Raw genomic sequence first — 56,813 nt, 5'->3', positions numbered from 1 at the left:
GGTTTTTTTCTGCCTGTTTTCACCGATAATACGTTTTTACACTGCAGACACAGCCATGCCCATACGCCTGATCGTCGGCCTCGGCAACCCGGGACCCGAATACGAACAAACCCGCCACAATGCCGGCTTCTGGCTGGTGGACAACCTCGCCAACAGCTTGCCCGGCACGCGCTTGCAGCGCGATTCGCGCTATAACGCCATGCTGGCCAAGACTTCCATCGGCGGCAATGAAGTCTGGCTGCTCGAACCGCTGACCTTCATGAACCGCTCGGGCCAGTCCGTGGGCGCGCTGGCGCGCTTCTTCAAGATTGCCGCCGACGAAGTGCTCGTCGTGCACGACGAACTCGATCTGATGCCTGGCATCGCGCGCCTGAAGAAGGGCGGCTCGGCCGGCGGCCATAATGGCTTGAAGGACATCACGGCCGCGCTGGGTACGCAGGATTACTGGCGCTTGCGCCTGGGCATCGGCCATCCGCGCACCCTGAGCCTGCAGCAGCAGGTGGCCGATTTCGTGCTGCACCGCCCGCGCCGCGAAGACCAGGAGCTGATCGAGCAGGCGATCGACAAATCCTTGCAGGTGTTGCCGCTGATCGTCGAGGGCAAGTTCGAGGCCGCCACGATGAAGTTGCACACGGCATAGTCATTTCCCCGCCTTGCCGAAGCCGGCCATGATGGTTTTCGCCATCTGCTGCTGGCTGGCCTGGGCGCTGCTGCCTTCGCCCGCGTTGGCGGCGATCAACAAGCCGTCGCCGCTGCCGGGCGCCAGCGCGATCAGCGCGTGCCAGTAGCCGTTCGAGCCCAGGTGCGTGAGCACGCGCTGCGGGGCCTGGGGCGGAAAGTGCATCACGCCCCAGCCCAATGCGGCATTCGTGTCGCCCTGCTCCGTGTGCAGCAACACATACGTTTCCTGTTTCAGCAGTTTCCCCTTGCCTTGCTCGCCATGCAGTTGATCGAGCGCAAACTTGGCCCAGTCTTGCATGCTCAGGTGAATTTCCCCATCGGGCGCCATCATCAGCGGATTGCTGGCCATCAAGCCGGCAATCGGCTTGTTTTCCTTGTGGCCCAGGTTTTGTCCCCGCACGGTGGGGCCGAAGGCGGCCTGCATGCCCAGCGGGCCGAACACCTCCGCCTGCATCAGTTCCTCATATGTCTTGCCCGTGACCCGCTCGGCGATGGCGGCGGCGATCATGGCGCCGCTGTTCGAGTAGTGCGATTCGCCGCGCGGCGCGGCCACCGGCGCGTCGGCCAGCGCCCGCCGCGCGTATTCCAGGCGCAGCAGGGGCAATGGTCGCGTATCCGCGTAAGTGGAATTGATCCATGCTTCGTCGGGATTCGCTGGCAGGCCGGCGCGGTGCGACAGCAGATCCATCAGGTTGACATCGCGGTACTCGGCGCGCATGCCGCCGGCCAGTGCGGGCAGCATGCTGGACAGCGGCGCATCCCACGACAGCACGCCCCGTTCCACCAGCCGCGCGATCAGGGTCGCCGTCATGGCCTTGCCGTCGGAGCCGATATTCCACACGTCATCGGCGCGCACGCTATCGTGCCCGTCGTTGGCCCGCACGCCCGCTTGCGTTTGCGCCTCGATCTTGCCGTCGCGGATGACGAGAATGGCCATGGCCGGCACGCTCTTGTCGGCCAGCGCCTGCTGCAGCATGGCATGCAAGTCATGGGCGCGGGCGGCGCCGCTGAGCAAAAAGGCGGTGCTGCAAACGAGTGAGGCAAGCAGGGTTTTCATGGTGTCTCCAGTCGATAGGGGTGAGCGAACATGTTAAAATGGTCGCAAAACATGATTTAATTATTGTTTTACGATAATTTATTCTAACGAGACTTGACGCTTTCGTATACTTTTAAATATGAAAAAAAATCCAGAGGGACCGGCGGCGCTGAGCCGGCGCGTGCGCTACGGCGTCTCCGCGTTCTTTGTGCTGTACCTGCTGCTGACGGTGCTGGGCTGGCTGGCGCCCGCGCCGGCCGCGCACGGCAGCCTGGGCGATGCGGGTATGTATGAATCGTTGCTGCAATTGCAGAGCCAGCCATTCGAGCGCCTGGCGGCCATGCCCTTGTGGCAGCGGGGTCTGGGCCTGGCGCTGGCCTTGCCAGCCTTGCTGGTGCTGGGCGACGCCGTACGCCAGCTGGTCGTGGTCTTGCGCCAGTTCGAGCAGGGGGTGTTTTTTACGCCGCAGGTGGCGCAGCGCTTTCGCCGTTTTGCCGGCGGCTTGCTGCTGGGAACGGTGTTGACGTTGCTGGAGCCGACCGTGCGCGGCATGCTGTTTGGCTTGCTGGACAAGGGGACGAGCCAGTTGCGCCTGGTCATCGACATCACGGGCGGCGACTTGTGGACCTTGCTGCTGTGCACGGTTTTTCTTGCGCTGGCGCAAATCCTGCATGAAGGCCAGCGCCTGGCCGATGAAAACAGCGGGTTTATCTGATGGGCATCGTCGTGCGCCTCGACCTGGTACTGGCCAGGAAAAAAGTGAAATCGAAGGAACTGGCGGCCTTCATCGGCATCACGGAACAGAATTTGTCCCTCTTAAAGTCGGGCAAGGTGCGCGGCGTGCGTTTCGATACCCTGTCGAAAATCTGCGAGATGCTCGAATGCCAGCCCGGCGACATCCTGGAATTCGATGCGTCGCAGCCGGACGACGGGGATGGCGACAGTTAGCGGCACAGAGGGCGGTTTTTTTGAAGAGTAGGGTGCATAGAGGTACAATTGACCCTTACAAGCATTAATACAGCAAGATTATCCAGAAAACGCCCGCAACGGCCGTTTTGCACCAGCCGCTTGCCGGCAATATTGATTATTTAAAGGTTTTCCATGAGTCTCCAATGCGGTATCGTCGGCTTGCCGAACGTCGGCAAGTCCACCCTGTTCAATGCACTGACGAAAGCCGGCATCCCGGCTGAAAACTATCCGTTCTGCACCATCGAGCCGAACGTCGGCGTCGTCGAAGTGCCGGACCCGCGCATGGATGCGCTGGCCGCCATCGTCAAGCCGGAACGCATGGTCAACGCCATCGTGGAATTCGTCGACATCGCCGGCCTGGTGGCCGGTGCATCGAAGGGCGAGGGCCTGGGCAACCAGTTCCTGTCGCACATCCGCGAAACGGACGCCATCGTCAACGTCGTGCGCTGTTTTGAAGATGACAACGTCATCCACGTGGCCGGCAAGATCAATCCGCTCGACGATATCGAAGTCATCCAGACTGAACTGGCGCTGGCCGACATGGGCACCGTGGAAAAAGCCATTCACCGCGAAAACAAGAAAGCCCGTTCGGGCGACAAGGACGCGGCCAAGCTGCTGGCCATCATGGAACGCATGATGCCTTACCTGAACGATGCCAAGCCCGTGCGCGCCATGGGCCTGGACGCCGACGAAATGGAACTGATCAAGCCGCTGTGCCTGATCACGGCCAAGCCGGCCATGTTCGTGGCCAACGTGTCCGACACGGGCTTCACGAATAACCCGTTGCTGGACCAGCTGACGGCCTACGCGCAATCGCAAAATGCGCCCATCGTCGCCATCTGCGCCGCGCTGGAAGCGGAAATCGCCGACCTGGACGATGCCGACAAGGGCGCTTTCCTGGCCGACATGGGCATGGAAGAGCCAGGCCTGGACCGTCTGATCCGCGGCGCGTACAAGCTGCTGGGCCTGCAAACCTACTTCACGGCTGGCGTGAAGGAAGTGCGCGCCTGGACCATCCATGTGGGCGACACGGCACCGCAAGCGGCCGGCGTGATCCACACCGACTTCGAACGCGGCTTCATCCGCGCGCAAACCATCGCCTATGACGACTTCATCGCCTACAAGGGCGAAGCGGGCGCCAAGGAAGCGGGCAAGATGCGCGCCGAAGGCAAGGAATACGTCGTCAAGGATGGCGACGTGCTGAACTTCCTGTTCAACGTCTAAGGACAGATGCTTGCTGGCGAGCGCCAGCAACATACTGCATTCGTCCATTGCGAAATGCCGCTCAATGTATTTGGGCGGCATTTTTTTGTCTGTGATGTGAAAGGCTTGCCATGCAGTCAGAGAAACACCCGCTCGTTTCCATTGTCATGGCCACGTATAACCGGAGCAATATCCTCGGGTATGCGATTCAATCGGCACTCGCCAGCACCGTGCAGGATTGGGAACTGATTATCGTCGGCGATTGCTGCACCGACGACACTGCCGAGGTGGTCGCCGCGTTCGGCGACGCGCGCATCCGCTTTGTGAACCTGGACACCAATTACGGCGAGCAGACGGGACCCAACAATCTCGGTGTCAGCCTGGCGCACGGCACCTATCTGGCATTCCTGAACCACGATGACCTGTGGTTGCCCGATCATTTGCAAAGCAGTATCGATGTCCTCGAGCGCGCCGGCGCTGACCTGGTCTTTGGCCAGGGACTGGTAGTCTTGCCGGAGGGATATCACATGGTGGGGGCGGTGGCGGACGGCATGCAACCGTACCGTCCGTGGATGGACGTACCGGCCACTCTGTGGGTCATGCGGCGTGAGCTGGCCCTGCAGATCGGGCCATGGCAGCCGTCATGGGAAGTGCGCTGCTGGCCGTCGCAGGCGTGGTTGCACCGCGTGTACCGCGCGGGTCGGCCGATGCTGGCCCATCCCCGCATTGGCGCCATACTGATCCAGTCTGGCAGCCGCAGCAATTCCTACCTGGACCGGCAACACGCCGAGCATGCGTTCTGGTGGGAGCAGATGCAAGATCCGTTGAATATTCTGCAGGCTGTCACCACGCTGTACGGCAAGGTGGGCCATGAGCGTCGCATTGCACCGCTTCAATGTGCGGTCACTGCCATGAAAGCGTTGTCGCGGCGAATGTTATATAGCGTTGGCATGTGGCCGCCACAACCCAGTTATTGGCTTAAATATTGGCGTAAAGGAACGTTTATACGCGAATTGCGCCGCCGCCGGGGATTGAAGGACCTGCCGCGGCGATAGATAATACGGTTGCAATACATAAGAGCATTTTTATAAAATTTCTGGGGGTATTCTGGTGGCTGAGAAAGATAACTGGTTGTTGGCTGGCGCGAAGCAGGATGGCGAAAGCATCACCAAGGAATGGAAGCCGACGACGCCTTCCTTGATCGATGGCGTGATTTTTCAGGAAATCAAGCCTGTCTTGACGGCGTACGGTAGCCTGACTGAAATTTTCCGTACGGACTGGGTGCCCGATGCGGCGCAGATAGGCCAGATATTCGCCTCGACCCTGGAGCCGGGCGGGCTGAGTGCCTGGCATGCGCATGCCATCACGACGGACCGCCTGTTCGTGGCGGCGGGCCAGATGCGCGTGGTGCTGTACGACGCGCGCACGGATTCGCCCACCTTTGGCATGCTCAACGAATTCAAGCTGGGCACCAAGCGTCCCGGCCTGCTTGTCGTGCCGCCGCGTGTCTGGCATGGCGTGCAGAATTACTGCAGCACGCCAGCCATCCTCGTCAATGCGGTGGACCATGCGTATCGCTATGATGCGCCGGACCACTGGCGCGTGCCGGCCGATTCGGACACGGTGCCGTATCGTTTCTCCAACGACAGGCATGGCTGAAATGCCCTGCCCGGCTGAATGATGCGCCTGACCCGTCTCGCGGGTTTTTCAGCCGGCCCCATCTTGTCGCTGCTGTGCAGCCTTGCCACCGTGCCTGCCGTGGCCTGGCTGTTTCCGCCTGCCGACATCGGCAAGCTGGATTTCTTCATGACCGCGTGCACGGTGGCCGGTTTGCTGCTGTCGCTGGGGCTGGATAAGGCCTTTCTGCATGAATACCATTACAGCACCGTGCGTAGCGGCTTGCTGAAGGCGTGCCTGTTGCCGGCCGTGCTGCTGGCTCCCGTGGCGCTGGCCGTGATACTGCTGTTTGCCGCGCCGGTATCGCAACTGTTATTTGACGTTGCGCAACCCGCCCTGGCCATCCTGTTCGCTGCAGGCATGCTGAGCGCCCTGGCCAATCGCCTGATCGCGCAACTTTTTCGCATGCAGGAGCGCGCCTGGATATTCAGCCTGTCGCAGGTGCTGCCAAAAATGACGCTGCTGCTGCTGCTGCCTGTCCTGTGGTGGGATCCGCAGCGCAATTTCGTGCACTTGGCAACCCTGGTCGTGGCCGCCACCTGGCTGGTCACGCTATGGCTGCTGTGGCATGCGCGCGTATCGCTGGCGCAAGCCTGGGCTGCCGCCATGGACCGCGTGCTGCTGCGGCGTTTGCTTTCCGAGGCGGGGCCCCTGCTGGTGAGCGGCATTTTCTACCTGGCCATGCTGTCGGCCGGCATGGGCTTGCTGCGTTTCTTTGCCGGCTTTGATGAACTCGGTATTTATGCGCTGGCCATGCGCGTGGCCGCCGGCGCCTGGCTGGTGCAGTCGGTTTTTACGATTGTCTGGGTGCCGCAAGTGCACAAATGGGCCGCCGCCGGTGGCGACCTGTCGAATATTGCCGCCATTTGCCGCCATGCGCAGGCCATCGTGGTCGTGGGCTTTTGCCTGGCGGGCGCCCTGGCCTGGCTGATCGGATGGATATTGCCTCCCAATTATCATGGCGTCGCCTACCTGGCAGTGGCCACCGTGGGCCAGCCGCTGCTGTACGCCCTGGCGGAAGTGACCGGTGTCGGCATCAGCCTGGCCCGCCGTCCTTCCTTGTCCATCGCCGCTTTCGCGGCAGGCTTGCTGAGCACCTTGCTGGCGGGCACCGTGCTGGTGCCGCGCTGTGGCGCCACGGGCGCCGCCGTGGCGCAGCTGCTGGGTTTCCTCGTGTATTTTGTCGTCAAGACGGAACTGGGCATGCGCGTCTGGCGTCCGCTGCCGCGCCGTTCGCTGTATCTGAACGCCATCGTGCTGTCGCTGCTGGCGATGGGACATGCACTTTTTGCCCAGCGCCTGGGGCTGCTTGCTCCGCTGGCGTGGGGCGTGCTGCTGGCGGCCGCACTGCACGTCTACCGGCCTTCGCTATGGGCCGCCTTCAGGCTGCTCAAGCCGGCCAGGCAGCAGGGCTGACAGCGTTTGCTGCCCGCCGCCGTGTTGCGCTTTCCTTGTTATTCCGCGTACAATGAGAATAATTCTCATTTATAATCCGATGCGCCTGTTCTTGCCGGCCGTTGGCGACAGGAAGGGTATCGTGAGCACCGCCGAGTTAGCGCTTCAGCAGCAAGTCAGTAGTCTTTACACCGACCACCACCACTGGCTGCGTGGCTTGCTGCGCCGTAAACTCGGCAATACCTTCGATGCGGCCGACCTGGCGCACGATGTGTACCTGCACCTGATGAAGACGGGCAGGGTGCCGCCGGCCGGGGAGTCGCGCCGTCACCTGACGCAGATCGCCAACGGCATGGTCATCGACCTGTACCGCCGCCGCCAGATCGAAACGGCTTACCTGGAAGTGCTGGCCCTGGTGCCCGAAGCGCTGGCGCCGTCCGAGGAAGAGCGCGCCCTGGTGATCGAGGCACTGACGGAAATCGATGCCGTGCTGCACCGGCTGCCCGCCAAGGCGCGCAAGGCATTGCTGCTGTGCAAACTCGATGGCCTGAGCTACCGCGACATCGCCGCCGAACTGGACGTCTCGGTGTCCTCCGTCGAAAAATACATCGCCGCCGGCTTGCTGGCCTGCTACCAGGCCATGCATGCGCCGGACGCCTGAGCCATGGAGGTGGTGATTGCACCGGCCATCGTGCAGCAGGCAGCCCAGTGGATGGCGCGCCTGTGGTCCGATGACGCCAGCGAGGAAGACCGGGCTGCCTGTGCCCGCTGGCGTGCCGCGCATCCGCACCACGACCTCGCCTGGCAGCGTTTGCAAGCGTTCGAAGGCAAGCTGCACAGCGTGCCGCGCGATGCGGCCCGGCACGCGCTGCGCGAACCGGCGCCGGCCGCCTACCTGAACCGCCGCCGTGCCCTGAAGCTGCTGGCCGTGCTGTTGCCCGTGGGTGGCATGGCGTACTTGCTGCGCGGCACGGATGCCTGGCAAGTGGCCACGGCCAGCCACGGCACCGGCACAGGCGAGATCCGCGAGATTACCCTGCCTGACGGCACGCGCGTGATGCTCGCTTCCGCTTCGGCCATCGACGTGCGCTTCGACGCCAGCGAGCGCTTGCTGATCCTGCGCAGCGGCGAAATCCTCGTCACGACGGCGCACGATCCCGATCCGGCGCAGCGGCCTTTCCGCGTGCAGGGACGCCATGGCACGGTGCGGGCGCTGGGCACGCGTTTTACATTGCGGCAAGACGAACACACGTCGCGCGTGGCCGTCTTCGAGGGCGCCATCGAAATACGCCTCGCGCATGCGCCTGGCCAGGCCGTACGTATCGACACGGGTTACAGCGCCATCTTCTCGGCCGATATCGTGCAGTCTGGCGCACCCGCGTCCGCCAGCGCCATGGCCTGGAGCAAGGGCGTGCTGGTGGCCGACAACATGCGCCTGGACGAGCTGCTTGCGGAACTGGCCCGCTATCGCCCCGGCCTGCTGCGCTGCGACCCTGCCGTGGCCAGCTTGAGCGTCAATGGCGTATTTTCCCTGCGCGACACGGACCGCGCGCTGCACAACCTGGCGCTGGCCTTGCCCGTGCAAATCGTTGCGCGCACGCGCTACTGGGTGACGGTGCAAGCCATACCCTAAGCCTCTGCCTGACAATTTCGCGGGCCCGATTGAGGGTTTCGCATTCTCGTTCGGGATATAGGGTGAGAGCCACCCTTAATCATTGACCTTATGCACGTTTTCCCCCGCCTTTCCCATGAGTAGCCCAAGCCGCCAGGCCGGCCCGATCAGCCGGATACTCCAGCCCATCCGCGGACGCCTGATCGTCGCCGCCGTGCTGGCCGGCGCTGGTTCCATGCTCACCCTGGTACCGCTGGCAGGCATCGCGCAGATCGCGCACATCGCCCTGAACCCCGCGCTGGCGCGGGGCGATGTATGGCAGATCATCATCGCCAGCGTCGCTTGCCTGTTTGCCGGCATGGCCCTGACCTCGCTGGGCGAGCTGGCCGCGCACCTGGCCGACAACCGCCTCACCCATCAACTGCGCCTGCAAGCCATGCAGCGCCTGGGGCAAGTGCCGCTGGGCTGGTTCACCAGCCGCGCTTCGGGCGAGGTCAAGCAGGCGATGCAGGACGATATCAATACCCTGCACAGCCTCACGGCGCACTTCTACACGACGACGGGACGCGCCGTGGGCGCCATCGCCATCTCCATTATTTACCTGTTCGCCATGGACTGGCGTCTGGCCCTCATTGCCATCCTGCCATTTCCCGGCTTCTTCCTGTTCTTTGGCCGTGCCATGAAAGCCAGTGGCGGCAACATGGAACAATTCGTCGCTGGCATGGGGCGCATCAACAATGCCGTGGTGGAGTTCGTCAACGGCATTCCCGTGGTCAAGGCCTTTGGCGCCACGGGACGCGTGCATGGCAGCTACCGTGGCGCCGTCGATGCGTTTGCCGCGGCGTTCGCCGCGTTTACGCGTCCGCTGGTCGGCTCGATGGCGAATGCCAATGCCCTGATCGCGCCCGTCGCCGTGCTGGGCGTGGTGGTGCTTGCCGGCACGGCCTTCGTGGCCTTGGAGGCGATGGCGCCCGTGGATATCCTGCCGTTCGCCCTGGTGGCGCCCGGCATTTCCGCGCCCATGCTATTGCTGCATTACCTGACGCATGACCTCAACAATGCCACGGGTGCCGCCCAGCGCGTGCAAGCCTTGCTCGACACGCCCGTACTGGCGCAGCCGGCACCGGATGAGCAGCAGTTGCCTGACGGCACGGAGATTCGCCTGGAAGGCGTCGCTTATGCCTACGATGGGCACAACAAGGTGCTGTCGGATATCACGCTCACTTTGCGTCCTGGCACGGTGACGGCCATCGTCGGCGCCTCCGGTTCCGGCAAGTCGACCCTGGCACGGTTGCTGCTGCGCTTTTTCGATCCCGCTGAAGGACGCATCACCCTCGGTGGCGTCGACCTGCGGCACATCGCCACGCCAGAGCTGTACCGGCGCATCGGTTTCGTGCTGCAGGAAGTGCGGCTGATCCACGCCAGCGTGCGCGAGAACATCGGGCTGGGCCGGCCGTCGGCCAGCTTGCAGGAAATTGAAGCGGCGGCGCGCCTGGCGAACATCCACGAGCGCCTCCTGGCCTTGCCACGCGGCTACGATTCCGTCATCGGCGAGGATGCGCAACTGTCCGGCGGCGAGTTGCAACGCGTGAGCATCGCGCGCGCCGTGCTGCTCGACCCGCCCGTGCTGGTGCTCGACGAGGCGACGGCCGCGGCCGATGCGGAAAACGAAGTGGCGATCCAGGACGCGCTGTCGCGCTTTGCCCAAGGCCGCACCTTGCTGGTGATCGCGCACCGGCTCGACACGGTCATGCATGCCGACAATATCGTCGTTGTCGAGAACGGTGTCATCGTCGAGCAGGGCAACCATGCCAGCTTGCTTGCCCACCAGGGCCGCTATGCGCAACTGTGGGCGCTGGGCGGCTATCAAGACACCTCGAAAGAAACGCTGCTCCCATGCTGAAAACATTTATTCAATTGCTGGGCGACGATGCGCCCGTGTTCCGCCGCTACTGTGCCATGGCGCTTGCGTACGGCGTGCTCAGCGGGCTGACGATCACGGCGCTGGTGCTGGCCCTGGGCCGCTTGCTGGCCGGCGATACGGGCGGCGCGGCCCTGTGGCTAATCGTGCTGCTGGCCGGGCTGGTCGCTTGCTGGGCCTGGCGGCGCCAGGTGGAAAAAGCGGGCGTGCGCGTGGGCGTGACGGTCTTGCAAGGGGCGCGCCAGCGCCTGGGCGACCACGTGGCGCGCCTGCCCGTCGGCTGGTTTACGCCGGAGAATACAGCGAAGCTGGGCCACGTCATCACGCAAGGCATGATGAATGTGGCCCAGCTGCCCGCCCACGTGCTCACGCCTGTCATCTGCGGCGCCGTCACGCCCGTGGTGATGCTTGCCGCGCTGTTTGCGCTGCACTGGCAACTGGGTGTCATCGCGTTGCTGGCGCTGCCCTTGCTGGCGGGCGCCTTGCGGCTCACGGCATACCTGGGCCAGCGCGCCGACGATGCCTACCACCATCATTTTGCCCAGACCAGCCAGCGCCTGGTGGAGTTTGCGCAAGCGCAATCGGTGTTGCGCGCCTTCCATGGTAACGGCGGTGGTGCGGCTGACGGCGGCACGCGTTTCCTGCAGCAAGCCATCGACGCGCAGCGCCACGCGGGCACGCGGCTCATTTACCTGTCGGCGCTGTCGTCCGTGCTTAACGCCTGGACCGTGCAAGCCATCTTCGCCGCCTTGCTGGCCGCCGCCGCGCTGTGGCTTAACAGCCTGGCGGGCGGTGCTGCCGGCGCGGCAGACGCCATCGCCGTCATCGTGGCATTGCTGCTGGTGGTGCGCTTTGTCGACCCGCTGCAGGAAGTGGCCAGCTATGGCGAAGTGCTGCGCGGCGCGCGCGGTCCGCTGGACGCTGCGCGCGATATTTTCGCCGTGCAGCCCTTGCCGGAAGCACACAAGCCGCAAGCGCCGCGCGATGATTCCGTTGAGTTGCGCGGCGTGGCTTTCCGCTATGCACAGGACCAGCCAGATGTATTGACGGACATCAACCTGCACATCGCGCCGGGCAGCATGACGGCGCTGATCGGCGCCTCCGGCTCCGGCAAGACGACCCTGGTACGCCTGATCGCGCGCTTCTTTGACGTCAGTGCCGGCACGGTGCTGGTGGGCGGCGTCGATGTGCGCGACATATCCAGCGAGCAATTGGCCGGCCAGATCAGCCAGATCTTCCAGGACAGTTATCTGTTCCAGGGCAGCATCGGCGACAACATCCGCATCGGCAAGCCGGATGCCACCGATGCCGAGGTGCTGGAAGCGGCGCGGCAGGCGGGTGTGACCGAAATCATCGCCCGCTTGCCGCAGGGGCTCGCTACCCTGGTGGGCGAGGGCGGCGCGCGCCTGTCCGGCGGCGAACGCCAGCGTATCGCGATTGCGCGCGCGCTGGTCAAGGATGCGCCGATTCTGCTGGTCGACGAGGCGACAGCCGCGCTCGACGCGGAAAACCAGGCCGCCATCGCCGAAGCGCTGGCGCGGCTGCGCGGCCGGCGCACGGTGATCGTCATCGCGCACCAGCTGTCGACGGTGGCCATGGCCGACCAGATCGTCGTGCTGGACGGTGGCACGATTTGCGAGCATGGCACGCCAAGCGCCTTGCGCGCGCAGGACGGTCTGTATGCGCATTTCCTGGCGCAGCGCCAGGCGGCCAAGGGCTGGCGCATCGCCTCCGCCGCGCCGCAGCAATGAACGGGATGACGATTTGACACGCGCGAGTCTGCTGTGCCTATTCTTCCTCCTGTGCTGCGCGTCCTTGCTGGTCGGTGCACGGCAGATCGAGTGGGCGCAGCTGTTGTCCTCGTCCGACGCGCTGTCCGCCGATGCGTGGCTGACCCTGACGGCCAGCCGCCTGCCACGCCTGGCCGCGCTGGTGCTGACGGGTGTGGGCCTGGCTGTCTGCGGCGTCATCCTGCAGCACATCGTGCGCAACAAATTCGTCGAACCGGCCACCTCGGGCGGCCTCGACGCGGCCAAGCTGGGCATCCTCGTGGCGCTGACCGTGGCGCCCGCGGCGGGCACGGCCGGCAAGATGGCGTTTGCGCTGGCCTTCTGTTTTGCCGCCAGCCTGATTTATGTGGCGCTGATCCGCCGCATCCGCTTCAAGAACACGATACTCGTCCCCGTGATCGGCCTCGTGTATGGCGGCGTGCTCAGCGCCTTGGCCGAATTCTATGCCTACCGCCACAACATCCTGCAAAGCATGCAGGGCTGGCTGCTCGGCGATTTTTCCCGCATCGTGCAGGGCAACTATGAAATCATTTATCTGATCCTGCCCATCGTTGCCCTCACGTATGTGTACGCGCAGCGTTTTACCGTGCTGGGCATGGGCGAGGGCATGGCCACCAGCCTGGGCTTGAACTATGCGGGCACGGTGGCGCTGGGCTTGATACTGGTGGCCGTCACGGTGGCGGCCACGGTGATCACGGTGGGGGCGATCCCGTTTGTCGGGCTGGCCATTCCCAACCTGGTGGCCTTGCGTTACGGCGACAACCTGGCGCGCACCCTGCCCATCGTGGCGCTGGGCGGCGCGGCGCTGCTGCTGGCCTGCGACATCGCCGGGCGCCTGCTGATCTATCCATTCGAAGTGCCGATCGGCCTGACGGCGGGCGGCGTGGGTGGGGTGCTGTTCCTCGTGCTGATCATCCGGGGGCGGCGATGAGGGACGTATTGACGCAACGGATGCTGTGGCTGGCCGTGTTTGCATTGGGGCTGGCTTTCCTCTTCATCGGCGCAAATCTGGATTTCGATTACATCATCCCGAAGCGACTATCGCGCCTGGCCGCCATCGTCATCGGCGGCGTTTGCGTGGCCGTGTCGTCGATCGTGTTCCAGACCATCGCCGGCAACCGCATCCTGACGCCGGCCGTCATGGGCTATGAAGCCGTGTACCTGCTGTTGCAATCGCTGCTGATCCTCGCGATGGGCATGCACAGCGTGGTGCTGCTGGGGCAGAACGGCAACTTCGTGCTGTCCATCGCGCTGATGCTGGCGTATTCCTGGGCCATCCACTATTGGTTGTTTCGTGATGGCAAGAACAACGTGTATTTTCTGTTGCTGCTGGGATTCGTGCTGACGATGGTGATCGGCACATTTACCCAGTTCATCCAGCTGCGCATCAGTCCCGGTGAATTTTCTATTTTGCAAGGTTTCAGCCAGGCATCGTTCAACAAGGCGCAGCCCGCACAATTGCTGTACTCGGCCTTGCTGGTGGGCGCTGCCTGCGTGGCCGTGGTGAAAGCCCTGCCGGCGCTCGACGTGCTGGCGCTGGGGCGCGAGCAGGCCATCTCGCTCGGTATCGATTACCGGCGCATGGTGCAGTTGCAACTGGCGCTGATCGCCGTGCTGGTGGCCGTGTCGACAAGCTTGCTGGGGCCCACGGCCTTCATGGGCATCTTTGTAGCGAACACGACTTATGCCTTGGCCCGCACGGCACGCCACAGGGTCACCTTGCCCTTGGGCTGCGCCATCGCCATCGCCATCTTCCTGGCCGCCCAGCTGCTGGTCGAGCACGTTTTCAACTACCGGACCACGGTTGGCATCCTCGTCAACCTGGTGTGCGGCGCGTATTTCCTCGCGCTCATGGTCCGAACCCGGGGCACCGCATGATCCACGTCAACCATATCGAAAAAAGCTACGGCGCCAGGCGCGTGCTGGACAACGTCAGCGCGCAGTTTCCCAAGGGTAAAGTGACGTCCTTGATCGGCCCGAACGGCGCCGGCAAGACGACCTTGCTGATGCTCATCGCGCGCCTGCAGGAAGCGAATGGCGGCGAGATTACGATAGACGGGCGCAGCATCGCGCACATCAAGATCCAGGACTATGCGCGACTGGTGGCCACCCTGCGCCAGTCGCCCGATTTTCATCTGCGCCTGACGGTGGAAGAACTGGTCGCCTTCGGCCGTTTTCCTTACAGCCGAGGTAGCTTGACGCCGCAAGACCGGCAAGCCATCGATGACGCCATCGCCTTCTTGTCGCTGGAAAACTTGCGCGCCGCCTACGTCGATGAGCTGAGCGGCGGCCAGCGGCAGATGGCTTTCCTGGCCATGACGATTGCCCAGCAGACGGACATTTTGCTGCTTGACGAGCCGCTCAACAACCTCGACATGAAGCACGCCGTGCAGATCATGCGCGCGCTGCGGCGCCTGTGCGACGAGCAGGGCCGCACCGTGATTCTGGTGATCCACGACATCAATTTCGCCGCCAATTATTCCGACCACATCGTCGCCATGCAGGGCGGCGCCGTGCGCTTTTCCGGCCCCGCCCACGAGGTCGTGACGGAACAGCGCTTGCGGGCGCTGTACGACATCGATTTTCACATCGTGCGCAACGAGCGCGGCTGCGTCTGCAATTACTTTACCCCCACAGGAGCTTGAGATGATCTGGAACAAATCCCGCTGCGCGCTGGCCGTGCTGCTCGCCGCCATGGCCGCCCTGCAAGGCTGCCGCGACAAGGCGGCCACGGCGCCGCCAGCGCCGGCCGCTTCCGCGTCAGAGCAGGCATTTACCCCCATCACCATCGTGCACAAGCTGGGCACGACGGTGGTCACACATCGTCCGCAGAGGGTGGCCGTGCTCGACATGAACGAAGTTGATTTTCTCGACCAGCTGGGCGTGCCCGTGGCCGGCATGGTGAAGGATTACGTGCCGCATTTCCTCACCCGCTACAAGGATGACCAGGCCATCCGCGACCTGGGCGCCATCGTGCAGCCCAATCTCGAGCACATCCACGCGCTCCAGCCCGATCTGATACTGATGACGTCGATCCAGGCCAACCACTACAAGGAACTGAGCCAGACCGCGCCCACCTTGCATTTCGACGTGGATTACCAGAACAGCGAGAGCAAGCACATCGACGTGGTCAAGCAACACTTGCTGACCCTGGGGAGCATCTTCGGCAAGGAAGATATCGCCAGCCGGAAAGCGCAGGAGCTGGACGCCAAGGTGGCGGACGCGCGCAAGGTGATTCAGGACCGTCCCGAAAAAGCGCTCATCGTGCTGCACAACAATGGCGCCTTCAGCGCGTTCGGCGTGCAGTCGCGCTACGGTTTTGTCTTCGATGCGCTGGGCGTGAAACCTGCCAGCACAGCCGTCGAGGCGGGCTTGCATGGCCAGCCGATTTCCAGCGAATTCATCCAGCAAGCCAATCCCGACATCATCTATGTGGTGGACCGCACGGCCGTGATGGAACACCGTCCCGTCATGACGGCCGAGCAGATGGCCAATCCACTGCTGCGCCAGACCAATGCCTGGAAGAATGGCCGCGTGGTCTTTGTCGATGCCGACGCCTGGTACATCACGGCGGCGAGCGTGACGTCGCTGAAGCGGGTGATCGACGATGTGCTGAAGGGCTATCAATAGTCGATAATTTTCGTAATGATTCGTATTTGCATTGAGGGTTTTGCCTTTTCGTTCGGGAGATAGGGTGAGAGCAAGCAATCATCCCATCTGAAAGGATTTACTGTATGACCCAACGCATGGCAACGCGCCACCTTCCCGCCTTGAACCTGAGCCGCATCGCCACCGCCCTGCAACTGGCGCTTATCACGGGCTTGACCGCAGGGGTGTTGGGCGTGGCGGCCCCGTCAGCCTACGCGCAAGCGGGGGCGGGCCAGGCCCGGCAAGCGTTCAGCGTGCCGGCCGGTACACTGGGCCTGGCCCTCAATACCTTTGCCGCCGAGGCGGGCGTTGAATTGACGGTCGAGGCTAGCCTGCTGCAAGGCAAGAGCAGCACCGGCCTGTCCGGCAGCTACAGCGTGCCTGAAGGCTTTTACGAGTTGCTGCGCGGCCACGGCTTGCAAGCCGTGCGCGAGGGTAATGGCAGCTACACGGTGCGCCGCGAAGCGGCGCATAGCGCCGCCGCCGAGGCTGCCGCCACCATGCCGGCCGTGACGGTATGGGGCAAGGGCAATGCGGTGACGGATGCCTACGCAGGCGGCCAAGTGGCGTCCGGCGGCCGCGTGGGATTCCTGGGAGACAAGGACTTCATGGAAACCCCGTTCAACACCATCAGCTATACGGATAAATTCATCGAAGACCGGCAGGCGCGCGACATCACCGATGTGATTTCCGCCACCGACCCTACCGTCTTCAGCAGCGGCATGACGGGCATCATCGGCGAGAATTATTCGATACGGGGCTTCAGCTCGAATATCGGCGACGTCGCGTTTGGCGGCCTGTACGGCATCTCGCCCTACTACCGCACGTCGCCTGAAATGTTCGAGCGCATCGAGGTGCTGAAGGGACCGTCAGCCTTGCTTAATGGCATGCCGCCGGGCGGCTCGGTGGGCGGCAGCATCAACCTCGTGCCCAAGCGCGCGGGCGATGCGCCGCTGGCGCGGGTGACGGCGTCGTATATGTCGGACGCGCAATGGGGCGGCCATGTGGACCTGGGCCAGCGGTTCGGCGAGCATCAACAGTTCGGCATCAGAGTCAACGGCGTCTACCGCGATGGCGACGGCGCCATCGACCATCAGAAAAAGAAGACCGAGCTCGTCTCCGTGGGCCTGGACTGGCGTGGCAACGGTGCGCGCCTGTCCGCCGACCTGTATCACAGCGAGGACCGCGCCGATGGCTTGAACCGGGGCGTCAATCTGGCCGCCGGCTTGCCCGTGCCGCGTCCGCCGAAAGCGGAAACCTTATTAAATCCCAGCTGGGCGTTCTACGATACCAGGGACAAGGGCGCCATGCTGCGCGGCGAGCTGGACTTGAATGCGCAAGTGATGGCGTATGCCGCCGTGGGCGCCAGCCGGGCCGACTACCAGTCGACGGGAGCGTACCTGATCCAGGTGTTCAACACGGCTGGCGACTACCGCACCAATCTTGCCGACCTGGGTTTCGACGTGGAAAAGCAATCGGCGGAAGCGGGCTTGCGGGGCAAGTTGCGCACGGGCGATATCGGCCATCAATGGGCCGTTAACGCCACTTATTATCACCATACGGACAAGCAGTACGGCCGCAGGAATACCCTGGCGAAAGACTGGATCACGAATATCTACAACCCCGTCTGGGGTCCGGCGACGCGCTTCGAGGCGCCGCAAATTTCCAAGGCAGAACTGCGCCTGGCCAGTGTCGGCCTGGTCGATACGCTTTCTTTTGCGCAAGACACCGTGCAGCTGACGGTGGGCTTGCGCCGCCAGGAAGTGCTCAGCGATAACTTCAACATCAAGACGGGCGCGCGCACCTCGCGCTATGACGAAGGCGCCACCACGCCGGCCGTCGCCCTGCTGGTCAAGGCCAGCAAGACGATTTCCCTGTACGGCAACTACATCGAAGGCTTGAGCCAGGGTGCCACGGCGCCGTTGACGGCGGCCAACTCGGGCGAGGTCTTTGCGCCGTACAAGTCGAAGCAGGCGGAGCTTGGCCTCAAGGTCGACCTGGGCGAGTTCGCGCATACGGTCAGCGTGTATGAAATCAAGCGGCCCAGCAGCTATGTCGACCCGGTCAGCAATATCTTTTCCTTTGGCGGCGAACAACGCAACCGCGGCATCGACTGGGGCTTCTTCGGTTCGCCCTTGCGCGACGTGCGCCTGATGGGCGGCGTGGCGTATGTCGATCCCGTCTTGAGCAAGACGGTGGGCGGCGCCAACCAGGGCAAACAGGCCACGGGCGTGCCCAAGCTGCAAGCCAAGCTCGGTGTCGAATGGGATACGCCCGCCATCCCCGGCGTGACCCTGACGGCAAATGCGACGGCGGCATCGAAGCAGTACATCAATGCCGACAATTCGATGTCCGTGCCGGGCCGTACCGTGTTTGACGTGGGTGCCCGCTATGCGACGCAGGCGGCTGGCCGGCCCCTGACCGTGCGCGCCAGCGTGACGAACGTCGGCAACAGGGCGTACTGGGCGCTGCCGCAATGGACCAGCCTGGGCCTGGGCGCGCCGCGCACCGTCATGCTGTCTGCCACGACGGAGTTTTAAGCCTATTCGTCCGGGCCCCGTGCCAGGCTGCTTGAACGTTGCCACGTCCACATCAGGCCGATGCCGGCCGAGGTGCCGCTGTTCTGGCGCAACAGGGGGCTGGCGCGGTTGGCGGCGCCTGTGTAAGTGTCGTAGCGTACAAAGGCAAAGGCGCGCCAGTCCTGGTGCAGCCGGTACGAACCACCGAGGCCCAGGCGCGTGAGCATCAGCCCGCCTTTTGCCGCATACGCCGGGCGCTGAGCGGTGGCAAACGCGGGGCTGACGCCATACAAGTAATCGTTGATGGAGGCATTGCCCAGCACGGCGCCCAGGCTGGCATCGACATGCCATGCCTGCTGATCGCCTTGCAGCGCGTACACGAGGCGCGGTTCGAACGTGGCGCCCTGGCGGCGCAGGCCGCCGCGCGCTTCGATGACGGCGCGCAAGGGCAGTTCCAGGCCCAGACGGCTGTGTTGCGTCGGCTCGGCCAGCTTGATTTTCAGGCGCGGGCCAAATTCCACCAGGGTGCCCAGGTCCGGCATGCCGCGCCGGGCCGGCACGTCGCTGGATCTGGCCGGCAGCGACAGGGCAAAACCGATATCGAAATCGAGGCGCTCTGTATTGAGCAGGCGCGCGCCCACGCCGGAACGGTCGGCGCGCAGCACTTTCCCGCGATAAATCAGATAGGGCAGGGCCAGCGTGCGCGTCGAGCGCTCGCTGGCGCCCGGATAGGCGGGCGTGACGGCCGTGCCGCCGAAGACGCCCGCTTCCCATAAGGGTAATGCCGGCTCTGCGGCGCATGCGGGCGCCATTGCTGCCAGGAGCAGGGGTGTTGTCAGCAGCGTACGGGCGATGCTCATCGACGGGCTCCCATGCAGCGTGACTAGGGTGGTGTGCTGCAAGGCTTGCCCACCGGCAGCGATTCCCGGTCGGCAAAGGCACCCAGCGCCGACGCTTGAGGCCCGCCCAGCTCATTGCGCACGGCCAAGGCTTCCGTCGCCTTGCCTTGGCGTTCATACTGGTCGATCAGCGCCTTGTAGCTGAGGGCGCTCGATTGTTTGCTGCGTTTCGCCAGCGCGATGGCCTGGCGGAAATGAAATTCGGCCGCATCGTAGCGGCAGGCCCCGCTGGCGGCGCGTCCCGCCTGGTGGTGCAGCCGCGCCTGCCAAGCGGGATCGCCATGGCCCAGTTCGACATTGTCGACGGCCGCCTCATAGCTGCGCATGGCCTGCGCCCAGTCGCCCTGGCTGGCCGCCTCGCGTCCGAACTGCTCCTGCTGCGCCGCCATGCGCAGTTCCACCTGCGTGGCGCAGGCTGCCAGCGTCATCAAGACCAGCGCCAGGACGAGGCAAGAGCGGAAGGGGAGCAGTGTGGACATGGCGCCACTGTAGCGCAAACAAGGGCGCGCACGTTTGTGCGATACGCATGAATTCGGGATTTGCCCCGGCATGGATGGCATATAATTTGCACACGACTTTGTTATTTTTGACAGTACACTTCACGGGAGCACCATGTTTTCACGCAAATTCCATTCTTGTGCACAGCTGATGCTGGCTACTTTGCTGATGGGCTTTATCGCCGCCTCCCCGGCGCGCGCGCAGCAGGCGGCCGTCAAATTGCCGAACGTGGTGATCCTGGCCACGGGCGGCACCATCGCCGGCAGCGGCGCCGACAGCACCACCACCGTTGGCTACACCTCGGCCACCGTGGGCGTCGAGCGCCTGATCGCGGCCGTGCCGGAATTGAAGAAAGTGGCGAATGTGAAAGGCGAGCAAGTGTTCCAGATCGCCAGCGAAAGCATGGGCAACAGCCACTGGCTGACCCTGGCCAAGCGCATCAACGTGCTGCTGGCCTCGAACGATGTCGATGGCGTGGTCGTCACGCACGGCACGGACACGATCGAGGAAACGGCGTACTTCCTGAACCTGACCGTGAAAAGCCACAAACCGGTGGTGGTCGTGGGCGCCATGCGTCCGTCGACGGCCATCTCGGCTGACGGCCCCATCAATCTGTACAACGCCGTGATGCTGGCGGGCAGCAAGGAAGCCGTGGGCAAGGGCGTCTTGGTGGCCTTGAACGACCAGATCAACGCCGCGCGCGAAGTGACCAAAACCAACACCTCGACCACCGACACCTTCAAGTCGCCGGAACTGGGCATGCTGGGCTACATCCAGGGCAGCAAGGCCTTCTTTTACCGCCAGTCGACCCGCAAGCACACCTTGGAATCGGAATTTGACATCAGCAAGCTCGATGCTCTGCCGCAAGTGGATATCGTCTACGGCTACGCGAACATGAACCGTGTCGGCATCGATGCCTTCATTGCTGCTGGCGCCAAGGGCATCATCCACGCGGGCGTGGGCGATGGCAGCGTGGCCGCGCAAATGAAGCCGGCCCTGGTGGAAGCGCGCCAGAAGGGCGTGCTGATCGTGCGTTCGAGCCGCGTCGGCCAGGGCATCGTGGCGCGCAATGGCGAAGCCAACGACGATGAACTCGACAGTGTCGTATCCGACACCCTGAACCCGCAAAAAGCCCGTATCCTGCTGATGCTGGCCCTGACCAAAACGAATAGCACGCAAGAAATTCAGCGTATCTTCTATACCTATTGATCGCGGTCATGCCGGCCCAGCCACTGCGGCTGGGCCTGGTAGATTTACGCTTGCCCGCTTTGCTGCCATACTTCGCTTCTGAATAATTTCCTGGCAGAAGCAGCAATACTGTTCCTTCTCCCCTGTCCATGGCTATCCTGTCCGACATCATCCTGTATCCGATCAAATCGTGCGCCGGCATCCATTTGCGCGAGGCCGTCCTGACGCGTTCCGGGCTGATGAGCGAGCACGTGTTCGACCGCGAATGGATGGTGGTGGATGCGCAAGGCCGCTTCCTGACCCAGCGCGAATATCCGCGCATGGCGCTGATCGTGCCATCCATCAAGGCCACGACCCTGGAATTGCGCGCGCCGGGCATGCTGCGCCTGGAAATCGAGCTGGGCTTGCCGCACCCGCAACTGGCACCGATGCTGGACGTGCAAGTGTGGGACGATACCGTGCGCGCCTACGATTGCGACGACGTCACGGCCACGTGGTTTTCCAAGGCCATCGGCGTGCCGTGCCGCCTGGCGCGCTTTCACCCGGACGTGGTGCGCGCCACCAGCACCAAATGGACGGATGGCGTGGCTGCCTCGACCATGTTTGCCGATGGCTATCCCGTGCTGATCGCCGGTGCTGCCTCGCTAGCCGATGTCAATGACAAGCTGCGCGCCGCCGGCCGTGAAGCGCTGCCGATGAACCGTTTCCGTCCCAACCTCGTCATTGGCGACATCGGCGCCTTCGAGGAAGACTACGCGGACTTCCTGCAATTCGGCGCGACCACCTTGAAACCCGTCAAGCCGTGTTCGCGCTGCCCGATCCCGTCGGTGGACCAGGCCACGGGCGTGCCCGGCCCGGACCCGCTCGACGTCATGCATGGCTATCGCGCCAAACCCGAGCTCGACGGCGCCATCTGCTTCGGCATGAACGCCATCGTCACCGAAGGCGGCGATGAGCGTATCGTGGTGGGGCAGGACATCGGTTTCGAACTGGCATTTTAAGCATGGCGCCCGCACACAAGGGTTTAAGGTTTCTATGAATCAAGCAATACCGCCGGACCCGCGCATTGCCAGCCTCGAAGCCGAAAACCAGGCTTTGCGCGCGCGCATGGCTTTCCTGCTGGAACAGGTCGAGCGCAACCACGACATCATGTGCCGGCACCAGGCGTTCGACCTGGAAATCGTCAGCGCGTCCACCTTTCCCGAATTGATCGGCACCATCTTCCGCACTTTGCCCGTGATTTCCGACCTCGACGGCGTCACCCTCAGCCTGCTCGACGAGGATGACGATATCGTGCTGGTGATGGAAAAGCTGGGCGTCGATTTCAGCGCCTTCCCGCAGTTGTTGTTTGTGCATGCCGTGGCGGAGCTGGGTTTTGCTCCGCCGGCGTCCGTGGCCGAGGGGGAGGCGGCCTTGCCGCCGTTGCCGTTGCTGGGTGCCTTCGACGCGGCCGTGCATGGCCCGCGTTTTCCGCAAATCGACGCTCTGCGCAGCGTGGCGCTGGTACCCTTGCTGCGCAACAAGCGCCTGATTGGCAGCCTGAACCTGGCCAGCAGCGACGTGACGCGCTTTACGCCCGCGCTGGGCACGGATTTCATCAAGCACATGGCGTCCATCATCGCCATATGCCTGGAAAACGTGATCAGTAATGAAATGCTCAAATACATCGGCTTGACCGATTCCTTGACGGGCGTCTACAACCGGCGCTATATCGACCGCCGGCTGCTGGAAGAAATCGCCCGTGCGCGGCGCCAGAATTATTGCATCTCATGCATGTATATCGACATCGACCATTTCAAATTGGTCAATGACACGCATGGCCACCAGGGCGGCGATGAAGTGCTGCGCGAGGTGGCCACGCGCATCCGCACGGAATTGCGCCGCTCCGATGCGCTGGGCCGTTTCGGCGGCGAGGAATTCGTCGTCCTGCTGATCGACGCCGACTTCGATAGCGCGACCTTTGTTGCCGAACGCATTCGCGCCAGCATCGCCGGCACCATGTTTGACTTGCCGGGCAGCGCGCAAGCGTGGGTCAGCGTGTCGATCGGCGTGGCCAGCCTGGAAGCGGACGCGGCGCTACTCCCCATCGAAACGGTGGCGCAGCAGCTGGTGGCGCACGCCGACCAGGCCCTGTACCAGGCCAAGGCCGATGGCCGCAACAAGGTCGTCAGCTGGCAGGCGCAGCCCGGTTAATTATTTCAACAGCAAGGTTTCGGCTTTGGCCACGGCGTCGGCCGTGCCGCGCAGCACCACCACGTCGCCGCTGGCCAGCTGCGTCTCGGGGGTGACATCAAGGCGGCCCCGGCCGCGGCGGATGGCGGTCACAAACGCGCCGCAGCCGGCCACGTCGATCGTGCTCAAGGGCAGTCCCACGCAGTGCGCGCCCTCGTTGACGGTGACCGTATGCAGGCGTTCCAGCTCGGCATCGTCGCCCGCGTCGCTGGAACCGTGGAAATAGCCGCGCAAGGACGCATAGCGTTCTTCGCGCGCCGCCTGCACCCGGTGCACCACGCGGCGCAGGGGCACGCCCATCATGATCAAGGCGTGCGAAGCGAGCATCAGGCTGCCTTCCATCAATTCCGGCACCACTTCGGCCGCGCCCGCCTTCTTCAGCTGGTCGAGGTCGGTATCGTCGTGGCTGCGCACGATGACGGGTAGGGTTGGCGCCATTTCGTTGAGCAAATGCAATAACTTCAGTGCCGAAGGCGTATTCGCATACGTGATCACCACGGCGCTGGCCCGGTAGATGCCGGCCGCCACCAGGCTTTCGCGCCGGCCTGCGTCGCCATACGAGACGTGGGCACCGGCCAGCTGCGCTTCCTGCACCCGTTCCGGGTCCAGGTCCAGCGCGTGGTATTCGATCTTTTCTTCCGCCAGCAGGGTGGCCAGGCTTTGTCCGCTGCGCCCGAAGCCGGCGATCAGCACGTGTTTCTGCGACGCCATGGTGCGCGTGGCGATCTTGGTCAGCGCCAACGATTGCATCATCCAGTCGTTGGCCGCCAGTTTCATGACGATGGCGTCGGACTTGGCGATGAGGAAGGGCGCCACCAGCATCGACAGCACCATCGACGCCAGCACCACCTGCACGACGAACGGGTCCATCAGCTTGATGCCGCCAGCCAGGTTCAGCAGCACGAAGCCGAACTCGCCGGCCTGCGCCAGTCCCAGCCCCGTGCGCAGGGCCACGCCGTTGCTGGAGCCGAACAGCCGGGCCAGGCCCGCGATCAGGGCGAATTTCAGCAGCACGGGGCCGCACAGCAGCAGCAAGACGAGCCACCAGTTCTCAAACACCACACGGATATTGAGCAGCATGCCGACGGTGATGAAGAACAGGCCCAGCAGCACGTCGCGGAAGGGCTTGATATCCTCTTCCACCTGATGCTTGAATTCCGTCTCGGAAATGAGCATGCCAGCAACAAACGCTCCCAGGGCCAGCGACAGTCCTGCCCGTTCCGTGATCCAGGCCGCGCCCAGGGTAATCAGGAGCAGGTTGAGCATGAACAACTCTTGCGAGCGGCGTTTGGCGACGATGGTCAGCCAGCCGCGCACCAGCTTCTGGCCGATGAAAAGCAGCAAGATCAGCACCACCAGGGCCTTGCCGCCGGCCCAGGCCAGGGTTTCGGCCAGGTTGTCCGAATCGCGCGTGAGGGCGGGAATGAGGATCAGCAGGGGCACGACGGCCAGGTCCTGGAACAGCAAAATACCGATGATCTTGCGGCCGTGTTCGCTTTCGAGTTCCAGCCGTTCCGTGAGCATTTTCGAGACGATGGCCGTCGACGACATGGCCAGCGCGCCGCCCAGGGCGAAGGCGGCTTGCCAGCTCAGGTGGATGTAGGCGGACAGGTAATGTCCGACGAACCAGCCGAAGAAGACGGTGGCGATGATGGTGGTGACCACCTGCGCCATGCCAAGGCCGAAGACGATGCGCCGCATGGCGAGGAACTTGGGCAGGGAAAACTCGAGCCCGATGGAAAACATCAGGAAGACGACGCCGAATTCGGCCAGAGTGTGGCTGGCCTCGTTTTCCGCCGCCAGGCCCAGCGCGTGGGGGCCGATGACGATGCCGACGGCCAGGTAGCCCAGCATGGGCGGCAAATGCAACATTCTGAAAGCGACCACGCCCAGCACGGCGCTGCCGAGTAACATCAGGGTCAGTTCAAGCGAGGAAAACATGGGTTGCCCGGTGCGGTCAATGGAAATCGTTGTTTGTTGTGACTGGCAAGTTTTTTGCTTTCCTAATTCGTTTATACTTTGGGCATGAGTGTAACCCATGAAAAAACAATGCTGAAAGCTTTTGATCGAATTGACATGCAAGCGACGACCGAGCGCGCCGTCGCGCTGGCCCGCACCACCTTGCAGATCGAGTCCGACGCCATCGTTGCGCTGCACGCGCGCCTGGCCACGGACGACAGCGTGGGCCGCGCCGTGGCGATGTTGTTGCAATGCAAAGGAAGAGTCGTCGTCTCCGGCATTGGCAAATCCGGCCATATCGCGCGCAAGATTGCCGCCACCCTCGCTTCCACCGGCACGCCGGCCCTGTTCGTGCATCCGGCCGAAGCGGCCCATGGCGACCTGGGCATGGTCACTTCGGAAGATGCTTTTATTGCCATATCGTACTCCGGCGAATCGTCGGAACTGATGGCCATCATGCCCGTCGTCAAGCGCATGGGTGGCGTGCTGATTTCCATGACGGGCAAGCCGAATTCGAGTCTGGCGCAATTGGCCGACGTGCACCTGGATATTTCTGTTGAGAAAGAAGCCTGTCCGCTGAACCTGGCGCCGACGGCCAGCACCACCGTCACTCTGGCCCTGGGCGACGCGCTGGCCGTGGCCTTGCTCGACTTGCGCGGCTTCAAGGAAGAAGATTTCGCCCGCTCGCACCCGGGCGGCGCCCTGGGCCGTCGCCTGCTCACGCACGTGCATGATGTCATGCGCAGCGGCGAACGCGTGCCGAAAGTACCCGTGCAGGCTTCCTTGCTGCAGGCGCTGGAAGAAATGACGAAAAAAGGCATGGGCATGACGGCCGTCGTCGACGCGGACAACCGTCCCGTGGGCGTGTTTACGGATGGCGACTTGCGCCGCATGTTCGAGCGCGTGCAGGATTTCACGCAAGTGGCGATCCGCGACGTCATGCATGCGCAGCCGCGCAGCATCGCGCCCGAACGCCTGGCCGTGGACGCCGTGGCCGTGATGGAGCAGTTCCGCATCAACCAGATGCTGGTCGTCGATGCCGACGGCAAACTGGTGGGCGCGCTGCATATCCATGATCTGACGCAAGCGAAGGTGATCTGATGGATAGCGTGGCGGACAACCTGGCCCGCGCGGCCAAGGTCAAACTGATGATCTTTGACGTCGATGGCGTGCTCACCGACGGCAGCCTGCATTTCGGCCCGGACGGCGAGATGATGAAAACGTTTAATGTGTATGATGGCCTGGGCATCAAGCTGCTGCAGGAATCGGGCGTGCAGACGGCCATCATCAGCGCGCGCCGCTCGCCCATCACGGCGCGCCGCGCGCAAGACCTGGGCATTACCCACGTGCACCAGGGCGGCCACGACAAGCTGACGCCGTTTCGCGAACTGCTGGCGCTGACGGGCTTGACGGAAGAGCAATGCGGCTATATCGGCGACGACGTCATCGATGCGCCCATCCTGAAACGCGTCGGCTTTGCCGTCAGCGTGCCGGGCGGACGCCCGGAAGTGCAGGGCCTGGCCCACCATGTGACGCAGGCCGGCGGCGGCCGCGGCGCGGTGCGCGAGATCTGCGAATTCCTGCTGCGTGCCCAGGACAATTATGCGCGCGTCATGGCGCCGTTCCTGGAGTGAGGCGCGCCGCCTCGCCAGTGACATTTGAAAGAGTGAAGCCCTATGCGTAAGCCAGGAGGCGCCCATCGCTGGCGCATGATCTTTACCGTGCTGGGCGCGGTTGTTGTCGCGCTGGGCAGCTTTTGGCTGCTCGAGGTGATGAACAAGAATAGCCAGGACATCACGGCCAGCAAGCATCTGGATGAGCCCGACTATTTCATTACCAATTTCAGCCTGGTGCGCATGGACTTGACGGGAAAACCCAGCTATATCGTGTCGGGCACCAAGCTCACGCATTATCCGCTGGACGATTCGTCCGATATCGACCGGCCCTTCGTGCGCAAGCTCACGCCAGGCATGCCACCGATGAACATGAATGCGGAACTGGCGCATATCGATCAGGACAATACCCGGCTGCAACTGCACCGCAATGTCGTGATCGACCGCGTGGCCAGTCCGAAGGCGCAGAACCTGACAGTCAAGACGGAAGCGCTGACGGTGTTCCCGGATGAGGAAAGAATGGAAACGGACGTGCCTGTCGATATCCTGACGGGCACCTCGCGCCTCAATGGCATCGGCATGAAAGCCAATAACGCCACCGGCGTGGTGGAAGTGCAGAATGCGCTGCGCATGGTCCTCCCGCCGAAACCGCGCCCGGCCGCGGCGGCAAAATGACAGAATGAAACAAGGAAACCATACTATGAAGAACATCTTGCTGTTGACCGTATTTTCCCTGGCCATCATGGGCGTGGCGCATGCCGAGAAGGCCGATTCCGAGAAGGAAGCCGTCATCACGGCACGCAGTGGCCACGTCGATGACATCAAGCAGGTGCGCACCCTGACGGGCGACGTCGTGCTGGTCAAGGGGACCCTGACCATGAAGGCGGGTCGCGCCGTGATCACGGAAGATCCGCAAGGCTACCAGTTTATTACCTTCTGGGCCGATCCCGGCAAGCTTGCCACCTTCCGCCAGAAGCGCGATGGCGCGGGCGACCTGTGGGTGGAAGGCGAAGCGGAGCGCGTGGAATACGATAACAAGACGGAAGTGGTGAAACTGTTTTCCAGGGCCAAGCTGACGCGCCTGGAAGGCACGAAAGTGACCGACGTGGCCAATGGCGCCTTCATCTCGTATGACAGCCGCAAGGAAGTGTTTGCGATGGAAAATTCCAACAGCGGCACCAGCACCCCGGATGGCGGCAGCGTGCGCATGGTGATCCAGCCGAAAACCAAGGCACCGGCGGCGGAGAAAGCGCCGGCCACGCCCGCGCCAGGAAAGAAATAATGGACAATACTCGTTGCGGCAGCACCCTGATCGTTCGCGGGCTGCAAAAAACCTATGGCAAGCGGCAAGTCGTGCATGATGTCTCGCTGCAAGTCGAATGCGGCGAAGTGGTGGGTTTGCTGGGCCCGAACGGCGCCGGCAAGACCACCTCGTTCTACATGATCGTCGGCCTGGTGCCGTCCGATGGCGGCAGCATCGATATCAGCGGCGTGGACATCTCCAGCCTGCCGATCCACCGCCGCGCGCAGATGGGCCTGTCCTACCTGCCGCAGGAAGCGTCCGTCTTCCGCAAGCTGACGGTGGAAGACAATATCCGCGCCGTGCTGGAAATTCAGACCGTCGAAGGCCGTCCGCTGACGAAGGCCGAGATCGAGGTGCGCCTGGATAAATTGCTGGCTGACTTGCAGATTGAAAAGCTGCGCGAGAATCAGGCCCTGTCCCTGTCCGGTGGCGAGCGCCGCCGCGTGGAAATCGCCCGCGCGCTGGCCACCGATCCCCGTTTCGTGCTGCTCGACGAACCGTTCGCCGGCGTCGATCCGATCGCCGTGATCGAGATCCAGCGCATCGTGCGTTTCTTGAAGGAGCGCAATATCGGCGTGCTGATCACCGATCATAATGTGCGCGAGACGCTGGGTATCTGCGATCGTGCCTACATCATCAACCAGGGCTCGGTACTGGCGTCGGGACGCCCCGACGACATCATCGCGAACGAGTCGGTACGCCGGGTCTATCTGGGCGAACACTTCCGCATGTAAGCCAATGAAACAATCATTGCAGCTGCGCACTTCGCAGCACCTGGCACTGACGCCGCAGTTGCAGCAATCGATACGCCTGTTGCAATTGTCTACCCTGGAATTGCATCAGGAACTAGAGCAATTGCTGACGGACAATCCCTTGCTCGAGCGCCTCGATGATCCGCTCGACCGCTCGCTGCGCCTGCTGTCCGATGGCGCCTTGAGTTCCACGGCAGCGCCGGCCGAAGCGCCGCCCCAGCCGCCAGGCCAGGAAGCGCCCACAGCGCCGGCCGAAGCGGAAACCTTTGACGGCGATGCCGGCGAGGGTCCTGCCGCCGCGGATGGCGGCGACAGCGACTGGAGCGAGGCGAGCCGCGGCAAGGCGCCCGACGACGAAGATTCGCGCCCGCAACTCGAAGCCCATCACTGCACCCTGCGCGAACACCTGATGGAGCAGATGCGCGTGACGGTACTTGAATTGCGCGACCGCGCGCTGGTCGAGCTGATCATCGACGCGCTCGACGACAATGGCTACCTGGAAGAGTCGCTCGAGGACATCCTGGCGCGCCTGCCGGAAGAGCTGGAAATCGACGCCGACGAGATGCGCACGGCCTTGTCTCTCTTGCAAAGTTTCGATCCGCCCGGCGTGGGCGCGCGCAATGCCTCCGAATGCCTGGCGCTGCAAATCAAGCGTTTGCCGCACATCGCCATGGTGACGCGCCGCATGGCCCTCGTCATCGTGGAAAAGCACCTGGCCTGGTTTGCCCAGCGCGATTTCAACAAGCTGAAAAAAGCCCTCGATTGCGACGATGAAGACTTGCGCGAAGCGCAGACGGTGATTCGCCAGTGCAATCCGCATCCGGGCGCCGTGTTCGCCTCGGACGTGTCCGATTACGTGGTGCCCGACGTCGTCGTCAAGCGCGCGCGCAATGGCTGGCAAGTCACGCTGAACAACGATGTCATGCCGCGCCTGCGCGTCAATGCCATGTACGCCAACTTGCTCAAGCAGGGCAAGGGCGAGGGCGCCATGGGCGCACAGTTGCAGGAAGCCAAGTGGCTGATCAAGAATATGCGCCAGCGCTTCGACACGATCCTGCGCGTGGCGCAGGCGATAGTAGAAAGACAAAAGAACTTTTTCTCGCATGGGGCCGTTGCCATGCGTCCCCTTGTGCTCCGTGAAATAGCTGATACACTGGGTTTACACGAGAGTACTATCTCGCGGGTAACAACTCAAAAGTACATGCTGACCCCGCACGGCATGTTCGAGTTGAAATATTTCTTTGGTAGCCACGTCGCCACCGAAGCGGGGGGCGAAGCGTCATCGACGGCGATACGGGCATTGATCGTGCAACTGACAGGAGCAGAAGACCCTAAAAATCCTTTATCCGACAGTAAGATTGCGGACATGCTGGGGGAACAAGGCATGGTGATTGCGCGACGTACTGTTGCCAAATACCGGGAAGCGTTGAAAATTCCGCCAGTGAGCCTGCGTAAGTGTTTGTAAGTTTTTTTCGGTTCCTCTGCGGGCCGGATAGGATGGACCGCACGAACCCGATCATCTTTAGGAGTGTGTATGAATCTCACCATCAGCGGACATCATCTCGAAGTGACACCAGCCATCCGTGAATACGTACAAACGAAGCTGGAGCGCGTGAAACGTCATTTCGATCAAGTCATCGATATCGCCGTGATTCTGACCGTGGATAACCTCAAAGAGAAAGAAAAACGTCAAAAGGCTGAAGTCAACCTGCGTTTGAGCGGCAAGACTGTCTATGTGGAAAGCTTGGCGCACGACCTGTACGCCGCGATCGATACCCTGATCGACAAGCTCGATAGGCAAGTGATGAAATACAAAACCAAAGTGCAAGGGCACGGTAAAGAGGCGATCAAGCATCTGCCAGACAACTCCGAGGAAGAAGCCGTCGTCGCCGTCTAAGGCCACCCGCTTCCAGCAGTTGTGATCAACTAAGGGCGCACATCTTGCGCCCTTTTTTGCGCCTGGACCTTTTGAGCGCAATGTTCGCCGCGCAGGGGCTAAAATGTTTGCACTTTCACTTCTTTCCTGCCTGCCATGAGCGACTTCGTCCAGACTTCCATCCGCAACCGCACGGGCCATATCGTGCTCGACCGTCCGAAAGCCTTGAATTCCCTGTCGCTGGAGATGGTGCGCGCCCTGAGCGCGGCCTTGCTGGCCTGGCGCGACGATCCGCAGGTGGATGCCGTGGTGATCCGCTCCAGCAGTGAAAAAGCCCTGTGCGCCGGCGGCGACATCCGTTTCTTTTACGATGCCGGCCTGGCCACGCCGCAAGGCGGCAGCGCCATGCTGGAAGATTTCTTTACGGAAGAATATGCTTTAAATCATTTAATTCATTTCTACCCGAAACCGTATATCGCCGTGATGGATGGCGTGGTGATGGGCGGCGGCATGGGCGTGGCGCAAGCCGGGCCGGGCAACCGCCTGCGCATCGTGACGGGCCGCACGCGCATGGCCATGCCGGAAGTCAATATCGGCTTGTTTCCCGACGTGGGCGGCAGTTATTTTCTATCCCGCCTGGCCGGCCAGCTGGGCCTGTACCTGGGCTTGACGGGCTTGACGATCAACGCGGCCGATGCCCTGTACACGGGGCTGGCCGATGTCTACGTGCCTGAGGCGCAGATGGGGGCGCTGCTGGACCTGTTCGAATCGACGCGGGGCGAGGCCTTGCCTGTGGCCATCAAGGCGCTGGCGGCGCCTTTCCAGGCCGAGGCGGGGGTATCTCCCCTGGCCACGGCGCGCGCGGCGCTGGACCGCCATTTCGGCGCCCCTTCCGTGGCCGCCATCATGGCCTCGCTGGCGCAGGATGACAGCGCGTTCGCGGCCAAGGCGCTGGCAGCGATGCGCCTGCGTTCGCCCTTGATGATGTCGGTGACCCTGGAATTGCTGCAGCGGGGCGCCCACCTGGGCGTGGCCGATTGCCTGCGCATGGAGCGCACGGTGGTGCGCCACAATTTTGAACATGGCGAAGTGCTCGAGGGCGTGCGCGCGCTGGTGGTCGACAAGGACAATGCACCGCGCTGGAACCCTGCCAGCCTGGACGACGTCGATGCGGCCATGGTGGCGCGCTTCTTTGCCCCCGTCTGGCCAGCCGCGGCGCATCCGCTGCGCCACCTCGACTAATTAGCTGCGTTCGCGGTGGCGCAGGACGACGCGTTCATTCGGGCCGAAATACTGCGCCAGCCGCTCCGCCATGTACACGGAGCGGTGCTGGCCGCCCGTGCAGCCCAGGGCCACCGTCAGGTAGCTGCGGTTGTCGGACTTGAATGACGGCAACCATTTCTCGATGAAGGCGCGGATGTCGGCCAGCAGTTCCAGCGCGCTCGGCTGCGCGTCGAGGAAGGCGATCACGGGCGCATCGCGGCCGTCGAGCGGGCGCAGCGCCAGGTCGTAATAGGGATTAGGCAAGGCCCGCACGTCGAAGACGAAATCGGCGTCCAGCGGCACGCCCAGCTTGAAGGCGAACGATTCGAAGAACAGGGTCAGCGGTGCGCGTTCGGAGGCGACGATATCCTTGATCCAGGCGCGCAGCTTGTTGGCGCTCAGTTCCGACGTGTCGATCACATGGCCCAGCTGTTCGATGGCTGACAGGCGTTCGCGTTCTTCCGAGATGCACTCGATCAGCGTGCGGCGGCTGGCCGGATTCTGGTTCGGACGCAATTCGTGCGACAGCGGATGGCTGCGCCGCGTTTCCGAGAAGCGCGCCACCAGCGAATGCGTGGTGGCTGTCAGGAACATGACCTTGACGTCGTGCCCCTGGTCGCGCAGCAGGGCCACATTGTGCGGCAGGCTGGTCAGCGACTCGGCGCTGCGCGCATCGACGGCGACGGCCAGTTGCGGTGTACCTTCGTCGAGCAGGGTCTGCACCAGGCTGGGCAGCAAGGCCGGCGGCAGGTTGTCGACACAATAGTAGCCGGTATCTTCCAGCACATTGAGCGCGACGGATTTACCGGAGCCGGATATTCCGGTGATAAGGACGATATGCATACGCCGATCATACAATAAAGATCGGCGCTCTGCTTCCAAGGCAATTATCTTTACAAATTATTGCAATTTGGAATGTGATATTGCCGGGATTGGCAGGGCGCTCTCGTCACGACCGTAGGTCGGCTTAGCGCGTCGCGCGTAAGCCGACACCGCGGCATGGGCCAACAATGTCGTCGGATTACGCACGGCGTTGCCGCGCTAATCCGACCTACTTGCTAATCGCCACTCATGGCGAGTCGTTGGTGCAGCAGGGAATTCACGCAGCACAGCTGCGTGCCTGCGTAACGGTTCGCCCTTGCAAGGGCGAACTCCTTGGCAATATTAATCGCCACTCATGGCGAGTCGTTGCCGCTCCATGAACTCTTGCAAGGTATCGATGCCGCGCAATTGCAAAATCGTGTTGCGCACGGCCGCTTCCAGCAGTACGGCGATGTTGCGGCCGGCGGCGACGGGGATGACGACCTTGCGCACGGGCAAACCCAGCACGTCTTCCGTGGGGAACAGGAAAGGCAGGCGCTCGACTTCCTCTTCCAGCGCGTTGCGGCGCACCAGATGCACGATCAGTTTCAGGCGCATCTTGCGGCGCACGGCCGTTTCGCCAAAGATGGCCTTGATATCGAGCAAGCCCAGGCCCCGCACTTCCAGCAGGTTTTGCAGCAAAGGCGGGCAGCGGCCTTCGATCATGTTGGGCGCGATGCGCGAGAATTCGACGGCGTCGTCGGCCACCAGGCCGTGGCTGCGCGAAATCAGTTCCAGCCCCAGCTCGCTCTTGCCCAGGCCCGAATCGCCCGTGATCAGCACGCCCACGCCCAGCACGTCCATGAACACGCCATGCATGATGATGCGTTGCGCCAGCTTTTTAGACAGATAGACGCGCAGGAAGTCGATCACTTGCGCGGCCGGCAGCGGGGTGGAGAACAGGGGGATGTTTTGCTCGTCGCAGATAGCGAGGATGTCGGGCGGCGTTTCCAGTCCTTGCGCGATGATCAGCGCGGGCGGACCGCCGGCGATCAGCTCGCCGATCACGTGGGTGCGCGTGTTGACCTTCAGGCGCTGGTAGTAATTGATTTCCTGGTGGCCGAAGACCTGGATGCGGCCCGGATGGATCAGGTTCAAGTGGCCCACCTGGTCGGCGGCCGACGAGACATCGCCCGAGATCAGGCGCTCGCCGCCGGGGAAGCCGGCGAACCAGCCCAGTTGCAGACTTTCACGATTGTCGTCGTACAGGCGTTGTATCGTCAGTGGCGTTTGCAACATGGCAGTCTTCTTCTTCAGGAGTGGAGGAATACCTGAAGTTTAACCCGCCGCTTGCAGACTAGGTTGCCAATTGACGATGCGCGAATGTACGGATTTCGGTTCCGGATCCGTGGCCAGTGCCGTGCGGAAGGCGTCATCGGAAAACATTTCAGCGATTTCCGACAGGATTTCCAGATGTTGCTGGGTGACGTGATCGGGAATCAGCAGGAAAAACAGCAGATTGACAGGCTTGCCATCGGGCGACTCGAACGGAATCGGCTCGGCCAGGCGGACGAAGGCGCCCAGCGGCGATTTCAAGGTTTTGCTGCCCTTGACCCTGCCATGCGGCACGGCCACGCCATGGCCCAGACCAGTCGAGCCCAGGCGTTCGCGGGCAAACAGATTGTCCGAGACGGTAGAGCGGGCGATGCCGTAATTGTTTTCGAAGATCAGGCCGGCTTGCTCGAAGGCACGTTTTTTACTGGAGACTTCCAGGTCCAGCAGGACGTTTTCGAGGGATAGTATTTTGCTAAGATTAGTCATGACACTCAATGAAATGGTGCAATGCGCAGAGGGCTTGCGAGCCGAATTATAGGCCTGTTTCGGCGGCCTGTAACGCCAATTCTCAACAGTATACGCCCGCTGCGGGCGCAGTGGGCGCTACAGCCCATGTCACCATCATTTTAGCAAAAAAATAACATCGGCGTGTATCGGCTATTTCTTGATTAAAAACACGCGGCGCGCCGGTTTTTCCGCCGCCGAATGCCGATTTTCCGATTTTTCAGCGTCTTTGACATGCTCTGCGGCACTACTGCAACGTTGTTTTAAAACACAGCCAACATTCCTGTTGGCATGGTTTCATGGTGCTGCGCGGTGTTGCCTAATGTTACTGACGGGCGTTGCGCAGATTGCCCGGCATCGCTCCCGTGCTGAAGTTGCTGCGCCAAGGATTGATATCGAGGCCGCCGCGGCGCGTATAGCGCGCATACACGGACAGTTTTTGCGGCTTGCACTGACGCAAGATATCGACAAAGATGCGTTCCACGCATTGTTCGTGGAATTCATTGTGCTCGCGGAAACCGATTAGGTAACGCAACAGGCTTTCCTGGTCGATCTGCGGTCCTGCATACTCGATCTGCACGCTGCCCCAGTCGGGCTGGCCCGTCACCAGGCAATTCGATTTGAGCAAGTGCGAGACGAGTTTTTCTTCCACTGGCGCTTCGTCCAGCGCTGCCTTCAGCAGCAGCGGCGAGGGCGTGTATTGCGTGATTTCCAGGTCCAAGCGGTCCAGCAGCACGCCATCGAACTCGCCCATTTTCAGCTTGCCGAAATCTTCCTGCAAAGTCAGTTCCACTTGCACGGGCGCGCCGAAGCCGTTCGATAAATCCTGCTTGAGCAATGCCACCAGCGCATCCGGGCTGTCCAGCCTGGTCTGGTTGAAGGAGTTCAGGTACAGCTTGAACGATTTCGACTCGATGATGTTCGGCGAATCGGCCGGCGCGCTGACCTTGGCGATGGCCACCTGCGGCTTGCCACGCTGGTTCAGCCACGACAGTTCATAGGCATTCCAGATATCGAGGCCGAAAAACGGCAAGGTGCCGTGCAATTCCAGCTCGTCGCGCTTGCCCTGGCGCGGAATGGGAAACAGCAATTCCGGCGCGTAATCGGTGCGGTAGGCGGAGCTTTTGCCCAGGGGAGACAGTTCGGCGAGGTCGTTGGTGGTGGTCATGGTGATGGCGTGAATTCAGTCAAGCACGCATGGTAGCCTATTTACTAGGACGGTAAGCACTGGCGCAAAGGAATCAGTCTGGTTCGAGCAATTTCAACACCTAACAAAACCGTAGCGAGCGGAAGGGAGAGGTGGCCGAGAAGCGCAACCGTACTTTAGTACGGTGAGCATCGCAAGCCACCTATACCGACGCGCAGTAGGTTTGGTTAGGTGTACTCCATTTAACCCAGGAACAGCTTATACACAGGATTGCTGCTCTCATCCCAGTAACGGTACCCCAAGGTATCGAGGAAGCGGGCGAACTCTCCCATTTCATCGGGCGGCACTTGCAAGCCGATCAGGATGCGGCCCACGTCGCCGCCCTGGCTGCGGTAATGGCAAAGTGAAATATTCCAGTTCGGCGCCATGCTGTCGAGGAAGCGCATCAGCGCGCCCGGGCGCTCCGGGAACTCGAAGCGGTACAGCAGCTCGTCCTGCGCCAGCCGGCTCTTGCCGCCCACCAGGTGGCGGATGTGCGACTTGGCCAGCTCGTCGTGGGTCAGGTCCAGCGTCTTGAATTCGTGTTCCTCGAAGGTCTTGGCCAGCACGCTCGATTCATGCCGGTCGGCAATCTGGATGCCGACGAACACGTGCGCGGCTTTTTCATCGCTGATGCGGTAATTAAATTCCGTCACGTTGCGCGCGCCGATGAGCGAGCAGAAACGTTTAAAACTGCCCCGCTGTTCGCGCATGGTGACGGCAAACACGGCTTCGCGGAATTCGCCCAGTTCGGCCCGTTCCGCGACGAAGCGCAAACGGTCGAAATTCATGTTCGCGCCGCTGGCGATGGTGACCAGCGTTTCATTGTTGACGGGATGCTTGGTCAGGCTGGCCCGTTCCACATAGGCCTTGGCACCGGCGATGGCCAGCGCGCCGGACGGTTCCAGAATGCTGCGCGTATCCGTAAACACATCCTTGATGGCGGCGCAGATGGCGTCCGTGTCGACGGTGATGATTTCATCGACATACGCCTGCACCAGGCGGAAAGTTTCCTCGCCGGCCAGGCGCACGGCCGTGCCGTCGGCAAACAGGCCCACGTCGTTCAGGGTCACGCGCTCGCCCGCTTTCAGCGAGCGGGCCATGGCGTTCGAATCGACGCTTTGCACGCCGATGATCTTGATATCGGGACGGATCTGTTTCACGTAGGCGGCAATGCCGGCGATCAAGCCGCCGCCGCCGATGGGTGCGAAGATGGCGTGGATGGGGCCGGCGTGCTGGCGCAGGATTTCCATGCCGATCGTGCCCTGGCCGGCGATCACGTCCGGATCGTCGAACGGGTGCACGAAGGTCAGCTTCTGTTCCTTTTCCAGGGTCAGCGCGTGGTTGTAGGCATCCGTGTACGACTCGCCGTGCAGCACCACTTCCACGTTCACGCCGCCGCGGCCCTTGACCGCCTCGACCTTGACCAGCGGCGTGGTGGTCGGCATGACGATGACGGCGCGGCAACCCATGCGCGCGGCCGACAGGGCCACGCCCTGGGCATGGTTGCCGGCCGAGGCGCAAATCACGCCGCGCTTGCGTTCCGCTTCGCTCAGCTTGGACATCTTGTTGTAGGCGCCACGAATCTTGAAGCTGAACACGCTTTGCATGTCTTCGCGCTTGAAGTAAATCTGGTTGTTCAGGCGCTGCGACAGGGCAGGGGCCAGTTCCAGTGGCGTTTCGGTAGCGACGTCATAGACGCGGGCGGTCAGGATTTTCTTGAGGTAGTCGATGTTCATAGTCTGCAAGCAAGTGATTCTGGGCCAGAAAGGGTCTGGAACGTGTCGGGCGATAGCGGCGGCGCGGCGGCGGATAGCCTGGCGACAATAATGCTCTATGGAACTGCGGGCGGGTAGGCCTTTGCCGGCCGGCGCGGATTGTGCGGCGCGCAAGCTGCTCTTCATTATAATGGAGAGCCTTACTGCATCGCGAAGTGTTCCATGATCGAATCCGCAATCGCCTGGCTGCTGCAACTGATCGCAGCGCCGGAAGTCGGGCTGACATCGGTCTTTCTGATCAGCTTTATTTCCGCCACCTTGTTGCCGCTCGGCTCGGAACCGGCCGTCTTTGCCGTCATCAAGGCCAATCCCGCGCTGTTCTGGGCCGCCATCGGCGTCGCCACCCTGGGTAATACCCTGGGCGGTATCGTCGACTACTGGATGGGCTACCGGGCCAAGCAGGCGTTTGCCAAGGAGCGCGACACGCGCTGGTTCCGCTGGCTGGCCCGCTATGGGGCCAAGACCATGCTGCTGGCCTGGCTGCCGCTCGTGGGCGACCCCCTGTGCACGCTGGCCGGCTGGCTCAAGCTGCCGTTCTGGCCCAGCGTGGCCTACATGGCCGTCGGCAAGTGCGCGCGCTACCTGACCATGACGGGCTTGCTGCTGTACGTGCCCGATGGCGTATGGCACAGGATTGGACAAATGCTGGCGTAAACGGCAGGCAAACGGGTGTAATGCAACGCCAGTTTGCCCCATTTTTGGGCAGTTCGATAGTTTGCAGCAGAGTCCGATTCTTGGCATTTTTGCGTCAAAAAATCACCAAGACTGATTTTTTATTCATGTAAAAGAAGGCTTTTCCGTATTTGCTATTGTGGCGGATGGGGTGTTTAAACCTTAGGCGGCCTAAGGCTGTTCCGGCATGGTGCGGCGCAATAAGATAAAATGGGCCTTTAGGGTCCAGTCCACATCGTCACCACACTCCATGAACGCTCCCGCACATATCCAAGCTTTACTGGCAGAAACGCCGAATGGTCCCGCAGCAAGCCGCCTGCGCGAAATCCCGTATAACTACACGTCGTTTTCCGATCGCGAGATCGTCATACGCCTGTTGGGGGAGGACTCCTGGCGCCTGCTCGACGAGCTGCGCGGCGCCCGTCAGACAGGCCGTTCGGCCCGCATGCTGTACGAGGTGCTGGGCGATATCTGGGTCGTGCGCCGCAATCCGTATCTGCAAGATGACTTGCTCGACAACCCGAAGCGCCGCCAGGGCTTGATCGATGCCTTGCATCATCGCCTGGCCGAAGTCGACAAGCGCCGCCTGTCCATCGATGCGGCCGGCGGCGACGTGGCCGCCAGTGGCGAATCGCCTGAAGTTGCCAAGGCGCGTAGTGCCAATGTGGAGTTGCTGCTGAAAGCGGCCAGCAAGGCCGTGGCCGACTTTGGCGACGAATTCCGCAAGACCTACGACTTGCGCAAGCGCACGGTCAAGGTGCTGGGCCGCTACACGGAAAAACACAATGTGCGCTTCGACGGCATGACGCGCGTGTCGCACGTGACGGACGCCACCGACTGGCGTGTGGAATACCCGTTCGTCGTCCTGACGCCCGACACGGAAGAGGAAATGGCCGGCCTGGTGAAGGGCTGTATCGAGCTGGGACTGACCATCATCCCGCGCGGCGGCGGCACCGGCTACACGGGCGGCGCGATTCCATTGACGCCGATGTCGGCCGTCATCAACACGGAAAAACTCATTACCCTGGGCGCCGTGGAAATGACGGTCTTGCCGGGCCTCACGCACGAATACGCGACGATCAATTCGGGCGCGGGCGTGATCACGAATAAAGTGTCGGAAGCGGCCGAGAAGGCCGGTTTCGTGTTTGCCGTCGACCCGACCTCGGCGCACGCCTCTTGCATCGGCGGCAACGTCGCCATGAATGCGGGCGGCAAGAAGGCCGTGCTGTGGGGTACGGCGCTGGACAACCTGGCTTCGTGGCGCATGGTCGACCCCAACGGCGACTGGCTCGACGTCACGCGCCTCGACCATAACCTGGGCAAGATCCACGATATCGCCCTGGCACGTTTCCAGCTGGAATGGCGTCACCCGAGCACGCGCGACGCGACAAAGCCGAACGCACCGTTCAAGACGGAAATCCTGGAAATTCCTGGCCGCAAGTTCCGTAAAGAGGGCCTGGGCAAGGACGTGACGGACAAATTCCTCGCCGGCTTGCCGGGCATCCAGAAAGAAGGCTGCGACGGCCTGATCACGTCGGCGCGCTGGATTCTGCACAAGATGCCGAAATTCGCCCGTACCGTCTGCCTGGAATTCTTTGGCCAGGCGCGCGATGCGATCCCGTCGATCGTGGAAATCAAGGATTACCTCGATGGCTTGCCGGCCAAGGGCGAGCAATATACGACCATCCGCCTGGCGGGCCTGGAACACCTGGACGAGCGCTACCTGCGCGCCGTCGGCTACGCCACCAAGTCGAAGCGGGGCGTGCTGCCGAAGATGGCCCTGTTTGGCGACATCGTCGGCGACGATGAAAACGCCGTCGCGCAAGCGGCATCGGAAGTGGTGCGCATCGCCAACACCCGCGTGGGCGAAGGCTTTGTTGCCGTCAGCCCGGAAGCGCGCAAGAAATTCTGGCTCGACCGGGCCCGCACGGCGGCGATCGCCAAGCACACCAACGCTTTCAAGATCAATGAAGACGTGGTGATTCCGCTCAATCGCATGGGCGAATACACGGATGGCATCGAACGCATCAATATCGAGCTGTCGATCAAGAACAAGCTGCAACTGGCGGACGCCTTGAGCGAATTCTTTGGCAAAGGTAATTTGCCAATAGGCAAGAGCGACGATGCATCGGACGACCGGGTCGACGATGCGGAAATGCTGGGCGACCGCGCCGAGCAGGCACAGCAGCTGCTGGCGCAAGTGACGAGCCGCTGGACCTATCTGCTGGCCCAGCTGGACCGTCCGCTGGCGGACGTGAAGGGCGAATTGGCCGAACTGGGCATGGAACGCTTGCTGCCCGTGTTTGATGCGCGCCTGGAAACGCAGCCTGACGCCACCCTGTTCGACGTGGTGCAGGACCGCACCGTGCGCATCACCTGGAAGCAGGAAATCCGCGCCCAGTTGCGCCAGATCTTCAACGGCGCCGCATTCAAGCTGATCCTCGACGAGGCAACCGCCATCCACGCGCGCATCCTGCGTTCGCGCGTCTTTGTCGCCCTGCACATGCATGCGGGCGACGGCAACGTGCATACGAACTTGCCCGTCAACTCGGACAATTACGAAATGCTGCAGGATGCCCATCAAGCCGTGGGCCGCATCATGATTTTGGCCCGCTCGCTGAATGGCGTCATTTCCGGCGAGCATGGTATCGGCATCACCAAGCTGGAATTCTTGACGGAAGAAGAGATCGGCGAATTCCGCAGCTACAAGCAGCGCATCGATCCGGAAGGCCGTTTTAATAAAGGCAAATTGCTGAACCTGCCGGGCATGGGTGCCGACTTGCGCAATGCCTACACGCCATCGTTTGGCCTGATGGGGCATGAGTCCTTGATCATGCAGCAAAGCGATATCGGCGCCATCGCCGACAGCGTCAAGGATTGCTTGCGTTGTGGCAAGTGCAAGCCCGTGTGCTCGACCCACGTGCCGCGCGCCAATTTGCTGTACTCGCCGCGCGACAAGATCTTGGCGACCTCGTCCCTGATCGAAGCGTTCCTGTACGAAGAGCAGACGCGCCGCGGTATTTCCATCAAGCATTGGGAAGAGTTCGAAGACGTGGCCGACCATTGCACGGTGTGCCATAAGTGCGTCACGCCTTGCCCCGTCAACATCGATTTCGGCGACGTGTCGATGAACATGCGCAACTTGCTGCGCAAGATGGACAAGAAGAGCTTTAATCCGGGCACCAAGGCAACGATGATGTTCCTCAACGCCACCGATCCCGTGACCATCAACGCCACGCGCAAGGTCATGATCGGCTGGGGTTACAAGGCGCAGCGCCTGGGCCATGACTTGCTGAAGAAGTTTGCCAAGAAGCAAACCAAGGCGCCGCCGCCATCGACGGGCAAGCCGCCCGTCAAGGCGCAGGTGATCCATTTCATCAACAAAAAGATGCCGGGCAACCTGCCGAAGAAATCGGCGCGCGCGCTGCTCGACATCGAAGACGACAAGGTCATCCCGATCATCCGTAATCCGAAGACGACCACGGCCGATACGGAAGCCGTGTTCTACTTCCCCGGTTGCGGTTCGGAACGGCTGTTCTCGCAAGTGGGCCTGGCCACGCAGGCGATGCTGTGGGAAGTGGGCGTGCAGACGGTCTTGCCGCCGGGCTACCTGTGCTGCGGTTATCCGCAGCGGGGCGCGGGCGAGTTCGACAAGGCCGAGAAGATGATGACGGATAACCGCGTCCTGTTCCACCGCATGGCCAACACGCTCAATTACCTGGACATCAAGACGGTGCTCGTCTCGTGCGGCACCTGTTACGACCAGCTGGCCACCTACCAGTTTGAAAAGATTTTCCCTGGCTGCCGCATCATGGATATCCATGAGTATTTGCTGGAGAAAAACGTCAAGCTGGAAGGCGTCAACGGTACGCGCTATATGTACCACGAGCCATGCCACAATCCGATGAAGCTGCAGGAATCGGGCAAGACCATCAATTCCCTGATCAGCACGGTGGATAACGTGAAGATCGAGAAGAATGACCGTTGCTGCGGCGAATCGGGTTCGCTGGCCGTCACGCGCCCCGACATTTCCACGCAAGTGCGTTTCCGCAAGGAAGAAGAAATGGTCAAGGGCGCTGACAAGCTGCGCGGCGACGGTTTTACTGGCGACGTGAAGATCCTCACCAGCTGCCCGTCGTGCCTGCAAGGCTTGTCGCGCTACAATGACGATTCGGGCACGACGGCCGACTACATCGTCGTCGAGATCGCCAAACACTTGCTGGGAGAGAACTGGATGCCGGATTACGTGAAACGCGCCAATGACGGCGGCATTGAACGGGTGTTGGTGTGACCTGCGATCTGTGCACACTGCTCGACGGCTTTGCCAACAAGCAGGGCTGTGAAGCCTTGCTGTGGCGCAGCGAGCGCCTGTCCGTGGTGGCGGTTGATGACGCCGCCTATCCCGGCTTTTGCCGCGTGATCTGGAACAAGCACGTCAAGGAAATGACGGACCTGACGCCCGGTGAGCGCAACTATGTGATGGAAGTCGTGTGGCAAGTCGAACTGGCCGTGCGTGAAGTGATGCAGCCGGAAAAGGTCAATGTGGCCAGTTTCGGCAACATGACGCCGCACGTGCATTGGCACGTGATTCCCCGCTACCGCGACGATGCGCATTTTCCGAATCCCAGCTGGGCGGTGATCCAGCGCGAGACGGCACCCGAGGTGCTGGCCGCGCGCCGCGCCCTGTTGCCGGCCTTGCGCGACGCCATCATTCAACGTTTATCCGCATAAAGTATTGTCATGACTGAAAAAGTAGCAACGCCCCAACCCACCGGCTTGACCGTGCATAACCAGTCGCGCGTGCTCGACGTGGCTTTCGATGATGGCAGCGAATTTGCGCTGCCGTTCGAATACCTGCGCGTGTACTCGCCGTCGGCCGAAGTGCAAGGCCATGGCAAGGGCCAGGAAACCTTGCAATTAGGAAAACGCCTGGTCGGCATCACGGGCCTGGAACCGGTCGGTAACTACGCCGTGCAGCCCACCTTCAGCGATGGCCACAATTCCGGCCTGTACACCTGGGCTTATCTGTACAAGCTGGGCGCGGAGCAAGCGACCCTGTGGCAGGATTACCTGGACCGCCTGACGGCAGCCGGCTATCCGGGCGACAGCGGCCGCGACGCCAAGGCCGACATGACGGTCAAGCAATCTTCCGGACACGTCCATGGACCCAGCTGCGGGCACAAACACTAAGGTGAAAAAATAATGCGGTAAGCTTGTCGGATTGCCGCATATCCATTCGTCGTATGAATGCCCGCGCTTGCGGGCATTTTTCTTTTGGAGAAGAGACTATGGAATACATGATCCTGATCTACGCCGACGAGGCGCGCTATGAAGCCATGGAGGAGGGCCAGATGGCTAGCCTGATGGCCGACTTTGCCAGCTATACGCAAGACCTGGAGGCCGCTGGCGTGCTGCGCGGGGGCGCGGAACTGGCGCCCGTGCGCAGCGCTACCAGCGTGCGTGTGCAAAACGGCAAGCCTGTCATCACGGATGGGCCGTTCGCGGAAACCAAGGAGCAGCTGGGCGGCTATTATCTGCTGGATTGCGCCCACCTGGACGAGGCGCTGGCCTGGGCCGGGCGCTGTCCGGCCGCCTCCCTGGGCACCATCGAAGTACGGCCTGTCACGGCATAAACATGGCCGGCGACGCCATTGCGGCCGTCGAGCACGTCTTTCGCCAGGAAAAGGGCCGGGTGCTGGCCGGCCTGATGCGGCGCTTCGGCGACCTGGGTCTGGCGGAAGATGTGTTGCAGGAAGCGTGCCGCAAGGCGCTGGAACTGTGGCCGGGGGCGGGCATCCCCGATAATCCCGCCGCCTGGCTCAGTGCCGTGGCGCGCAATGCGGGCCTCGATCACGTGCGCCGGGCGGGCAAGAGCGTCAGCGAGGCCGAAGCCGTGCTGTCCTGCCTGCCGGCGGCCGTGATTGAAGAAGCGCACGCCATCGGGGACGACCGCCTGCGCCTGCTGTTCATCTGCTGCCATCCCGCGCTGGCGCCCGAGGCGCAGGTGGCGCTGGCCCTGCGCACCCTGTGTGGCTTGTCCACGGCCGAGATCGGGCGCGCCTTCGGCGTGGCGGAAGCGGCCCTGTCGCAGCGCTTATTGCGCGCCAGGCGCAAGATCGCCGAAGCGCGCATTCCTTTCGAGTTGCCACCTGAGCAAGAATTGCAGCAACGGCTAGCGCAAGTGCTGCACGTGATTTACCTGGTGTTCAGCGAGGGTTATTGCGCCAGCGGCGGCGACACCCTGCTGCGCGCCGACCTGTGCGCCGAGGCGCTGCGCCTGGGGCGGCTGCTTGACAGCCTGCAGCCCTGCCAGCCGGAAGTGCAGGGGCTGTTGGCACTGATGCTGCTGCAGGCGTCGCGCGGTCCGGCCCGCCTGTCGCCCGAGGGACATTTGCTGACCCTGGAAGAGCAGGACCGGCGCCTGTGGGATGACGCCCTGATTGCCGAGGGACTGGCGCTGCTGGAACTGGCTTTGCTTGCGCGCGCGCCAGGGGTATATCAGCTGCAGGCAGCCATTGCCGCTTTGCACGCCAAAGTTCCCACGGCCAGCCAGACGGACTGGCGCCAGATCAGCGCCCTGTACGGCGCCTTGCTGCGGCACAAGCCGGAGCCATTGATCTTGCTCAATGCCGTGATCGCCTGCGCCATGGCGCACGGTGCCGCACACGGCCTGGCCTGGCTGGCGCGGCTGGAAACCGTGCCCAGCCTTGCTAATTCGCACTATCTGCACGCGGCCCGGGCCGACTTGCTGCGCCGCCAGGGCGACCGGCCGGGGGCGCTGGCGGCGTATGCCCGGGCGGCAATGCTGGCTTCGAATGCAGTGGAAAGGCAATACCTTCTCCGGCGTCACGGGGAAATGCGCCTGCCGCTTGTATAATGCTCCCAAGTTCAAACAGACTGCCTACCATGACCAATACGACCCATTTCGGATACAAAACAGTTGCAGAAGACGACAAAGTGCGCGAAGTCGCCAAGGTGTTCCATTCCGTCGCTGCCAAATACGACGTGATGAACGACTTGATGTCGGGCGGGCTGCACCGTCTGTGGAAGACGTTTACCATTGCCAATGCGGGCGTGCGCCCCGGTTTCAAGGTGCTCGACATTGCCGGCGGCACGGGCGACCTGTCGAAGGCATTCGCCAAGCAGGCGGGCCCTACCGGCGAAGTCTGGTTGACCGATATCAATGAATCGATGTTGCGCGTGGGCCGCGACCGCCTCTTGAATCGCGGCTTGCTCACCCCCACCATGTTGTGTGACGCGGAAAAGCTGCCATTCCCCGATAATTATTTCGACCGTGTCAGCGTGGCCTTTGGCCTGCGCAACATGACGCACAAGGATGTGGCGCTGGCGGAAATGCGCCGCGTGCTGAAACCGGGCGGCAAGCTGCTGGTGCTGGAGTTTTCCAAGGTGGCAGCACCCCTGCAAAAGCCGTACGACCTGTATTCGTTCTCGGTCTTGCCGTGGTTTGGACAGAAAATCGCCGGCGACGCGGAAAGCTATCGCTACCTGGCAGAATCGATCCGCATGCATCCGGACCAGGAAACGCTGAAGACCATGATGGAAACGGCGGGCCTGGAGCGCGTGCAGTACTACAATTTGACGGCAGGCATTGCCGCTTTGCATACTGGCATCAAGATGTAATTCAAGCTGTAACTCACCAAGCCGGTGATTTTAGGAGATGGAATGAAATTGAAGAAATTTATGGTCGGCATGATGTTGGCCGCGACCACGGTATCCATGCTGGGCGAGGCGCTGGCCCGTCCCATGGGCGGTGGCCGTTCGTTTGGCCGCCAGTCGCAAAACGTGGGCCGCCAGGCGCCCGCACCGGCGCCAACGCCGGCACCGGCCGCCGCGCCACGCCAGGCGCAACCTGCGCCGGCCCCCGCGCCGGCGCCTGCCGCCAAGGCGCCGAGCCGCTGGAAGGGTTTGCTGGGCGGCGCCTTGCTGGGCCTGGGCCTGGGCGCGCTGCTGTCGCATTTTGGCCTGGGCGGCGCCCTGGCCAGCATGATCAGCACCCTGCTGATGGTGGCCTTGCTGGCCGGCGTGGCGTTCTTCATCTACCGCATGGTGCGCGGCAAGCGCGACAACAATGCTGGCGGCAATGCGCCGTTCGCGGGTTTTGGCGGCAGCCAGCCTGCGCCAGCCGGCAACGTGCCTGACATCGGGTCGCGCATTCCACCGCTGCCGCCGCTGCAGCCTGTCTCGTCCGGCGTAGGCCTGGACAAGCCGGTCCCGGTCCCGGCACCGGCCGCCGCGCCATGGGGCGTGCCAGGCGACTTCGACAAGGATGCCTTCCTGCGTCACGCGAAAAGCAATTTCATTCGCCTGCAAGCGGCCTGGGACAAGGCGGACGTCAACGATATCCGCGAATTCACATCGCCGGAAGTGTATGCGGAACTGCGCATGCAAATCCAGGAACGGGGCGCGCAGCCGGACTTTACCGATGTCGTCACCATCGATGCCGAACTGCTGGGCATCGAGACGAGCGTCAACGATTACCTGGCCAGCGTGAAGTTTACTGGCCTGATCCGTTCGGCGCCTGGCGCGGCAGCGGAACCGTTCGCGGAAGTATGGAATATGTCGAAACCCGTCAGCGGCAATAGCGGCTGGGTCTTGGCAGGCATCCAGCAATTGAATTAATTGTAAAAACTTGCTGAATAATGGCTTAAGTCCATGCGGAATGCATGATGCTTAACAGATATTTCCTGCTGAACTGGTAAGATCGAAACCGCCCACGTTGTTTTACGGGCGGTTTTTTCTTTTTAGGGGCGCGCCTGGCGCGCTGTATATAGATGGCACCACTTCCCGATCTCTCCCTGATGACGCCCGTCATCGCGACAATTAACCATTTGCTGGCGCAAGAACCGTGGGCGCGCCAGCAGCTGGCCGTGCACGCTGGCAAGCTGGCCTGTATCGACACGGGCGCCGTGGCCTTGCGCCTGCGCGTCGACAGCGCAGGCATGCTGGAGGCGGCGCCGGCCGATATGCCGGCCAGCGTCACCATCCGCGTGAAATTGTCCGATGTGCCGCTGATCCTGCAAAACCGCGAGCGGGCGTTTTCCTACGTCAAGATCGAAGGCGATGCCGAGTTTGCCAATGCGATTTCGCAATTGAGCAAGGGCTTGCGCTGGGAAGCGGAGCACGACCTGGAAAAGGTCGTGGGACCCATGCTGGCAACGCGCCTGGTTGCCGGTGCCAGGGATGCCGCCGCCTTTGTGCGCACGGGCCAGCAAAAACTGGCGGAAAACGTGGCCGAATATTTTCTCGACGAACAGCCCATGCTGATCCGTCCTTCTACCTTGCAAGAGTATTCCGCTGGCGTGACGCGCGTGCGCGATGACGTCGAACGCCTGGCCAAGCGCCTTGCCCGGCTGGAAAAGGCGGCCGCCGCCGTCCAGCCGCAGTCTTCCTCACCGGATTTGTCTACATGATATTGAAATTCCTGCGCCTGTTTAAAATCATCCGTGTTTCCATCAAGTACGGTCTGGATGAGATAGCGATTTCTGGTCTGCAAGTTCCCCGCACCGCCAAATTGATCGACACCCTGATTTTCTGGCGCGACCTGTCGTCGCCACGGGGCTTGCGCCTGCGCCTGGCGCTGGAAGAGCTGGGTCCGATTTTCGTCAAATTCGGCCAGGTGCTGTCGACCCGGCGCGACCTGATGCCGCTCGACATCGCCGAAGAGCTGGCACGCCTGCAAGACCGGGTGCCGCCGTTTGATTCCGACCTGGCCATCGCGCAGATCACCAAGTCCCTCGGCGCGCACCCGGATCAGCTGTTTGCCAGCTTCGAGCGCGAACCGGTGGCATCCGCCTCGATTGCCCAGGTGCACTTCGCCACCTTGAAAGATGGCCGCGAAGTGGCCGTGAAGGTTTTGCGTCCAGGCATGAAAAAGCTGATCGACGAAGACGTGGCCCTGATGCACATCGCCGCCGACTGGACCAGCCGCCTGTGGGCCGACAGCAAGCGCCTGAAACCCAAGGAAGTGGTGGGCGAGTTCGACAAATACCTGCACGACGAGCTGGACCTGATGCGCGAGGCGGCCAACGCCAGCCAGTTGCGCCGCAATTTCGCCAACTCGGAATTGCTGCTGGTGCCGGAAATGCACTGGGATTATTGCTCCAGCAGCGTCATCGTCATGGAGCGCATGTATGGGATTCCCGTGTCGCAGACCGAGCGCCTGGTGGCGGCCGGCGTGGATTTGCGCAAGCTCTCCAGCGATGGTGTGGAAATTTTCTTCACGCAAGTGTTCCGCGACGGCTTTTTCCATGCGGACATGCACCCGGGGAATATTCTTGTATCGATCGCGCCCGAATCGTTCGGCCGCTATATCGCGCTCGACTTCGGCATCGTGGGAACGTTGAACGACTACGACAAGGATTATCTGTCGCAAAACTTCCTCGCCTTCTTCCGCCGCGACTACAAGCGCGTGGCCGAGGCGCATATCGAATCGGGCTGGGCGCCGAAAGACACGCGTGTCGATGAGCTGGAAGCGGCCGTGCGCGCCTGCTGCGAGCCGATCTTCGACCGTCCGCTGAAGGATATTTCTTTCGGACAAGTTTTGCTGCGACTGTTCCAGACTTCGCGCCGCTTCAACGTGGAAGTGCAGCCGCAACTGGTGCTGCTGCAAAAGACCCTGCTCAATATCGAAGGCCTGGGCCGCCAGCTGGACCCGGAACTGGACCTGTGGCAAACGGCCAAGCCGTATCTGGAAAGATGGATGAGCAACCAGGTGGGGCCGCAAGGCTTCATGGAGCGCCTGCGCGCAGAGGCGCCCCGTTATGCGCACATCTTCCCGCAATTGCCGCGCTTGCTGCACCAGGCCTTGACGGTGCATGGCGAGCCGCGCGAAAACGAGGTGGAACTGATGAAAACCTTGCTGGCGGAGCAACGCCAGACGAATCGATTGCTGAGCTTTATCGTGTACTTCGTGGGCGCCTTCGCCCTCGGCGCGCTGGGCTTGCAAGTGTTCATGCGCTGGCATCAACTGCCGTTTTAACGGCCTGAGGACGCAAGTGATGGCTGACTTCACCACCCGCGATCCGCTGTCGCCCGCCTTCTGGGACGAGCGTTTCGAGAAGCAATTCACGCCGTGGGACCAGGGCGGCGTGCCGTTGCGCCTGCGCAGCTTTGTTGCAGGCAGCCCGGCGCCGCTGCGCTGCCTGATTCCTGGCTGCGGCTCGGCCTATGAACTGGTCTTCATGCTGGATCACGGCTGGGATGCCACGGCCATCGACTTTTCGCCGGCCGCCGTGGCCGCCGCGCGCGCTGTCGTCGGTGCGCGGGCAGGGCAGGTGGTGGAAGCGGATTTCTTTGCCTGGGAACCCGAGGCGCCCTTGGACCTGATCTATGAACGGGCCTTCCTGTGCGCCATGCCGCGCGCCATGTGGCCGCAGGTGGCGGCCCGCTGGGCGCAGCTGCTGGCGCCGGGCGCCATGCTGGCCGGTTACTTTTTCTTTGATGACAATGTCAAGGGGCCGCCATTTGGCATATCGCGTGAGACACTGCAGGAATTGCTGGCGCCGCATTTCGACTGCCTGGCCGACGAAGCCGTGGACGATTCCATTGCCGTCTTCGCCGGCAAGGAGCGCTGGATGAGCTGGCGCCGCCGGGCGGAGTGAGGCGGGCGGGGCATTTTCCGCTGGGGACAAAGGAAAAGCTTTATAATTCAGGGTTTTTGATGATTTTCTCGGAGTAGAGATGCCGATTTACGCTTACCGTTGTGACGAGTGTGGTTTTGCCAAGGATGTCTTGCAAAAGATCTCCGATCCAGTACTGACGGTGTGCCTGTCGTGCGGCAAGCCCAGTTTCAAGAAACAATTGACGGCCGCCGGTTTCCAATTGAAGGGCACTGGCTGGTACGCGACCGATTTCCGCGGCGGCACGGCGCCCACCACGGCCATTCCAACGGGCCCCGCCGATGGCGCCAAGCCCGCCCCGGCTGCCGAGAGCGCGCCTGCTGCTGCGCCTGCCCCGGCTGCCACTGCGCCGAAAGCGGACTGAAAAGCGCGCCGCGCCGATACGATCCATTACCGAGAAACTGATGCGTAAATACTTTATTACCGGATTGCTGATTTTGGTTCCCCTGGCCATTACCGCCTGGGTCCTGAATCTGGTGATCAGCACGATGGACCAGTCGCTGTTGCTGGTGCCCGGCAGTACGCAGCCCAGCGTATGGTTCGGCCACAAGATTCCCGCGCTGAGTACCATTCCCGGCCTGGGCACGGTATTGACGGTGCTGATCGTGTTCTTCACGGGTTTGCTGACGAATAACCTGGTCGGCAATTACGTGGTGAAACTGTGGGAGAAATTGCTGCAACGCATACCCATCGTCAATTCCCTGTATTCGAGCGTCAAGCAAGTGTCGGATACCCTGTTTTCCCCGTCGGGCAATGCCTTCCGCAAGGCCGTGCTGGTGCCATATCCGCACCAGAACTCCTGGACCATCGCTTTCCTTACCGGCGTGCCGGGCGGCGATGCGGCGAACCACCTGGTGGGTGACTTTGTCAGCGTGTATGTGCCGACGACGCCGAATCCGACATCGGGCTTTTTCCTGATGATGAAGCGCAGCGATGTCGTCGAACTCGACATGAGCGTCGATGCGGCGCTCAAATATATTGTCTCGATGGGCGTGGTGGCGCCTGCGGAAGTTGTTGCTGTACCGGCCCCGGCAGCCAAAGAATAAAGGCAGGCGTCCCATGCGGGACGTGGCCGGATTGAACACTCACTAACCTGAACTGAGAATTTTATGTCTATGCGTACTGAATACTGCGGCCTCGTTACCGAAGCCATGCTGGGACAAACCGTCAGCCTGTGCGGCTGGGTACATCGCCGCCGCGACCACGGCAGCCTGATTTTCATCGACTTGCGCGACCGTGAAGGCCTGGTGCAAATCGTCTGCAACCCGGAACAAGCGGAGATGTTCAAGGTCGCCGAAGCCGTGCGCAACGAATTCTGCCTGCGCGTAACGGGCGTCGTGACCAACCGTATCGAAGGCACCATCAACAACAACCTGAAATCGGGCAAGATCGAAGTGGTCTGCTCGGAACTGGAAGTGCTGAACCCTTCCGTGCCCGTGCCGTTCCAGCTGGACGACGACAACTTGTCGGAAACGACGCGTCTGACGCACCGCGTGCTGGACCTGCGCCGCCCGCAAATGCAGAACAACCTGCGCCTGCGCTACAAGGTGACGATGGAAGTGCGCAAGTACCTCGATGCGCTGGGCTTCATCGACATCGAAACGCCGATGCTGACCAAGTCGACGCCAGAAGGCGCGCGCGATTACCTGGTGCCGTCGCGTGTCAACGCGGGCAGCTTCTTCGCCTTGCCGCAATCGCCACAGTTGTTCAAGCAACTGTTGATGGTTGCCAACTTCGACCGTTACTACCAGATCACCAAGTGCTTCCGCGACGAAGACTTGCGCGCTGACCGCCAGCCTGAATTCACGCAGATCGACTGCGAAACCTCGTTCCTGACGGAACAGGAAATCCGCGACCTGTTCGAAGACATGATCCGCGTCGTCTTCAAGAACACCCTGGACATCGACCTGCCGAACCCGTTCCCGGTGATGGATTTCGCCGAAGCGATGGGCCTGTATGGTTCCGACAAGCCGGACATGCGCGTCAAGCTGGCCTTCACGGACTTGACCGAAGTCATGAAGTCGGTCGAATTCAAGGTCTTCAACGGCGCCGCGAACATGAAAGGCGGCCGCGTGGTTGCCCTGCGCGTACCGCAAGGCGGCAGCATGCCCCGTTCGGAAATCGACGCCTACACCCAGTTCGTCGCCATCTACGGCGCCAAGGGCCTCGCTTACATCAAGGTCAACGAGAAAGCCAAGGGTCCTGAAGGCTTGCAGTCGCCGATCGTCAAGTTCCTGCCTGCCGATGTGCTTGCCACGATCCTCGAGCAGACGGGCGCGCAAGACGGCGACCTGATCTTCTTCGGCGCGGACAAGGCCAAGGTCGTCAACGACGCCATCGGCGCGCTGCGCGTGAAGATCGGCCACAGCGAGTTCGGCAAGAAAGCCGGCCTGTTCGAAGACGTGTGGAAGCCATTGTGGGTGGTCGACTTCCCGATGTTCGAGCACGACGAAGAAGCGGACCGCTGGACGGCGACCCACCATCCATTCACGGCGCCGAAAGACGGCCATGAAGACATGCTGGAAAGCGATCCGGGCGCCTGCATCGCCAAGGCTTACGACATGGTCTTGAACGGCTGGGAACTGGGTGGCGGTTCGATCCGTATCCACCGCGAAGAAGTACAAAGCAAGGTCTTCCGTGCACTGAAGATCGATGCCGAAGAAGCACAGCTGAAATTCGGCTTCCTGCTCGATGCCCTGCAATATGGCGCGCCACCGCATGGCGGCCTGGCATTCGGCCTGGACCGTATCGTGACCATGATGACGGGTTCCGAATCGATCCGCGACGTGATCGCCTTCCCGAAAACCCAACGCGCGCAAGACTTGCTGACCCATGCGCCGTCGGAAGTGGACGAGAAACAATTGCGCGAACTGCACATCCGCTTGCGCAGCACCGAGCCAAAAGTAGCGTAATGGCCAAGGCGGCCGTTCATGCGGCCGCTACCATTTTTACTTGCTGAGGCAAAAAAGGCGCTGCGAGGCGCCTTTTTCATTCTTGATATGAGCCATAAAATTCCCGTTTCCGTGCTGGTCGTCATCCATACGGCTGACCTTGATGTCTTGCTGATCGAGCGCGCGGGCCAGCCCGGTTTCTGGCAATCGGTGACGGGTTCCGTCGATGCCGTCGACGAACCGCTGCTGCAGACGGCCGCGCGCGAATTGTGCGAGGAAACCGGCATCGTTGCCGATGGGCGCGACATCGTGCTGCGCGACTGGAACTTGTCGAATGTGTACGAGATCTATCCGATCTGGCGCCACCGCTATGCGCCTGGCGTGACGCGCAACACGGAACACGTGTTCAGCGTGCAAGTGCCGCGCGACATCGCCATCACCTTGAGTCCCCGCGAACACTTGCAGTACGCGTGGCTGCCCTACCTGGCGGCGGCCGACCGCTGTTTCTCGTCGTCCAACGCGGAAGCGATTTTGCAATTGCCGGCCATGACGGGCCTGGCGCGCCCCACCTGATTTTCCTAGAAAGCATTCCATGTTGAACTGGTTACATTTGACGACGCAGCAAAAACTGCTGGGCACCCTGGGCATCGTTTTTTGCCTGTGCTTTATCTTTCTGCTGTTTGGCTCCACCGTGCCCGGCCGCACGCCACCGATCGGCATGCCGCTGATGGCGATCGGCTGGCTGCTGCACCCGGGTGCGTTTGCCAAGGGCAAGCGCACCGTGGCCTGGCGCGGCGCGCCCTTGCTGGTCAAGATTGTCTGGGCGGCCGGCATTACCGCGCTGATCGTCAGCGTGACGGCGGGCGTGGGACGCATGCTGGCCTGATTGTGCGTGGTAGGTGCGCACGCGCACCTACGCCGGCGCCGCGCGGGGCCTGTCAGGGAGTAGAATCAAGGCATGAAAATCCGCGTAGCAACTTATAATATACACAAGGGCGTCTCCTCCGTGCGGGGCTTGCCCCGCGTGCATGCCTTGAAGCAGGCGATTGCCCTGTTCCATGCCGATGTCGTCTTTTTGCAGGAAGTGCAAGGCAAGCACGACCGCAATGCGGCCCGCTTTGGCGCCGAGAAAAACGGCCACAAGCATTGGCCGGAAGCGTCGCAGCATGAGTTCTTTGCCGGCGCCGAGCACCATTCCGCCTACGGCATGAATGCCGTGTATGACCATGGCCACCATGGCAACGCCTTGCTGAGCAAATTCCCCATCGCCTCGCAAACCAACCACGATGTGTCCGACCATGCCTATGAACAGCGCGGCATCCTGCATTGCGTGCTCAAGACGCCGCAGGCGGACGTGCACTGCTACGTCGTCCACTTGGGCCTGTTCGAATCGGGACGGGGCCGCCAGACGCAGGCGCTGATCGATGCCGTCATGGAATCGGCGCCGAATGGCGAACCCGTCATCATTGCCGGCGATTTCAACGACTGGCGCAACACGCTCAGCGACAAGCTGCGCAATGCGCTCGGCGTGGTGGAAGTATTCGACCAGCGCGCGTCGAATTCGGCCCTGGGCGACCTGGTGCGCACCCTGGCGCGGCGCCAGACGAAGACGCCGATCCCCGTGCCGGCGCGCACCTTTCCCGCCGCCTTGCCGTGGTTCCGCCTGGACCGCATCTATGTGCGCGGTTTCCACGTGGAAGGCGCGCAAGTGATGCATGGCACCCTGTGGGCAAAACTGTCGGACCACGCGCCGATCGTTGCCGCTTTGAAACTCGCGTAGACTGCCAGCATGCGCACAGTCAATTTCATCGCCCACAATGACATCAAGCTGCTGTATTGCGGCACCGATTATTTCCCCGCGCTGATTGCCGCCATCGACGGCGCGCGCTCGGAAGTCTATTTCGAAACGTATATCTTTGCCGACGACGCCACGGGCACCCTGGTGCTCGATGCGCTCAAACGTGCCGCCGCGCGCGGCGTGCTGGTGTGCATGATCACGGACTGGTTCGGCACGGGCAACCGCCGGGTCAAGGCCATGCATGCGCAGCTGGAAGCGGCTGGCGTGCACCACCGCATCTTCAATCCGTGGTTCCGGCGCGGCATCACGCGCACGCACCGCAAGATTTGCGTGGCCGATGGCGAGATCGCCCTGGTGGGCGGCATCAATATCAACGACGACATGTTTTGCGACTACGACCACAACATCAGCCTGGCAGCGCCGCGCTGGGATTTCGCCGTCCAGGTGAAGGGCCCGCTGGTCGACGCCATCCACGAGGAGGTGCAGGCGCAGTGGGCGAGGCTGGGCAAGATGAACCTGGTGCGGCGTATCAAGCTGTACCGCAAGATGCGCGTCGTTAGCAAGGAGCTGGCGAAGAACCCCGTCGTGGCCGGTTTTGTCGTGCGCGACAACCTGCGCAACCGCCGCACCATCCAGCGCGCCTATTTGCAGGCGCTGGGACAGGCACGCAAGAGCGTGATGCTGGCCAACCCGTATTTCGCGCCCGGGCACAAGCTGCGCCACGCCCTGGCCCAGGCGGCCCTGCGGGGCGTGGACGTGGTCCTGTTGATCGGCGTGGGCGAATTCCGCATGCAAGATGCCGTGGCGCACTCGTTTTACCCGAAACTGCTGGCCGCCGGCGTCAAGATCGTCGAATACCGCAAGACGCAGCTGCACGCCAAGGTGGCCGTCGTCGACGATGACTGGGCGACGGTGGGTTCCAGCAATATTGACGCGCTGAGCCTGTTCCTGAACCAGGAAGCGAACGTGGTGATCAAGGACGTGGCGTTCGCGCAAAGCCTGCGCCAGCACATCGAGCAGGGCGTGGCCGACGGCATCGTCATTCACCAGGATGATTTCAAGCACATCGGGCGTTTCCAGCGCATCGGCTATGAAGCCGCATTTCTCGTGTACCGGCTGGTGATGCGCATTTTTTCAGTAGGCAAGTACGCATGAACGAGATGACAACGGTAAGGCTGGACAAATGGCTGTGGGCGGCGCGCTTCTTCAAGACGCGCTCGCTGGCCAGCGAAGCCGTCGACACGGGCAAGGTCAAAGTGGGCGGCGAGCGCGTCAAACCGGCGCGCAGCGTGCGCGTGGGCGACGAGCTGGCCATCGATAATGGCGCGGAGACGTGGGAAGTGGCCGTGCTGGGCCTGTCCGACAAGCGCGGCGCGGCCCCCGTGGCACGCTTGCTGTATGGCGAAACGCCGGCCAGCATCGCCCGCCGCGAGCAACTGGCCGAGGAGCGCAAGCTGTTCCGCGAGCCGGGCACCACCATCAAGGGGCGGCCGACCAAGCGCGACCGTCGTCAACTGAGCAAGGCAGGCGACCTTTCCTGAGGTTCGTCTGTTGTGGGCAGGCAAGGGCGCGCGACGCTTTTGCCTGCCTGAAATCAATAGAAACACGCGGCTTTAGAATGCTGCGCTGCACCAATAGAACGCCGGCTCTAAAGTTCCCGTTTGACTTTTACGTGGTAGTGGATAATAGTACGAGCGTTCGGATTTTTTCGGAGCGTGCTTTTTTTTACTCTCGCTTCAGTCCGCCAAATCGGCAACATCACTTTTAGAACGGTACTCTTGAATACTTCAGTCAAATTCATGCGCAAGGGCGAACTGACCCGTGCAGCCATCCTCGACGTGGCGCTGGACCTGTCCAGCCGCGACGGCCTGGAAGGCCTGACCATCGGGCTGCTTGCGGACAAAATGAACATGAGCAAGTCGGGCGTGTTTGCCCACTTTGGCTCGCGCGAAGACTTGCAGATGGAAGTGCTGAAGCTCTATCACTATCGTTTCGAGCAAGAAGTCTTTTTCCCCAGCATGAAAGAACCACGCGGCATCCAGCGCCTGCAATCGATGTTTGCGCGCTGGGTCAAGCGGGTCAGCGTGGAAATCGCTTCCGGCTGCATCTATATCAGCGGCGCCGTCGAGTATGACGACCGTCCGGGCCCCATCCGCGAAGCCCTCGTGGCCATGG

56 protein-coding genes (1 of these 56 cut by a window edge) are annotated in these 56,813 nt (G+C 62.2%); 47 read left to right on the top strand and 9 right to left on the bottom strand.

The genetic code is table 11. From position 1 onward, the window contains the following. Window positions 1-55 precede the first annotated feature (55 nt). Window positions 56-640 carry an aminoacyl-tRNA hydrolase gene (pth, locus tag IGS58_RS25900; RefSeq protein ID WP_230523064.1) on the top strand — a complete coding sequence of 195 codons (585 nt, stop codon included), beginning with the start codon at window positions 56-58 and terminating at the stop codon, window positions 638-640. Here pth and IGS58_RS25895 read toward each other — a convergent pair whose 3' ends face one another. Then, window positions 641-1,738, bottom strand: a complete 1,098-nt coding sequence (locus IGS58_RS25895; protein WP_230523063.1) for a serine hydrolase domain-containing protein — start codon at window positions 1,736-1,738, stop codon at window positions 641-643. It abuts the gene before it with no gap. 118 nt (window positions 1,739-1,856) lie between these two features. Between IGS58_RS25895 and IGS58_RS25890 the strand changes: the two genes are divergently transcribed. The 15 genes from IGS58_RS25890 to IGS58_RS25820 all read left to right on the top strand — a co-directional run bounded on the left by IGS58_RS25890 (window position 1,857) and on the right by IGS58_RS25820 (window position 18,472). Further along, the gene (locus IGS58_RS25890; protein WP_230523062.1) at window positions 1,857-2,432 is read left to right on the top strand and encodes a hypothetical protein; all 576 of its coding nucleotides are present in this window, start codon (window positions 1,857-1,859) and stop codon (window positions 2,430-2,432) included. Beyond that, complete coding sequence (locus tag IGS58_RS25885; protein ID WP_034778346.1) at window positions 2,432-2,665, top strand: helix-turn-helix domain-containing protein; 234 nt, start codon at window positions 2,432-2,434, stop codon at window positions 2,663-2,665. The genes IGS58_RS25890 and IGS58_RS25885 overlap by 1 nt, the downstream gene beginning before the upstream one ends. Before the next feature lie 153 nt (window positions 2,666-2,818). After that, window positions 2,819-3,910 carry a redox-regulated ATPase YchF gene (gene ychF, locus IGS58_RS25880; protein ID WP_034778348.1) on the top strand — a complete coding sequence of 364 codons (1,092 nt, stop codon included), beginning with the start codon at window positions 2,819-2,821 and terminating at the stop codon, window positions 3,908-3,910. 110 nt (window positions 3,911-4,020) lie between these two features. Then, window positions 4,021-4,944, top strand: a complete 924-nt coding sequence (locus IGS58_RS25875; protein WP_230523061.1) for a glycosyltransferase family 2 protein — start codon at window positions 4,021-4,023, stop codon at window positions 4,942-4,944. Window positions 4,945-4,999: 55 nt separating this feature from the next. Beyond that, window positions 5,000-5,548, top strand: coding sequence for a cupin domain-containing protein (locus tag IGS58_RS25870; protein ID WP_230523060.1), 549 nt, complete (start codon window positions 5,000-5,002; stop codon window positions 5,546-5,548). Window positions 5,549-5,566: 18 nt separating this feature from the next. Further along, window positions 5,567-6,982: a lipopolysaccharide biosynthesis protein gene (locus tag IGS58_RS25865; RefSeq protein ID WP_230523059.1), complete on the top strand. Its 1,416-nt coding sequence runs from the start codon at window positions 5,567-5,569 to the stop codon at window positions 6,980-6,982. Window positions 6,983-7,103: 121 nt separating this feature from the next. After that, a complete protein-coding gene (locus IGS58_RS25860; RefSeq protein ID WP_230523058.1) occupies window positions 7,104-7,622 on the top strand; it encodes a sigma-70 family RNA polymerase sigma factor in 519 nt (172 codons plus the stop codon). Between the two features lie 3 nt (window positions 7,623-7,625). Beyond that, the gene (locus IGS58_RS25855; RefSeq protein ID WP_230523057.1) at window positions 7,626-8,594 is read left to right on the top strand and encodes a FecR domain-containing protein; all 969 of its coding nucleotides are present in this window, start codon (window positions 7,626-7,628) and stop codon (window positions 8,592-8,594) included. A 115-nt stretch (window positions 8,595-8,709) separates the two neighbouring features. Beyond that, complete coding sequence (locus IGS58_RS25850) at window positions 8,710-10,476, top strand: ABC transporter ATP-binding protein (RefSeq protein ID WP_230523056.1); 1,767 nt, start codon at window positions 8,710-8,712, stop codon at window positions 10,474-10,476. Beyond that, entirely contained in the window at window positions 10,470-12,245 is a 1,776-nt protein-coding gene (locus IGS58_RS25845; protein ID WP_230523055.1) for an ABC transporter ATP-binding protein, read from the top strand. Before IGS58_RS25850 ends, IGS58_RS25845 begins: the two co-directional genes overlap by 7 nt. 13 nt (window positions 12,246-12,258) lie before the next feature. After that, window positions 12,259-13,215, top strand: coding sequence for an ABC transporter permease (locus IGS58_RS25840; RefSeq protein WP_230523054.1), 957 nt, complete (start codon window positions 12,259-12,261; stop codon window positions 13,213-13,215). Beyond that, window positions 13,212-14,162: an iron chelate uptake ABC transporter family permease subunit gene (locus IGS58_RS25835; RefSeq protein WP_230523053.1), complete on the top strand. Its 951-nt coding sequence runs from the start codon at window positions 13,212-13,214 to the stop codon at window positions 14,160-14,162. The genes IGS58_RS25840 and IGS58_RS25835 overlap by 4 nt, the downstream gene beginning before the upstream one ends. Beyond that, window positions 14,159-14,929 (top strand): iron ABC transporter ATP-binding protein, encoded by a 771-nt coding sequence (locus IGS58_RS25830; RefSeq protein WP_230523052.1) that lies wholly within the window; start codon window positions 14,159-14,161, stop codon window positions 14,927-14,929. The genes IGS58_RS25835 and IGS58_RS25830 overlap by 4 nt, the downstream gene beginning before the upstream one ends. Before the next feature lies 1 nt (window position 14,930). Further along, the gene (locus tag IGS58_RS25825) at window positions 14,931-15,914 is read left to right on the top strand and encodes a siderophore ABC transporter substrate-binding protein (RefSeq protein WP_230523051.1); all 984 of its coding nucleotides are present in this window, start codon (window positions 14,931-14,933) and stop codon (window positions 15,912-15,914) included. Between the two features lie 104 nt (window positions 15,915-16,018). Then, window positions 16,019-18,472 (top strand): TonB-dependent receptor, encoded by a 2,454-nt coding sequence (locus IGS58_RS25820; protein ID WP_230523050.1) that lies wholly within the window; start codon window positions 16,019-16,021, stop codon window positions 18,470-18,472. A 2-nt stretch (window positions 18,473-18,474) separates the two neighbouring features. Here the strand turns inward: IGS58_RS25820 and IGS58_RS25815 are convergent, their stop codons facing one another. Then, on the bottom strand, window positions 18,475-19,311 hold the full coding sequence (locus IGS58_RS25815) for a MipA/OmpV family protein (protein WP_230523049.1): 837 nt from the start codon (window positions 19,309-19,311) through the stop codon (window positions 18,475-18,477). Window positions 19,312-19,334: 23 nt separating this feature from the next. Next, window positions 19,335-19,829: a hypothetical protein gene (locus tag IGS58_RS25810; protein WP_230523048.1), complete on the bottom strand. Its 495-nt coding sequence runs from the start codon at window positions 19,827-19,829 to the stop codon at window positions 19,335-19,337. Window positions 19,830-19,962: 133 nt separating this feature from the next. Between IGS58_RS25810 and IGS58_RS25805 the strand changes: the two genes are divergently transcribed. From IGS58_RS25805 to IGS58_RS25795, 3 genes are all read left to right on the top strand, one after another. Next, window positions 19,963-21,057, top strand: coding sequence for a type II asparaginase (locus IGS58_RS25805; RefSeq protein ID WP_070259582.1), 1,095 nt, complete (start codon window positions 19,963-19,965; stop codon window positions 21,055-21,057). A gap of 128 nt (window positions 21,058-21,185) precedes the next feature. Further along, window positions 21,186-22,037, top strand: a complete 852-nt coding sequence (locus IGS58_RS25800) for an MOSC domain-containing protein (protein WP_099389878.1) — start codon at window positions 21,186-21,188, stop codon at window positions 22,035-22,037. Between the two features lie 34 nt (window positions 22,038-22,071). Beyond that, complete coding sequence (locus IGS58_RS25795; RefSeq protein WP_230523047.1) at window positions 22,072-23,229, top strand: GGDEF domain-containing protein; 1,158 nt, start codon at window positions 22,072-22,074, stop codon at window positions 23,227-23,229. Here IGS58_RS25795 and IGS58_RS25790 read toward each other — a convergent pair whose 3' ends face one another. Then, window positions 23,230-25,209, bottom strand: coding sequence for a monovalent cation:proton antiporter family protein (locus IGS58_RS25790; RefSeq protein WP_034778378.1), 1,980 nt, complete (start codon window positions 25,207-25,209; stop codon window positions 23,230-23,232). An 84-nt stretch (window positions 25,210-25,293) separates the two neighbouring features. On the opposite strand from IGS58_RS25790, the gene IGS58_RS25785 reads away from it, so the two are divergent. From IGS58_RS25785 to IGS58_RS25750, 8 genes are all read left to right on the top strand, one after another. After that, window positions 25,294-26,328: a KpsF/GutQ family sugar-phosphate isomerase gene (locus tag IGS58_RS25785; RefSeq protein ID WP_070259613.1), complete on the top strand. Its 1,035-nt coding sequence runs from the start codon at window positions 25,294-25,296 to the stop codon at window positions 26,326-26,328. Further along, window positions 26,328-26,861, top strand: a complete 534-nt coding sequence (locus IGS58_RS25780; protein ID WP_230523046.1) for a KdsC family phosphatase — start codon at window positions 26,328-26,330, stop codon at window positions 26,859-26,861. The genes IGS58_RS25785 and IGS58_RS25780 overlap by 1 nt, the downstream gene beginning before the upstream one ends. A gap of 42 nt (window positions 26,862-26,903) precedes the next feature. Next, on the top strand, window positions 26,904-27,515 hold the full coding sequence (gene lptC / locus IGS58_RS25775) for an LPS export ABC transporter periplasmic protein LptC (protein WP_070259590.1): 612 nt from the start codon (window positions 26,904-26,906) through the stop codon (window positions 27,513-27,515). 25 nt (window positions 27,516-27,540) lie between these two features. Next, on the top strand, window positions 27,541-28,122 hold the full coding sequence (gene lptA / locus IGS58_RS25770) for a lipopolysaccharide transport periplasmic protein LptA (protein WP_034778381.1): 582 nt from the start codon (window positions 27,541-27,543) through the stop codon (window positions 28,120-28,122). Beyond that, entirely contained in the window at window positions 28,122-28,877 is a 756-nt protein-coding gene (gene lptB / locus IGS58_RS25765) for an LPS export ABC transporter ATP-binding protein (protein WP_034778383.1), read from the top strand. The genes lptA and lptB overlap by 1 nt, the downstream gene beginning before the upstream one ends. A 4-nt stretch (window positions 28,878-28,881) precedes the next feature. Continuing rightward, window positions 28,882-30,360, top strand: a complete 1,479-nt coding sequence (locus tag IGS58_RS25760; protein ID WP_230523045.1) for an RNA polymerase factor sigma-54 — start codon at window positions 28,882-28,884, stop codon at window positions 30,358-30,360. 69 nt (window positions 30,361-30,429) lie between these two features. Next, on the top strand, window positions 30,430-30,792 hold the full coding sequence (hpf, locus tag IGS58_RS25755) for a ribosome hibernation-promoting factor, HPF/YfiA family (RefSeq protein ID WP_034778388.1): 363 nt from the start codon (window positions 30,430-30,432) through the stop codon (window positions 30,790-30,792). A 135-nt stretch (window positions 30,793-30,927) separates the two neighbouring features. Beyond that, entirely contained in the window at window positions 30,928-32,013 is a 1,086-nt protein-coding gene (locus IGS58_RS25750) for an enoyl-CoA hydratase/isomerase family protein (protein ID WP_230523044.1), read from the top strand. Here IGS58_RS25750 and rapZ read toward each other — a convergent pair whose 3' ends face one another. From rapZ to ilvA, 5 genes are all read right to left on the bottom strand, one after another. Continuing rightward, window positions 32,014-32,877, bottom strand: a complete 864-nt coding sequence (gene rapZ, locus IGS58_RS25745) for an RNase adapter RapZ (RefSeq protein ID WP_035824128.1) — start codon at window positions 32,875-32,877, stop codon at window positions 32,014-32,016. A 321-nt stretch (window positions 32,878-33,198) separates the two neighbouring features. After that, window positions 33,199-34,134: an HPr(Ser) kinase/phosphatase gene (gene hprK / locus IGS58_RS25740; RefSeq protein ID WP_034753337.1), complete on the bottom strand. Its 936-nt coding sequence runs from the start codon at window positions 34,132-34,134 to the stop codon at window positions 33,199-33,201. A 39-nt stretch (window positions 34,135-34,173) separates the two neighbouring features. Further along, a complete protein-coding gene (locus IGS58_RS25735; RefSeq protein WP_034753339.1) occupies window positions 34,174-34,656 on the bottom strand; it encodes a PTS sugar transporter subunit IIA in 483 nt (160 codons plus the stop codon). A 343-nt stretch (window positions 34,657-34,999) separates the two neighbouring features. Next, entirely contained in the window at window positions 35,000-35,842 is an 843-nt protein-coding gene (gene queF / locus IGS58_RS25730; protein WP_230523043.1) for an NADPH-dependent 7-cyano-7-deazaguanine reductase QueF, read from the bottom strand. A gap of 221 nt (window positions 35,843-36,063) precedes the next feature. Further along, window positions 36,064-37,599: a threonine ammonia-lyase, biosynthetic gene (gene ilvA / locus IGS58_RS25725; RefSeq protein WP_034753344.1), complete on the bottom strand. Its 1,536-nt coding sequence runs from the start codon at window positions 37,597-37,599 to the stop codon at window positions 36,064-36,066. 201 nt (window positions 37,600-37,800) lie between these two features. On the opposite strand from ilvA, the gene IGS58_RS25720 reads away from it, so the two are divergent. The 20 genes from IGS58_RS25720 to IGS58_RS25625 form a co-directional block, all read left to right on the top strand. Then, entirely contained in the window at window positions 37,801-38,292 is a 492-nt protein-coding gene (locus IGS58_RS25720) for a YqaA family protein (RefSeq protein ID WP_034778395.1), read from the top strand. A 268-nt stretch (window positions 38,293-38,560) separates the two neighbouring features. Continuing rightward, window positions 38,561-42,601 carry a DUF3683 domain-containing protein gene (locus IGS58_RS25715; RefSeq protein WP_230523042.1) on the top strand — a complete coding sequence of 1,347 codons (4,041 nt, stop codon included), beginning with the start codon at window positions 38,561-38,563 and terminating at the stop codon, window positions 42,599-42,601. Next, complete coding sequence (locus IGS58_RS25710) at window positions 42,598-43,041, top strand: HIT family protein (protein ID WP_070278972.1); 444 nt, start codon at window positions 42,598-42,600, stop codon at window positions 43,039-43,041. Before IGS58_RS25715 ends, IGS58_RS25710 begins: the two co-directional genes overlap by 4 nt. Window positions 43,042-43,050: 9 nt before the next feature. After that, complete coding sequence (locus IGS58_RS25705; protein WP_034778401.1) at window positions 43,051-43,500, top strand: gamma-butyrobetaine hydroxylase-like domain-containing protein; 450 nt, start codon at window positions 43,051-43,053, stop codon at window positions 43,498-43,500. 98 nt (window positions 43,501-43,598) lie between these two features. After that, complete coding sequence (locus IGS58_RS25700) at window positions 43,599-43,943, top strand: YciI family protein (RefSeq protein WP_034778403.1); 345 nt, start codon at window positions 43,599-43,601, stop codon at window positions 43,941-43,943. Window positions 43,944-43,945: 2 nt separating this feature from the next. Beyond that, window positions 43,946-45,187 (top strand): RNA polymerase sigma factor, encoded by a 1,242-nt coding sequence (locus IGS58_RS25695; RefSeq protein ID WP_230523041.1) that lies wholly within the window; start codon window positions 43,946-43,948, stop codon window positions 45,185-45,187. A 29-nt stretch (window positions 45,188-45,216) separates the two neighbouring features. Next, window positions 45,217-45,951 (top strand): bifunctional demethylmenaquinone methyltransferase/2-methoxy-6-polyprenyl-1,4-benzoquinol methylase UbiE, encoded by a 735-nt coding sequence (gene ubiE / locus IGS58_RS25690; protein WP_034778407.1) that lies wholly within the window; start codon window positions 45,217-45,219, stop codon window positions 45,949-45,951. 42 nt (window positions 45,952-45,993) lie between these two features. Further along, window positions 45,994-46,950 (top strand): Tim44 domain-containing protein, encoded by a 957-nt coding sequence (locus tag IGS58_RS25685; protein WP_230523040.1) that lies wholly within the window; start codon window positions 45,994-45,996, stop codon window positions 46,948-46,950. Between the two features lie 152 nt (window positions 46,951-47,102). Beyond that, a complete protein-coding gene (locus IGS58_RS25680) occupies window positions 47,103-47,741 on the top strand; it encodes a ubiquinone biosynthesis accessory factor UbiJ (RefSeq protein ID WP_230523039.1) in 639 nt (212 codons plus the stop codon). Further along, complete coding sequence (ubiB, locus tag IGS58_RS25675) at window positions 47,738-49,309, top strand: ubiquinone biosynthesis regulatory protein kinase UbiB (protein ID WP_034778413.1); 1,572 nt, start codon at window positions 47,738-47,740, stop codon at window positions 49,307-49,309. The genes IGS58_RS25680 and ubiB overlap by 4 nt, the downstream gene beginning before the upstream one ends. Before the next feature lie 19 nt (window positions 49,310-49,328). Continuing rightward, window positions 49,329-49,931 carry a methyltransferase gene (locus tag IGS58_RS25670; RefSeq protein WP_230523038.1) on the top strand — a complete coding sequence of 201 codons (603 nt, stop codon included), beginning with the start codon at window positions 49,329-49,331 and terminating at the stop codon, window positions 49,929-49,931. 79 nt (window positions 49,932-50,010) lie between these two features. Then, entirely contained in the window at window positions 50,011-50,313 is a 303-nt protein-coding gene (locus tag IGS58_RS25665) for an FmdB family zinc ribbon protein (protein WP_230523037.1), read from the top strand. A gap of 40 nt (window positions 50,314-50,353) precedes the next feature. After that, entirely contained in the window at window positions 50,354-50,995 is a 642-nt protein-coding gene (locus IGS58_RS25660) for a DUF502 domain-containing protein (RefSeq protein WP_034778417.1), read from the top strand. Between the two features lie 63 nt (window positions 50,996-51,058). After that, window positions 51,059-52,861: an aspartate--tRNA ligase gene (aspS, locus tag IGS58_RS25655; RefSeq protein ID WP_071653294.1), complete on the top strand. Its 1,803-nt coding sequence runs from the start codon at window positions 51,059-51,061 to the stop codon at window positions 52,859-52,861. A gap of 87 nt (window positions 52,862-52,948) precedes the next feature. Beyond that, on the top strand, window positions 52,949-53,413 hold the full coding sequence (nudB, locus tag IGS58_RS25650; protein ID WP_070257697.1) for a dihydroneopterin triphosphate diphosphatase: 465 nt from the start codon (window positions 52,949-52,951) through the stop codon (window positions 53,411-53,413). A gap of 19 nt (window positions 53,414-53,432) precedes the next feature. Then, window positions 53,433-53,726, top strand: a complete 294-nt coding sequence (locus tag IGS58_RS25645) for a hypothetical protein (RefSeq protein WP_070257698.1) — start codon at window positions 53,433-53,435, stop codon at window positions 53,724-53,726. A 72-nt stretch (window positions 53,727-53,798) separates the two neighbouring features. Continuing rightward, window positions 53,799-54,620: an endonuclease/exonuclease/phosphatase family protein gene (locus IGS58_RS25640; protein ID WP_034778424.1), complete on the top strand. Its 822-nt coding sequence runs from the start codon at window positions 53,799-53,801 to the stop codon at window positions 54,618-54,620. A 9-nt stretch (window positions 54,621-54,629) separates the two neighbouring features. Continuing rightward, on the top strand, window positions 54,630-55,793 hold the full coding sequence (clsB, locus tag IGS58_RS25635; protein ID WP_034778426.1) for a cardiolipin synthase ClsB: 1,164 nt from the start codon (window positions 54,630-54,632) through the stop codon (window positions 55,791-55,793). Then, a complete protein-coding gene (locus IGS58_RS25630; RefSeq protein WP_034778428.1) occupies window positions 55,790-56,179 on the top strand; it encodes an RNA-binding S4 domain-containing protein in 390 nt (129 codons plus the stop codon). Before clsB ends, IGS58_RS25630 begins: the two co-directional genes overlap by 4 nt. A gap of 258 nt (window positions 56,180-56,437) precedes the next feature. Continuing rightward, window positions 56,438-56,813, top strand: partial view of a TetR/AcrR family transcriptional regulator gene (locus IGS58_RS25625; RefSeq protein ID WP_034753385.1) — the 5' portion only. 227 nt of this gene lie beyond the right edge of the window; 376 of the gene's 603 nt are visible here — the first part of the coding sequence; the start codon lies at window positions 56,438-56,440; its stop codon lies off the right edge, out of view.

Origin of the sequence: Janthinobacterium sp. EB271-G4-7A (assembly GCF_020858075.1) — a bacterium.
GTDB lineage: Bacteria > Pseudomonadota > Gammaproteobacteria > Burkholderiales > Burkholderiaceae_D > Janthinobacterium > Janthinobacterium lividum.
The sequence above is the reverse complement of the archived record's forward strand: the minus strand, read 5'-3'. Positions and strand labels throughout refer to the sequence as shown.

Coding starts and splice junctions, on each gene's coding strand:
- pth (WP_230523064.1), top strand. CDS start 56: ATGCCCATACGCCTGATCGTCGGCCTCGGCAACCCGGGACCCGAATAC.
- IGS58_RS25895 (WP_230523063.1), bottom strand. CDS start 1,738: ATGAAAACCCTGCTTGCCTCACTCGTTTGCAGCACCGCCTTTTTGCTC.
- IGS58_RS25890 (WP_230523062.1), top strand. CDS start 1,857: ATGAAAAAAAATCCAGAGGGACCGGCGGCGCTGAGCCGGCGCGTGCGC.
- IGS58_RS25885 (WP_034778346.1), top strand. CDS start 2,432: ATGGGCATCGTCGTGCGCCTCGACCTGGTACTGGCCAGGAAAAAAGTG.
- ychF (WP_034778348.1), top strand. CDS start 2,819: ATGAGTCTCCAATGCGGTATCGTCGGCTTGCCGAACGTCGGCAAGTCC.
- IGS58_RS25875 (WP_230523061.1), top strand. CDS start 4,021: ATGCAGTCAGAGAAACACCCGCTCGTTTCCATTGTCATGGCCACGTAT.
- IGS58_RS25865 (WP_230523059.1), top strand. CDS start 5,567: ATGATGCGCCTGACCCGTCTCGCGGGTTTTTCAGCCGGCCCCATCTTG.
- IGS58_RS25855 (WP_230523057.1), top strand. CDS start 7,626: ATGGAGGTGGTGATTGCACCGGCCATCGTGCAGCAGGCAGCCCAGTGG.
- IGS58_RS25850 (WP_230523056.1), top strand. CDS start 8,710: ATGAGTAGCCCAAGCCGCCAGGCCGGCCCGATCAGCCGGATACTCCAG.
- IGS58_RS25845 (WP_230523055.1), top strand. CDS start 10,470: ATGCTGAAAACATTTATTCAATTGCTGGGCGACGATGCGCCCGTGTTC.
- IGS58_RS25835 (WP_230523053.1), top strand. CDS start 13,212: ATGAGGGACGTATTGACGCAACGGATGCTGTGGCTGGCCGTGTTTGCA.
- IGS58_RS25830 (WP_230523052.1), top strand. CDS start 14,159: ATGATCCACGTCAACCATATCGAAAAAAGCTACGGCGCCAGGCGCGTG.
- IGS58_RS25825 (WP_230523051.1), top strand. CDS start 14,931: ATGATCTGGAACAAATCCCGCTGCGCGCTGGCCGTGCTGCTCGCCGCC.
- IGS58_RS25820 (WP_230523050.1), top strand. CDS start 16,019: ATGACCCAACGCATGGCAACGCGCCACCTTCCCGCCTTGAACCTGAGC.
- IGS58_RS25815 (WP_230523049.1), bottom strand. CDS start 19,311: ATGAGCATCGCCCGTACGCTGCTGACAACACCCCTGCTCCTGGCAGCA.
- IGS58_RS25810 (WP_230523048.1), bottom strand. CDS start 19,829: ATGTCCACACTGCTCCCCTTCCGCTCTTGCCTCGTCCTGGCGCTGGTC.
- IGS58_RS25805 (WP_070259582.1), top strand. CDS start 19,963: ATGTTTTCACGCAAATTCCATTCTTGTGCACAGCTGATGCTGGCTACT.
- IGS58_RS25800 (WP_099389878.1), top strand. CDS start 21,186: ATGGCTATCCTGTCCGACATCATCCTGTATCCGATCAAATCGTGCGCC.
- IGS58_RS25795 (WP_230523047.1), top strand. CDS start 22,072: ATGAATCAAGCAATACCGCCGGACCCGCGCATTGCCAGCCTCGAAGCC.
- IGS58_RS25790 (WP_034778378.1), bottom strand. CDS start 25,209: ATGTTTTCCTCGCTTGAACTGACCCTGATGTTACTCGGCAGCGCCGTG.
- IGS58_RS25785 (WP_070259613.1), top strand. CDS start 25,294: ATGAGTGTAACCCATGAAAAAACAATGCTGAAAGCTTTTGATCGAATT.
- IGS58_RS25780 (WP_230523046.1), top strand. CDS start 26,328: ATGGATAGCGTGGCGGACAACCTGGCCCGCGCGGCCAAGGTCAAACTG.
- lptC (WP_070259590.1), top strand. CDS start 26,904: ATGCGTAAGCCAGGAGGCGCCCATCGCTGGCGCATGATCTTTACCGTG.
- lptA (WP_034778381.1), top strand. CDS start 27,541: ATGAAGAACATCTTGCTGTTGACCGTATTTTCCCTGGCCATCATGGGC.
- lptB (WP_034778383.1), top strand. CDS start 28,122: ATGGACAATACTCGTTGCGGCAGCACCCTGATCGTTCGCGGGCTGCAA.
- IGS58_RS25760 (WP_230523045.1), top strand. CDS start 28,882: ATGAAACAATCATTGCAGCTGCGCACTTCGCAGCACCTGGCACTGACG.
- hpf (WP_034778388.1), top strand. CDS start 30,430: ATGAATCTCACCATCAGCGGACATCATCTCGAAGTGACACCAGCCATC.
- IGS58_RS25750 (WP_230523044.1), top strand. CDS start 30,928: ATGAGCGACTTCGTCCAGACTTCCATCCGCAACCGCACGGGCCATATC.
- rapZ (WP_035824128.1), bottom strand. CDS start 32,877: ATGCATATCGTCCTTATCACCGGAATATCCGGCTCCGGTAAATCCGTC.
- hprK (WP_034753337.1), bottom strand. CDS start 34,134: ATGTTGCAAACGCCACTGACGATACAACGCCTGTACGACGACAATCGT.
- IGS58_RS25735 (WP_034753339.1), bottom strand. CDS start 34,656: ATGACTAATCTTAGCAAAATACTATCCCTCGAAAACGTCCTGCTGGAC.
- queF (WP_230523043.1), bottom strand. CDS start 35,842: ATGACCACCACCAACGACCTCGCCGAACTGTCTCCCCTGGGCAAAAGC.
- ilvA (WP_034753344.1), bottom strand. CDS start 37,599: ATGAACATCGACTACCTCAAGAAAATCCTGACCGCCCGCGTCTATGAC.
- IGS58_RS25720 (WP_034778395.1), top strand. CDS start 37,801: ATGATCGAATCCGCAATCGCCTGGCTGCTGCAACTGATCGCAGCGCCG.
- IGS58_RS25715 (WP_230523042.1), top strand. CDS start 38,561: ATGAACGCTCCCGCACATATCCAAGCTTTACTGGCAGAAACGCCGAAT.
- IGS58_RS25705 (WP_034778401.1), top strand. CDS start 43,051: ATGACTGAAAAAGTAGCAACGCCCCAACCCACCGGCTTGACCGTGCAT.
- IGS58_RS25700 (WP_034778403.1), top strand. CDS start 43,599: ATGGAATACATGATCCTGATCTACGCCGACGAGGCGCGCTATGAAGCC.
- IGS58_RS25695 (WP_230523041.1), top strand. CDS start 43,946: ATGGCCGGCGACGCCATTGCGGCCGTCGAGCACGTCTTTCGCCAGGAA.
- ubiE (WP_034778407.1), top strand. CDS start 45,217: ATGACCAATACGACCCATTTCGGATACAAAACAGTTGCAGAAGACGAC.
- IGS58_RS25685 (WP_230523040.1), top strand. CDS start 45,994: ATGAAATTGAAGAAATTTATGGTCGGCATGATGTTGGCCGCGACCACG.
- IGS58_RS25680 (WP_230523039.1), top strand. CDS start 47,103: ATGGCACCACTTCCCGATCTCTCCCTGATGACGCCCGTCATCGCGACA.
- ubiB (WP_034778413.1), top strand. CDS start 47,738: ATGATATTGAAATTCCTGCGCCTGTTTAAAATCATCCGTGTTTCCATC.
- IGS58_RS25670 (WP_230523038.1), top strand. CDS start 49,329: ATGGCTGACTTCACCACCCGCGATCCGCTGTCGCCCGCCTTCTGGGAC.
- IGS58_RS25665 (WP_230523037.1), top strand. CDS start 50,011: ATGCCGATTTACGCTTACCGTTGTGACGAGTGTGGTTTTGCCAAGGAT.
- IGS58_RS25660 (WP_034778417.1), top strand. CDS start 50,354: ATGCGTAAATACTTTATTACCGGATTGCTGATTTTGGTTCCCCTGGCC.
- aspS (WP_071653294.1), top strand. CDS start 51,059: ATGTCTATGCGTACTGAATACTGCGGCCTCGTTACCGAAGCCATGCTG.
- nudB (WP_070257697.1), top strand. CDS start 52,949: ATGAGCCATAAAATTCCCGTTTCCGTGCTGGTCGTCATCCATACGGCT.
- IGS58_RS25645 (WP_070257698.1), top strand. CDS start 53,433: ATGTTGAACTGGTTACATTTGACGACGCAGCAAAAACTGCTGGGCACC.
- IGS58_RS25640 (WP_034778424.1), top strand. CDS start 53,799: ATGAAAATCCGCGTAGCAACTTATAATATACACAAGGGCGTCTCCTCC.
- clsB (WP_034778426.1), top strand. CDS start 54,630: ATGCGCACAGTCAATTTCATCGCCCACAATGACATCAAGCTGCTGTAT.
- IGS58_RS25630 (WP_034778428.1), top strand. CDS start 55,790: ATGAACGAGATGACAACGGTAAGGCTGGACAAATGGCTGTGGGCGGCG.